The 57,671-nt window shown below is 49.6% G+C and carries 49 protein-coding genes and 1 riboswitch (2 of these 50 only partly in view); of the genes, 22 read left to right on the top strand and 27 right to left on the bottom strand.

Translation table 11 applies throughout. The features are described from left to right. On the top strand, positions 1-298 hold the 3' end of the coding sequence (locus tag N3Z11_RS06570) for a pseudouridine synthase (RefSeq protein ID WP_260656358.1). The gene continues 644 nt to the left of window position 1, outside the view; only the last 298 of its 942 coding nucleotides appear in the window; its start codon lies off the left edge, out of view; it ends in the stop codon at positions 296-298. Positions 299-423: 125 nt separating this feature from the next. Here the strand turns inward: N3Z11_RS06570 and N3Z11_RS06565 are convergent, their stop codons facing one another. After that, positions 424-900 carry an NfeD family protein gene (locus N3Z11_RS06565; protein WP_260656357.1) on the bottom strand — a complete coding sequence of 159 codons (477 nt, stop codon included), beginning with the start codon at positions 898-900 and terminating at the stop codon, positions 424-426. Positions 901-909: 9 nt separating this feature from the next. Further along, positions 910-1,842 carry an SPFH domain-containing protein gene (locus N3Z11_RS06560; protein ID WP_260656356.1) on the bottom strand — a complete coding sequence of 311 codons (933 nt, stop codon included), beginning with the start codon at positions 1,840-1,842 and terminating at the stop codon, positions 910-912. Positions 1,843-2,004: 162 nt separating this feature from the next. Between N3Z11_RS06560 and N3Z11_RS06555 the strand changes: the two genes are divergently transcribed. Next, positions 2,005-2,646, top strand: a complete 642-nt coding sequence (locus N3Z11_RS06555; RefSeq protein WP_260656355.1) for a DUF2238 domain-containing protein — start codon at positions 2,005-2,007, stop codon at positions 2,644-2,646. Further along, entirely contained in the window at positions 2,646-4,709 is a 2,064-nt protein-coding gene (locus N3Z11_RS06550; RefSeq protein ID WP_260656354.1) for an LTA synthase family protein, read from the top strand. The genes N3Z11_RS06555 and N3Z11_RS06550 overlap by 1 nt, the downstream gene beginning before the upstream one ends. A gap of 103 nt (positions 4,710-4,812) precedes the next feature. Here the strand turns inward: N3Z11_RS06550 and N3Z11_RS06545 are convergent, their stop codons facing one another. Beyond that, the gene (locus tag N3Z11_RS06545; protein ID WP_260656353.1) at positions 4,813-5,436 is read right to left on the bottom strand and encodes a DUF2799 domain-containing protein; all 624 of its coding nucleotides are present in this window, start codon (positions 5,434-5,436) and stop codon (positions 4,813-4,815) included. Positions 5,437-5,647: 211 nt separating this feature from the next. On the opposite strand from N3Z11_RS06545, the gene torT reads away from it, so the two are divergent. The 4 genes from torT to N3Z11_RS06525 all read left to right on the top strand — a co-directional run bounded on the left by torT (position 5,648) and on the right by N3Z11_RS06525 (position 9,542). Continuing rightward, complete coding sequence (gene torT, locus N3Z11_RS06540) at positions 5,648-6,751, top strand: TMAO reductase system periplasmic protein TorT (protein WP_260656352.1); 1,104 nt, start codon at positions 5,648-5,650, stop codon at positions 6,749-6,751. A 133-nt stretch (positions 6,752-6,884) separates the two neighbouring features. Next, the gene (locus N3Z11_RS06535; RefSeq protein ID WP_409566854.1) at positions 6,885-7,835 is read left to right on the top strand and encodes a hypothetical protein; all 951 of its coding nucleotides are present in this window, start codon (positions 6,885-6,887) and stop codon (positions 7,833-7,835) included. Between the two features lie 48 nt (positions 7,836-7,883). Then, positions 7,884-9,101, top strand: a complete 1,218-nt coding sequence (locus N3Z11_RS06530; RefSeq protein WP_260656351.1) for a class I SAM-dependent methyltransferase — start codon at positions 7,884-7,886, stop codon at positions 9,099-9,101. 54 nt (positions 9,102-9,155) lie between these two features. After that, complete coding sequence (locus N3Z11_RS06525) at positions 9,156-9,542, top strand: thioesterase family protein (RefSeq protein WP_260656350.1); 387 nt, start codon at positions 9,156-9,158, stop codon at positions 9,540-9,542. 55 nt (positions 9,543-9,597) lie between these two features. On the opposite strand, the gene yjjX is transcribed toward N3Z11_RS06525, so the two are convergent. The 3 genes from yjjX to N3Z11_RS06505 form a co-directional block, all read right to left on the bottom strand. After that, positions 9,598-10,161, bottom strand: a complete 564-nt coding sequence (gene yjjX, locus N3Z11_RS06520) for an inosine/xanthosine triphosphatase (RefSeq protein WP_260656349.1) — start codon at positions 10,159-10,161, stop codon at positions 9,598-9,600. Positions 10,162-10,251: 90 nt separating this feature from the next. After that, the gene (locus N3Z11_RS18035) at positions 10,252-11,556 is read right to left on the bottom strand and encodes a PAS domain-containing methyl-accepting chemotaxis protein (protein ID WP_313771338.1); all 1,305 of its coding nucleotides are present in this window, start codon (positions 11,554-11,556) and stop codon (positions 10,252-10,254) included. Between the two features lie 127 nt (positions 11,557-11,683). Beyond that, positions 11,684-11,769, bottom strand: a riboswitch (cyclic di-GMP riboswitch). A 288-nt stretch (positions 11,770-12,057) separates the two neighbouring features. Next, positions 12,058-12,759 carry a YebC/PmpR family DNA-binding transcriptional regulator gene (locus N3Z11_RS06505; protein ID WP_260656348.1) on the bottom strand — a complete coding sequence of 234 codons (702 nt, stop codon included), beginning with the start codon at positions 12,757-12,759 and terminating at the stop codon, positions 12,058-12,060. A 149-nt stretch (positions 12,760-12,908) separates the two neighbouring features. Here N3Z11_RS06505 and N3Z11_RS06500 point away from each other — a divergent pair, with 149 nt between their 5' ends. After that, entirely contained in the window at positions 12,909-13,379 is a 471-nt protein-coding gene (locus tag N3Z11_RS06500) for a cytochrome b562 (protein WP_260656347.1), read from the top strand. 50 nt (positions 13,380-13,429) lie between these two features. Further along, positions 13,430-13,825 (top strand): excalibur calcium-binding domain-containing protein, encoded by a 396-nt coding sequence (locus tag N3Z11_RS06495; RefSeq protein WP_260656346.1) that lies wholly within the window; start codon positions 13,430-13,432, stop codon positions 13,823-13,825. 143 nt (positions 13,826-13,968) lie between these two features. Here N3Z11_RS06495 and N3Z11_RS06490 read toward each other — a convergent pair whose 3' ends face one another. The 9 genes from N3Z11_RS06490 to imuA all read right to left on the bottom strand — a co-directional run bounded on the left by N3Z11_RS06490 (position 13,969) and on the right by imuA (position 25,901). Continuing rightward, the gene (locus N3Z11_RS06490) at positions 13,969-14,358 is read right to left on the bottom strand and encodes a ribonuclease E inhibitor RraB (RefSeq protein ID WP_260656345.1); all 390 of its coding nucleotides are present in this window, start codon (positions 14,356-14,358) and stop codon (positions 13,969-13,971) included. Between the two features lie 73 nt (positions 14,359-14,431). After that, positions 14,432-15,034: an ACP phosphodiesterase gene (locus N3Z11_RS06485; RefSeq protein ID WP_260656344.1), complete on the bottom strand. Its 603-nt coding sequence runs from the start codon at positions 15,032-15,034 to the stop codon at positions 14,432-14,434. A 42-nt stretch (positions 15,035-15,076) separates the two neighbouring features. Further along, the gene (locus N3Z11_RS06480; RefSeq protein ID WP_260656343.1) at positions 15,077-15,808 is read right to left on the bottom strand and encodes a hypothetical protein; all 732 of its coding nucleotides are present in this window, start codon (positions 15,806-15,808) and stop codon (positions 15,077-15,079) included. Between the two features lie 88 nt (positions 15,809-15,896). Continuing rightward, positions 15,897-16,757, bottom strand: coding sequence for a DMT family transporter (locus N3Z11_RS06475; protein ID WP_260656342.1), 861 nt, complete (start codon positions 16,755-16,757; stop codon positions 15,897-15,899). A 193-nt stretch (positions 16,758-16,950) separates the two neighbouring features. Beyond that, positions 16,951-19,533: a hypothetical protein gene (locus N3Z11_RS06470; RefSeq protein ID WP_260656341.1), complete on the bottom strand. Its 2,583-nt coding sequence runs from the start codon at positions 19,531-19,533 to the stop codon at positions 16,951-16,953. 292 nt (positions 19,534-19,825) lie between these two features. After that, positions 19,826-20,293: a hypothetical protein gene (locus N3Z11_RS06465; RefSeq protein ID WP_260656340.1), complete on the bottom strand. Its 468-nt coding sequence runs from the start codon at positions 20,291-20,293 to the stop codon at positions 19,826-19,828. A 58-nt stretch (positions 20,294-20,351) separates the two neighbouring features. Further along, positions 20,352-23,423 (bottom strand): error-prone DNA polymerase, encoded by a 3,072-nt coding sequence (locus tag N3Z11_RS06460; RefSeq protein WP_260656339.1) that lies wholly within the window; start codon positions 23,421-23,423, stop codon positions 20,352-20,354. Then, positions 23,423-25,180 carry a Y-family DNA polymerase gene (locus tag N3Z11_RS06455; RefSeq protein ID WP_260656338.1) on the bottom strand — a complete coding sequence of 586 codons (1,758 nt, stop codon included), beginning with the start codon at positions 25,178-25,180 and terminating at the stop codon, positions 23,423-23,425. Before N3Z11_RS06455 ends, N3Z11_RS06460 begins: the two co-directional genes overlap by 1 nt. A 10-nt stretch (positions 25,181-25,190) precedes the next feature. Beyond that, complete coding sequence (gene imuA, locus N3Z11_RS06450; protein WP_260656337.1) at positions 25,191-25,901, bottom strand: translesion DNA synthesis-associated protein ImuA; 711 nt, start codon at positions 25,899-25,901, stop codon at positions 25,191-25,193. A gap of 352 nt (positions 25,902-26,253) precedes the next feature. On the opposite strand from imuA, the gene N3Z11_RS06445 reads away from it, so the two are divergent. From N3Z11_RS06445 to N3Z11_RS06430, 4 genes are all read left to right on the top strand, one after another. Further along, on the top strand, positions 26,254-26,637 hold the full coding sequence (locus N3Z11_RS06445) for a DUF3718 domain-containing protein (protein ID WP_260656336.1): 384 nt from the start codon (positions 26,254-26,256) through the stop codon (positions 26,635-26,637). A gap of 556 nt (positions 26,638-27,193) precedes the next feature. Further along, entirely contained in the window at positions 27,194-27,577 is a 384-nt protein-coding gene (locus N3Z11_RS06440; RefSeq protein WP_260656335.1) for a DUF3718 domain-containing protein, read from the top strand. A 212-nt stretch (positions 27,578-27,789) separates the two neighbouring features. Then, positions 27,790-28,425 carry an HAD family hydrolase gene (locus N3Z11_RS06435; RefSeq protein WP_260656334.1) on the top strand — a complete coding sequence of 212 codons (636 nt, stop codon included), beginning with the start codon at positions 27,790-27,792 and terminating at the stop codon, positions 28,423-28,425. Positions 28,426-28,535: 110 nt separating this feature from the next. Then, complete coding sequence (locus N3Z11_RS06430) at positions 28,536-29,795, top strand: HD-GYP domain-containing protein (RefSeq protein WP_260656333.1); 1,260 nt, start codon at positions 28,536-28,538, stop codon at positions 29,793-29,795. A gap of 67 nt (positions 29,796-29,862) precedes the next feature. On the opposite strand, the gene N3Z11_RS06425 is transcribed toward N3Z11_RS06430, so the two are convergent. Beyond that, positions 29,863-30,195 (bottom strand): MGMT family protein, encoded by a 333-nt coding sequence (locus N3Z11_RS06425; protein ID WP_260656332.1) that lies wholly within the window; start codon positions 30,193-30,195, stop codon positions 29,863-29,865. Between the two features lie 56 nt (positions 30,196-30,251). Here N3Z11_RS06425 and N3Z11_RS06420 point away from each other — a divergent pair, with 56 nt between their 5' ends. The 3 genes from N3Z11_RS06420 (at position 30,252) to N3Z11_RS06410 (ending at position 34,822) form a co-directional block, all read left to right on the top strand. Then, positions 30,252-30,479 carry an oxidoreductase-like domain-containing protein gene (locus tag N3Z11_RS06420; protein ID WP_260656331.1) on the top strand — a complete coding sequence of 76 codons (228 nt, stop codon included), beginning with the start codon at positions 30,252-30,254 and terminating at the stop codon, positions 30,477-30,479. A gap of 260 nt (positions 30,480-30,739) precedes the next feature. Further along, positions 30,740-32,395, top strand: coding sequence for a peptide MFS transporter (locus tag N3Z11_RS06415; protein WP_260656330.1), 1,656 nt, complete (start codon positions 30,740-30,742; stop codon positions 32,393-32,395). A 180-nt stretch (positions 32,396-32,575) separates the two neighbouring features. Beyond that, positions 32,576-34,822 (top strand): S46 family peptidase, encoded by a 2,247-nt coding sequence (locus tag N3Z11_RS06410; protein ID WP_260656329.1) that lies wholly within the window; start codon positions 32,576-32,578, stop codon positions 34,820-34,822. Positions 34,823-34,928: 106 nt separating this feature from the next. Here the strand turns inward: N3Z11_RS06410 and N3Z11_RS06405 are convergent, their stop codons facing one another. Further along, positions 34,929-35,774: an HDOD domain-containing protein gene (locus N3Z11_RS06405; protein ID WP_260656328.1), complete on the bottom strand. Its 846-nt coding sequence runs from the start codon at positions 35,772-35,774 to the stop codon at positions 34,929-34,931. A 327-nt stretch (positions 35,775-36,101) separates the two neighbouring features. Here N3Z11_RS06405 and N3Z11_RS06400 point away from each other — a divergent pair, with 327 nt between their 5' ends. The 4 genes from N3Z11_RS06400 (at position 36,102) to N3Z11_RS06385 (ending at position 42,330) form a co-directional block, all read left to right on the top strand. Continuing rightward, positions 36,102-37,874, top strand: coding sequence for a choice-of-anchor I family protein (locus N3Z11_RS06400; protein ID WP_260656327.1), 1,773 nt, complete (start codon positions 36,102-36,104; stop codon positions 37,872-37,874). 382 nt (positions 37,875-38,256) lie between these two features. Further along, positions 38,257-38,730 (top strand): hypothetical protein, encoded by a 474-nt coding sequence (locus tag N3Z11_RS06395; protein WP_260656326.1) that lies wholly within the window; start codon positions 38,257-38,259, stop codon positions 38,728-38,730. Continuing rightward, a complete protein-coding gene (locus N3Z11_RS06390; RefSeq protein ID WP_260656325.1) occupies positions 38,702-39,904 on the top strand; it encodes a hypothetical protein in 1,203 nt (400 codons plus the stop codon). Before N3Z11_RS06395 ends, N3Z11_RS06390 begins: the two co-directional genes overlap by 29 nt. A 2-nt stretch (positions 39,905-39,906) precedes the next feature. Continuing rightward, entirely contained in the window at positions 39,907-42,330 is a 2,424-nt protein-coding gene (locus tag N3Z11_RS06385; RefSeq protein ID WP_260656324.1) for a putative bifunctional diguanylate cyclase/phosphodiesterase, read from the top strand. Between the two features lie 232 nt (positions 42,331-42,562). Here N3Z11_RS06385 and N3Z11_RS06380 read toward each other — a convergent pair whose 3' ends face one another. The 9 genes from N3Z11_RS06380 to N3Z11_RS06340 form a co-directional block, all read right to left on the bottom strand. Next, on the bottom strand, positions 42,563-45,265 hold the full coding sequence (locus tag N3Z11_RS06380) for a CHASE domain-containing protein (protein WP_260656323.1): 2,703 nt from the start codon (positions 45,263-45,265) through the stop codon (positions 42,563-42,565). A gap of 292 nt (positions 45,266-45,557) precedes the next feature. Further along, entirely contained in the window at positions 45,558-46,442 is an 885-nt protein-coding gene (locus N3Z11_RS06375; protein ID WP_260656322.1) for an SAM-dependent methyltransferase, read from the bottom strand. A 27-nt stretch (positions 46,443-46,469) separates the two neighbouring features. Next, on the bottom strand, positions 46,470-47,024 hold the full coding sequence (locus N3Z11_RS06370; RefSeq protein WP_260656321.1) for a GNAT family N-acetyltransferase: 555 nt from the start codon (positions 47,022-47,024) through the stop codon (positions 46,470-46,472). Between the two features lie 90 nt (positions 47,025-47,114). Continuing rightward, the gene (locus tag N3Z11_RS06365; RefSeq protein ID WP_260656320.1) at positions 47,115-48,875 is read right to left on the bottom strand and encodes a GGDEF domain-containing protein; all 1,761 of its coding nucleotides are present in this window, start codon (positions 48,873-48,875) and stop codon (positions 47,115-47,117) included. Then, a complete protein-coding gene (locus N3Z11_RS06360) occupies positions 48,853-49,116 on the bottom strand; it encodes a hypothetical protein (RefSeq protein ID WP_260656319.1) in 264 nt (87 codons plus the stop codon). Before N3Z11_RS06360 ends, N3Z11_RS06365 begins: the two co-directional genes overlap by 23 nt. Before the next feature lie 204 nt (positions 49,117-49,320). Continuing rightward, complete coding sequence (locus N3Z11_RS06355; protein WP_260656318.1) at positions 49,321-52,428, bottom strand: transglycosylase domain-containing protein; 3,108 nt, start codon at positions 52,426-52,428, stop codon at positions 49,321-49,323. 150 nt (positions 52,429-52,578) lie between these two features. Next, the gene (locus N3Z11_RS06350) at positions 52,579-53,061 is read right to left on the bottom strand and encodes a peptidylprolyl isomerase (protein ID WP_260656317.1); all 483 of its coding nucleotides are present in this window, start codon (positions 53,059-53,061) and stop codon (positions 52,579-52,581) included. Between the two features lie 124 nt (positions 53,062-53,185). Beyond that, positions 53,186-53,650: a hypothetical protein gene (locus tag N3Z11_RS06345; RefSeq protein ID WP_260656316.1), complete on the bottom strand. Its 465-nt coding sequence runs from the start codon at positions 53,648-53,650 to the stop codon at positions 53,186-53,188. Between the two features lie 103 nt (positions 53,651-53,753). Continuing rightward, on the bottom strand, positions 53,754-54,575 hold the full coding sequence (locus N3Z11_RS06340) for a zinc-dependent peptidase (RefSeq protein ID WP_260656315.1): 822 nt from the start codon (positions 54,573-54,575) through the stop codon (positions 53,754-53,756). Positions 54,576-54,743: 168 nt separating this feature from the next. Here N3Z11_RS06340 and upp point away from each other — a divergent pair, with 168 nt between their 5' ends. Further along, positions 54,744-55,397 (top strand): uracil phosphoribosyltransferase, encoded by a 654-nt coding sequence (gene upp / locus N3Z11_RS06335; protein WP_260656314.1) that lies wholly within the window; start codon positions 54,744-54,746, stop codon positions 55,395-55,397. Between the two features lie 10 nt (positions 55,398-55,407). Next, positions 55,408-57,525, top strand: a complete 2,118-nt coding sequence (locus N3Z11_RS06330; RefSeq protein ID WP_260656313.1) for a CHASE domain-containing protein — start codon at positions 55,408-55,410, stop codon at positions 57,523-57,525. Positions 57,526-57,533: 8 nt separating this feature from the next. On the opposite strand, the gene N3Z11_RS06325 is transcribed toward N3Z11_RS06330, so the two are convergent. Continuing rightward, positions 57,534-57,671, bottom strand: the final stretch of a protein-coding gene (locus N3Z11_RS06325) for a DUF3422 domain-containing protein (protein WP_260656312.1). 1,200 nt of this gene lie beyond the right edge of the window; only the last 138 of its 1,338 coding nucleotides appear in the window; its start codon lies off the right edge, out of view; it ends in the stop codon at positions 57,534-57,536.

Genomic DNA, 57,671 nt, shown 5'->3' with positions numbered 1-57,671 from the left:
TTCTCAGATCAGGTTATTGGATATGGATCAACAGCTTGGTTTATTTCAGCTAACCCCTTTCACCGGCAAAACCCATCAGCTGCGTGTGCATATGCTGGGCCTTGGTTTGCCGCTGTTATACGACAAATATTATCCGACCTTGTTGCCAAAACAGGCGCTGGATTTTAGTGAGCCGCTACAGCTGTTGGCCAAAAGCTTAAGTTTTACCGACCCCATCAGCGGCAAAATGCTGCAGTTTTGTTCAGAGCGGCAGCTGCAAAGCTGGCAGAAAACACCAGCAGCCGGCTTAAGCGGTTAAAGCTTTGGTGTTGTCTTAAAACCAATAAAAAAACGCTGCAATTGCAGCGTTTTTTAGCTGTAGTACCGAGTTTAGGCTCTGCATGCAAGTGTCGGCTAAAGCACCGCAGTTTGCGTTACCAATGCTTATTGCTGCCGGGGCAAAGTCACCAGCAATAAGCCTACAGTGGCGCTTGTGATCTCAACCTCAGTGCCGGCCGGTAAAGTATCGCTTGGGCAATCCGGGCTTAACTTCAGCTGCCAGCTCAGGCCACTAAATTGCACTGTGCTGCTGTGGCTTTTGCTGGCGTCAGCACTTAGGGTTAAGCGGTTGCCGACAAAATCAGAAATGGCCGGGTTTTCTGTTAGTTTTTCATTGCCTTGCTGCAGTTTCCGAAGCGGTTTCCACAGCAACAACGCCAGCAATAAAGTGCTGATGGCCAGGGCGGTCAACATGGCTGGCCAGGAGTCAGGTAAAATGCCCAGCGACAACAAAGTAGCCGCCAAAAAGCTGGCGATACCCAGTGACAACAACGCCTCTAAAATGCCGGGCACGGCAAAAGGCAAGAGAATCACACATAAAATACCCAGTAAAATCAGCCAGGTTGTAATAGATAACTCCATAGTTATTCCTTAACTGAGGCTGCCGGATTTTTGCATTGCCGCCACTACACTCAGCGCTTCTGCCACAGTATGGCCGGCGGCTGATTTATCGTTATCCATCAGCACCACGGTCGAAGCGCGGGCAATGGCTTTTTTCGCAGCTATGGCTTCAGTGGCTAAATCCAGTTGCACCGCAGCCTGACCTTCAGTGGTTGCTGCCGCTTCACCAATCATCGTCAGCGCCTTGGCACGGGCTGCGGCGACCAGTTCAATCGACAAAGCTTCACCTTCGGCTTTTAGTACCTGCTCGGCTTTGTCGGCTTCAGCTGCCAGTACTGTGGCCTGTTTTTCGCCTTCAGCCAGGTTAATGGCCGCCTGACGTTTACCTTCAGAATCCAGAATAGCAGCGCGTTTTTCCCGCTCGGCGCGCATTTGTTTTTCCATCGCATCCAGCACAGAAGCCGGTGGGCTGATGTCTTTTACTTCATAGCGCATTACCTGCACACCCCAAGCGGCAGAGGCCTGGTTAATGGCTTCAATAATTTTGGCGTTTAAGTTGTCACGCTCTTCAAAAGTTTTATCCAGATCCAGTTTACCCAGTTCAGAACGCATTGAAGTTTGTGCCAGTTGGATCACCGCATATTCATAATTATCAATACCATAAGATGCTTTGTATGGTTCCATCACTTTGATATAAAGCACACCATCTATGGTCAGACTGATGTTGTCTTTGGTAATGGCGGCCTGGCTTGGAATATCAATGGCACTTTCTTTCAGTGATACGCGATAAGCGATGCGGTCAATAAAGGGGATGATAAACTGCATCCCTGCGGTCATGGTGTCATGATATTTGCCTAAACGTTCCACGATAAAAGCCATATTTTGTGGCACAATCAGCACGGCTTTGCTGATCACTATCAACACAGCAATCACGGATAAAACAGGGACAAATAACTCCGGCATACAAACTCCTTTTAATGGGCAAAACTGCATTACAGCAGTCAATGTGCCACCGGGTTGAATATTTGTAAATGAAAAAGGACTGGCAAAGCCTGAGCAAAGGCTTGCAGCCCGGTCGGACAGATTCTGGCCAGGGTTTTGTTTTTACAGAGGTTTAAAGTGCAGATGTCTTCCGTTTTTTCTCCAGGGCTGCTGTTACAGTGGCTCGGCAGTCTGGTGTTAATTTTGTTATTAGTCTGGTCGGGTCTGGCACCCTACGATCGTATCACCTGGCTGATGGAAGTGCTGCCGGTGCTGATAGTGCTGCCGTTATTGTGGTGGAGTAAACACCGCTATCCGCTGACCAGCTTATTGTATTTTTTGATTTTCTGGCACTGTGTCGTGCTGATCGTCGGTGGTGCTTACACTTATGCCCGTGTGCCTTTGGGGTTTATGCTGCAGCAATGGCTGGAACTTGATCGCAACCCTTATGACAAAATTGGCCACTTTTTTCAGGGGCTGGTGCCTGCCATAGCGGCGCGGGAAGTTTTATGGCGGGGCGCTTATGTCCGTTCGGCCAGAATGCTGAATTTTCTGATCCTTTGTGTGGTGCTTGCCATCAGTGCCAGTTATGAGCTGATAGAGTGGGGCGCTGCTTTGGCCCTGGGTCAGGGCGCCGACGAGTTTTTAGGCACGCAGGGTGATATGTGGGATACCCAGTCTGATATGTTTCTGGCGTTGCTCGGCGCCATATCGGCTTTATTGCTGCTTGGCAAATTGCACCAGCGGCAACTCAATGCGCTCAGACCTGGGGCAGCCACAAGTTAATGAAATCATTTATAAAAAGCGGCATAGATTGGTATCGTCGCCATCTTCACATCGATAAAATTTCATTGCTGTTGTTGTGTCTGGTGGCGGCAGTGCTGTGTGCCAGCGAAAGCCTGTTGTTAGTGCGGCAATTTGATTTATTTGCCGCGCCGGGTTTTTTGCGCCCTCTGACTTTTGATGAACCCTTTGAACGTCTGCTGTTTGTGCTGCTCTCTGCTGTGGCCGACATTGCCCTTATTTTATTCGCCTTTAGCCTGTATTTGCTGTTGCTGCGTGGTAAAGCCAGCTTACGCAGCCATCTGATGTTTATGTTATTGCTGCTAACGGCGCTGCTCTGTACCGTGCTGCTGCGCACTGAGCTGGTGGATTATTTTGGCGGCAATATGGATTGGCAGGTGCTGCAGAATCTGGGCGGCGGCAGTGGCTGGCAGGCGATTCGCATGGTAGCGGGCGAGCTTGGCATTCATCTGCTATTGCTGCTGGCGCCGCTGTTATTGTTGGTGCTGTTGTTATGGCTGGTGTACCGCCGGCTCGAGCGCCACCGTCTGACCTTATTACCCCACAGGCGTGGCTGGTGGCTGCTCACATGCTGGTGTTTATTGCTGATGTTGCCGCAATTGCAATGGGTGGGCGCAAGGCAGCAATACCATGATGCACTTGAGAAAAAGGTTTCGCAGCAGCTGTTTGCTGCTGTCGCCACAGCCCTGACCGATGCCGATGGCGACGGTTACGGCTGGTTTTTACCTAAGGTTGATCAACATCCATTTGATGCCAAAAGATTTCCGGGTGCCATGGATATACCGGGCAATGGTATCGATGAAGATGACTTATTTGGTGATTTGCCAGCTTTGCCAAAACCAGAGGACCCACTGCCTGCGCTGGTAAAACAAGCCATCAGCGAGCAGCGCCGGCCACAACATCTGGTGTTGGTGGTGCTGGAAAGTGTCAGGGCGGATCAGCTGTTTGCCACTTTAAACGGCAAAGCCGTGATGCCAGAGTTGTCGGCTATTGCCAGACAAGGCAGTTTTAGTCAGCAGGTTTACAGCCATACCGGTTTTACCACCAGTTCACTCAAAGCTTTGTTTAACCGCAGTTTAAGCAGCAGACCTGTGGAAATGAGCCTGGTGCAGGCGCTTGGCAAACTGGGTTATCAGCAAAACTATATTTCGGGCCAGGCCGAAGATTTTGGTGATGTGGCCGCTACAGTAGGGATGAAACAGCCCGGACATTATTATTTTGACGCCAAAACCGCAATAGAAGACAGGGTGTACCCCTCAACCACCCTGGGGTCGCTGCGTCTCAGTGAAGACAGGGTAGTGCAGCAGGTTGCGCAGAGATTCAGCGAGCTCAACTGGCAACAGCCGCAGTTTGTGTACATTAATCTGCAGGCGGCGCATTACCCTTATGTGCATGGTCAGACAAAAAAGCTGCTCAGTGAGGTGCTGATAAGCCGCAGCCAAATAAATGAGCGCAATAAAAAATTGCTGGAACAAAGTTACGCCAATGCGGTAGCCAATGCCGATCTGGCGCTTGGGCAAATCCGGCAATTATTGGCGAAGCATCAGGTGCTGGATAACAGCTTATTGGTGGTGACGGCCGATCATGGCGAGTCGTTGTTTGATGATGGTTTTTTAGGACATGGCCATCAGCTCAATGACGCCCAGACCCGGATTTTTTATGTCAGCAATCAGCAACAACAATTGCCAGCGGTCTTTGGCCATGTGCAGATGGCTGAGCTGATGTTGCGCCAGGCGTTGTTGTTACCGCCAACAGTGGCAGAGCACGCAGCATATGCGCCTGCTGTGCTTCAGGTGGTGGGGCTTATCCGGGCGCCTTTACAAATTGCTGCAATCAGCAGCGAAAACAACAGACTGGTCTATGATTTTCGCGATAAATATTTTAGTGCTCAAAGTGAGAGTGGCGATAAGCGCCTGATGTTGTACCGCAAACAACAGCCCGAACTTACAGCGCCACAGCTGCAGGCCGCAGAGCAATTATTACAGCACTGGGGCTGGCTCAGGTATCAGCAATCTGATTTATATCACCGGCTCAAACAGGGTTAAACAACAGCAAAGCGCAAGCCTGACCGGTGCTGTAACGCTGCAGTAACGCCACAAACAACAACGGCAGCCTTTGCTGCCGTTTTTGCCGGGCGATAAATGTTAGTTAATAAGATCGGTTTAGTGGTGCAAATGCTTGTTGTGCCTGATAAAACTGTACCTGTAACCGGCCAAGTTCGGTGTGGAAATCTTCCAGTTCATCTCTGAGCCTGTCGGTGCGGTATAACAAAGAAGCCCGACGGTTTGGGTCATTTTCCATCGCAATTTGTTGATTGCTGCGATAAATCTCATCTTTATGCTGTTCTATCCGCATTTGGATGCTGTTAATGGCTGAGCCTAATTCGTCCACCTTCGATTTGGCCTGATACCAGCGCCGGCCTTGCTGATAACCACGGCGAAAATCGGCTTCAAGTTTACCGCTGCAGGCCGTGTTGTATTCAGCGCCACTGCGGCCACGGGCTTCACCGTGCGGGAAATCACAATAAAACACTAAACCCTGGCTATGACCTTGCTGATAGGCTTTAAAGTCGGGCGTGACACCATGTTCAGTACAGTCTTTTTGATAGTCGCGAAACTTACTGGCCAGAGTGCCGGCTTTGCCATCGTTAACGCCCAGGCTGTACCAGTCACCACGCAAACATTCATCTTTACTGATACTGCTGCAAGAGGCTAATAACAGCAGCAGACTAAAACCGGCGGCAAGCCGGCACAAGGTCTGGGTCAGGCTCATCTGATGTTCCATCATTTATCGAAAAGTGCTCTATGCTAATGTTTGCCGCTTTGGCTGCCAAGCAAATTTCCCTGAAAAAACCGCGGCTAAGCAATAAAGGCTCAGTCGATTCAGAATGTGACTGTTGCCTGTGTTGTCGCTGCAAGCTGTGCTGCATGCACCCGGGCCTGAGCCATAAGCCTTGTTGTCATGGATGTCAGGAGTGTTGTTGATGAAACGAATTGTGGCGCTTTTTCTGTCATTGCTTATCTGTCCTGCACTTGCAGCTCACTGGTTTCCGGTACCTGTGATAGCAGATGGTCAAAAACAACAATACAACCCTTTGCCCAAGGCCCAGCGGCAATGGCGCTTATGTGCCTTGTTGCCCCATGGCAAAGATCATTATTGGTGGGGCGTGGCTTGGGGTTTATCGGAAGAAGCGGCCAGACAAGGCGTGATGCTGGGTATTTATGAAGCCGGAGGTTACGAAAATGCCACCAAACAAATTGAACAACTCAGGTTATGCGAACAGAAAAAAGCCGACGCTTATATTATTGCGGCTATCTCTGCCAATGGGCTGGATGCGCAAATCCGGCAGCTCAGCGCCAGGGGAATTCCGGTGATAGACCTGATTAACGGCATCGACAGTGCCGGGGTCAGTAGTCATTCGTCGTTGTCTTTTGCCGGTATGTCGGCCGCCGCCGCCCAATATATTTTAAAGCCGCACGGCAACAAGCCATTAAAACTTGCCTGGTTTCCGGGGCCGGAAGGTGCAGCCTGGGTACGGGATGCTGAAACAGGGTTAACAAATACGCTACGGGGCAGCCAAACTCAGGTGTTGCATGCAGGTTATGGTCCAACAGACGCTTTTAGTCAGGCGGGTCTTGCCCGTAATTTTTTTGCTAAAAATCCTGATGTGGATGTGGTGCTGGCCAATGCAGTTGCCGCTAAAGTGGTGTCGCAGTTATTGCATCAGCAGTTATTGCATAAAGATCAGGCCGGCAAATCGCAGGGCGGTGCCAAACCTTTGCCAAAAATTGTGGCTTATTATGCCAATCCGGCTGTCATTGAGCTGTTACAACAAGGCCTGATAGCCGCAGCTGTCACCGACTCGCCGGTGATCCAGGCGCGGATTGCGGTTGACCTGGCAATAAGGCTGTTACAAAAAGAGCGGGTGCCAGCTTATGTGGCGCCACAAATTGAGGTCCTGCAAGCCGATAATCTGGCCTCTTACCCGATGGACAGGTTGTTACCGCCGGACGAGCAGTGGATCATTCGGCGCGAGCTGCTGGATTTGCCCGATACAAAGCCAGAGCTGCCGGAGAAACCACTTTAGCTGAAATCAGCTGAGTGGAAAAAATGCCGCCAGAGGCTGGTTTTATGCCGGGCTGGGCTGGTAAAGCATAGCTGGCTGTGGCGGGGCAATTCCACTATGCTAAAGCTATCTGTATGAGGTAAAGGTGTTTTTTGTGATGTTCAGCCTACCGCGCCTGCGCATTTCCCTGTTGTTATTGCTATTCTGGTTTGGGCTGGCAAGAGGTGCATCTGCTACAGAAACTGTGATCCGCACCCTGGGGCAGCAGTCGATTCAGGAAGCCAGCCATGCTTATTATCAGGATTTATTGCAGCTGGTGCTTAAACAAACCGAAGCTGAGTTTGGGCCAGCACGGGTGCAGGAGCTGATGCCACCCCGTCATGGCAATATGTTTTACATGCTGCACAAAGGTAATTTTATTGATTTACATCGTTTTGGCACCGATTTGCAGCTGGAAAAAAATTTGTTGCCTATCCGGGTGCCGCTGCTTGGTGGAGGTTTAGGCTGGCGCGGTTTTATGATCCGCAAAACCGATTTGGCCGGTTTTAAGCAGTTGAGCAGTTTTTCAGAGCTACAGCAGCTTACCGCCTGTCAGGGCAGCAACTGGCCGGATTCAACCATTATGGAGCATGCTGGCCTGAAGGTTTTACGGGTCGATGGTTATGATCAGATGTTGTCTTTGCTCAGTAAAAAACGTTGTGATTATTTCCCGCGTAGTGTGTTTGAAGGCCCGTCTGAAGTGGCACATTTTGCCAAAGAGTATCCGGATCTGATGTTCAGCACTGATGTGTTGCTGAAGTATCCCTACGCTATGTATTTTTTTGTCAAACAAAGCAATGAACCTCTGGCCAAACGGCTGCAAAAAGGCTTAACGGCACTGGCGATATCAGGTCAGTTGCAGGCTTTTATGCAACAACATCCGGTGAGCCGGCATGTATTTCCGCTCAGTCAGTACAGTCAGTCGCTGGTGTTTGAGCTGCCAAATCCGGTGTTACCGCCGGCCACACCTACCAGCATCAACGAATTCTGGTTGCAGTTACCAGCTTCCACCCGGGTGGAAAAAATTAAAATAAACGAAGCAATAAAGCCAGCGCAGCAGTTTTAAGCCGGGCTCTGATATAATCCGGCGATATTTTTTTGCATCGGAACCAGCATGACCCCCATTGAGCCTATTGCCGTCCCTACAGATCCAGCACTGAGTGAATTTATCGACCTGTTCCGCCAGGCTTTTACCGCCGGAGTGCTGGTACGGTTGTTATTGTCAAAATATCAGGGGCAGGATGCCGAGTTACAGCGGGTGCAAATCAGGCCGGTGCAGCTGAAAAATGAGTTGTTGTTGTCGTTTTTAGCGGAAAACCGCACCTTTGACACCACCAAAAATTATACCTTGCCTCAGGCTTGTGACCTGCTGACAGAGTGGATTGGCCGCGATTTTTATAATGTGTTGTTGGAAACCCAAAGTCAGGAAGTGCAGCTTGGTATCAGTAAAAAAGGCAAAGTGCTTCTGAATAAACGCAAAATTGCCCTCAGCAAAGCGCCGGCCATTTTGGCCCATAATAAAGAAAAACACCGTTTTGTTGAACAAAGCCGGCCTTATTTACAAGCGCTGGGTATTACCGACGCACAGGGCCAGCTTATTCCGTCCATGTCAAAAAAATGGAAGCAAATTAATAAGTTTATTGAGGTACTTTCCAAAGCCATCAGTCAAACCGGTCTGGCACAGCAGCAGGCTTTGCATGTAGCGGATTTTGGTTCGGGCAAAGCTTATTTAACTTTTGCCGTCTTTGATTATCTGACCAGCACCCTTGGCCTGAAAGCTCAGGTGACAGGGGTGGAGCTACGCCAGCCGTTAGTGGACTTATGCAATAACACAGCACGGGCACTTAAGCTTGATGGGCTGCAGTTTGAGCAGGGAGACGTCAAACATTTTAAAGCCCGTGGTATTAACGTGATGATAGCGCTGCATGCCTGCGATACCGCCACCGATTATGCAATTCATATGGGTATTCGCACCGGCGCAGAAATTATTATGTGTTCGCCTTGTTGTCATAAGGAGCTGCGGCCGCAGCTGTTAAGCCCGCCGGTATTATCTCCTTTGCTGGTGCATGGGATCCATGCCGGCCAGCAGGCGGAAATGCTGACTGATGGCCTGCGCGCTTTATTGCTCGAAGCCCATGGTTACGATACTCAGGTATTTGAATTTATTAGTCTGGAACATACCAGCAAAAATAAAATGATCCTGGCGCAAAAGCGAAAAAAACCAAAGGATAACAAAGCGATACTTGCCCAGATTGCTGAGCTGAAAGCTTTTTATGGCATCAAACAGCATTGCCTGGAAACCTTGCTTGCAAGCGCTGAACCGACCAGCTAAGGCGTTAAAATCAGCGACAATTGGCCTATTTTTCAGTGACTTCAGGAGCTTGATGTGTTTGCGGTAGATTTTAAGGTGCGGGATTACGAATGTGATATGCAAGGTATTGTGAACAATGCCGTGTATTTTAATTATCTGGAACATGCCCGCCATGAGTTTTTATTAAGTAAAGGCATTGATTTTGCGGCTCTTGCGCGCGATGGCATTAACCTGGTGGTGGTGCGCAGTGAAATGGATTACAAAGGCTCATTAACCAGCGGCGATTTATTTGCGGTGACAGTGCAATATCAACCAATTTCTAAAGTACGTTTTGGCTTTCGCCAGCAAGTCGTGCGCAGCCGCGACGGTGCTGTGCTGCTGGATGCGCTGGTGACAGGCACTGCGCTGAATCAACGTGGCCGGCCTTTTGTGCCTGAAGCACTGGCGCTGCTGGCCAACTGATAACTGCAGCCATCAGCTGCGGTTTAGCAGGGACTGCAGCTGCAGGCCTGCTGTTTTACGGAGCCTTTGGGTATAACTCTGGTTGTAAAAACGGGATCAAAGCCAGTATCAGGGCCTGTTGATAAACACTGCTGCGGCTGAGTCTGTGGCCTGTTAGCAGTGCAATAGCACCACCGGCCTGTTTGATATTGTCGGTGCCAAATAACTGGTCCATCACATCCCCAAGCTCCTGCCCCTGATGCAGCATTTGTAAGGCTGAGCGCGGTAACATCAGACTGGCCGAGCGTGCTTTGCCCAAAATGCCCTGATGTTCAATCAGCATCCAGGCAAAAGTAAATTCACCATCCAAACCCGCTTCGATACTGACATAAAAATCGGCCTGCACCTGCTGTTTCAGTGCGCTGATGCGGTTTTGCGCTCCCAATAAAGTTTCTTCGCTGCTCATTGGCTGCGCAGCTACGCCTGAAGGCACGGCAAAACCTTGCACCTCTAAGGTTTTATCCGGAAAAACTTCAGTAAAACATTGTTTTACTGCTTTAATTTTGGCCGGGTTGGCTGAAGCAACGGCAATGTGCCAGCTGATTTGCTGGCATGCTTCGCTGGAATAATTCTGACGCATCATGCTTCCCGCATAAAAAAGCTGTCATCATAGCGCCGAACCAGAGCTGTGCCTATAGCGCGGCGCGGTATCAGACCGCAGCCCGGACTTTCAGGCACAGAACTTCGACAGTTCAGTCACGGCATGCTGCACTTGTTCGTTACTGTTGCGAAAGCCAACAAAAACCTCGGCAGTGTCGTTGATCAGTGCATGGCCGCGGTCTGACTCAGTGCTGGCTTGTTGCATACTCTGCAGTGCTTTTTGGGTTAAGCCCAGATTGGTTTTTACTACAGCTTCAATCTCGACAGTCGACTGACCGGTGCTGGATGCCAGGTGCCGGACTTCATCGGCTACCACGGCAAAACCACGGCCATGTTCGCCAGCCCGCGCTGCTTCGATGGCGGCATTTAATGCCAACAAGTTGGTTTGATCCGCAATATGACGAATAGTGCTGACCATGGCATAAATGGCCTGCGATTGTTCTGCCAGCTGCTGCAGCAAAGTGGCAGCTTTATTTACTTCCAGATTCACCGCTCCGGAATTATCAACACTTTGTTTTAGCAGATGTTCACCCTGAGCAAAAAGCTCGGTGTTGTGTTGCTGGATTTGCTGAACTGTGGCTGTGGCATTCAGCACTGCCTGACGTTGCCGGATCAAGGCGGTGATATCACTGGCAAATTTAATCACTTTGACCACCCGCCGTTCTTCATCAAAGACCGGGTTATAAGTTGCTTCCACCCATATAGCCTCGCCCTGTGCATTTTTGCGCTCAAACTGGCCGGATTTAAACTGGCCCTGCTGCAGTTCCTGCCAGAAATCCGGTTGCTGGCGGTAAAATTCATCAAAACAAAACATCCGGTGATGTTGACCACAGATTTGTTCCAGGCTGTAACCTACAGTGGCGAGGAAATTCTGATTGGCATGCAGAATATGGCCGCATGGGCTGAATTCGATAATCGCCTGTGATTTATGCAGGGCAGCAATAATGGCCTGCTGTTCCATCAGTTGTCTGGTTTTGGCGCTGACGTCGGCAGCAAACTTAACGACTTTCACCACTTTGCCTTGTTCAATCACCGGAAAATAAGTGGCCTCCAGCCAGATTTTCTGACCGTTTTTGCAAAGGCGCATAAAAGTGTCAGCCTGGCTGTGACCCTGTGCCAGCTGTTGCCAGAACTGCTGGTATGTTTTGCTCTGTTGATGTTCCTTGTCACAAAACATACTGTGGTGGCGGCCACAAATTTCATCCCAGCGATAACCTACAGTATCCAGAAAAGCCCTGTTTGCATGCAAAATGGTGCCATCGGGCAAAAATTCAATCACAGCAATATTGCGTTCGATAGAGCTGATGTAATGTTGCACCGACTGCAGATCATGCTGGCTTTGTTGTAACGCAATTTTGAGTTTTTGATTAAACATAGGGTTTTCCTTGCTGCTGAGCTGCCTAATTTAAGTGAGCTGTGTGTTGATGCAAAAACACGGGCAATGAGAGCGGCAGGGAGAGTGTCAACAGGCGGTGAGGGTATGGACTGACCACCTCTGTGTCTGCTGCAACCTGGCAACCTTAGTTTTTCAACCTTAGGCCCATAGCTTTGCGTGTTCAGCTTTTCAACTGACTTGCCGGTTTTGATTTTAACTATCCGCAGCAATTTGAACAGGGCTATCACATCAGCTGTGTTGTATCATTGAGATAACAATTTGATTTGGCTCGATATGTGGAATGTACAAAATTGTGCAGCATGAAAAATTATGGCGCGGACAAAAGCTAAAGCAATATCAGTGAAGTGCTGTGGTTGCAAATATGCTCAGGTTCAAAGGGTGTAGCTGATAGCTGATGGATAGTGCAGAATAAAAACAAAAGGTTATTTAGCACAAAGGAGCTTTACAGCTCCTTTGTCGGATGACACTGGGCGCGGCTCATTATCCGCCTAAACCCACATACACTGTTTGCACATCGTCATCGTTGTCGATGGCTTCGAGGAAAGCTTCTACTTCAGCGCGGGCCGCGTCATCCAGGCTCACCGGGTTCTTTGGTTTGTAAATCAGCTTGGCGGAGCTGACGCTAAAACCAAATTCCGGCAGGGCTTTTTGCACCAGGTCCAGATCAGTAGGTTCAGTGTAAAAAATTACACTGCCGTCTTCGTCCTGCTCAAAATCCTGAGCACCGGCTTCAATAGCGGCAACTTCTACATCAGCGTCTTTGTTGTCGGCTGTTGCTTCAATAGCACCTAAATAATCAAAGTCCCATGACACTGAACCTGAAGTGCCAAGCTGACCTTTACGGAACAGAATACGCATACTTTGCGCTGAACGGTTTTTGTTGTCGGTTAAACATTCAACAATCACCGGCACCTGATGTGGGGCAAAACCTTCGTACACTACGTGCTCGTAGTTCACCGGGCCATCCAGTAAACCCGCGCCTTTTTTAATGGCACGTTCCAGCGTGTCTTTTGGCATTGAAGCCTTGCGGGCGGTTTCAATGGCTAAACGCAGTTTGGCGTTCATTGAAGGATCGGCGCCGTTTTTCGCCGCCATCATAATTTCTTTGGCTAGTTTGGTAAAAATACGGCCTTTCGCCGCTGCAGTATCCTGCTTATGTTTTGCTTTCCATTGTGCGCCCATGGCTACAATCTCGCTCTGTGCTGTGTGATCAAAGAAAATGCAGTAGTCTAGCCAAAGGGCCTGACCGGCGCAACAGCCAGAGTGGGGTACTGCAAGTGGATTTATGTTCTGTGCTAGAATGCCGGCTGTTTTTTTGACAAAGAGATGTTATGAAGCTGCTGTCGTTATCCGGAGTTAAAAAATTCTCCTTATTGTTCTCTGTCCTCAGCCTGTGCTGTCTGAATCAGGCTTTGCATGCGCAGCCGCTCGAAGAGCAGGTAAGTGCAGCCGCCACTGCAACAGTTGAGGCCACTACAGATGTCGAAGCCACGATGAAAGCCATGGCGTTGTATTATAAAAAGGCGCTTGCAGCTGGCGATATTCCTCAAATGCAAAATGAAATCAATGCTTTACAACATGAAGTTGCCAGGGTGCAACAATATCAGTTTCCCGCAGAGAAACAGCCCTTATTCCAGCAAGGGCTCAGTGAAGTGCAGCAACAATTGACGTTGGTGCAACAGATGCTGACGGCGGGCGATCTGCCGGCGGCAAAACAGCAGCTGGCTAAAGTGGATAGCCTGAAAAAGCAATATCATAAAGAGCGCAGCCCAGGTTTCTGGCAATTGTTGTTTGGCGGCTAACATCTGATGAAGTTATAGGTTTTGAATACTAAAAAAGGGAGCAATCTGGAATGAATGGCTATGTGATGGTTGGGCTGGCTGCTTTTGGCATTGGTTTAGTGACCGGCAAATTAATTTACCAGCAACCACCACAACTGGTGGCTGTACCTGCCATTGGTACTGTGCCTGACGAATATCTGGCGCCAGTCAGTACGGGCGCTGCAGGTATTGCCGAGGGCCGGGTCGCCACTGAAAATTACGCTGACGATAGCGACAACAGTCAGAGTCACGACAGTGCTTTCTTCAGTGCCGGGGAAGCAACCACAGGTTTTTCCTGTGATGGCCGTACTATGTGCAGTCAGATGAATTCCAGAGAGGAAGCGGTGTTTTTTATTAAAAATTGCCCCAATACCAAAATGGATAGTGATCTTGACGGTATTCCCTGTGAAAGGGATACACGCTGGTAAAACCGGATTTTTTTCGGATTTTGCTCCGCTGAAGCTGATGTGGCCAAATTTGAAAGAAATGAAACCAGACAGGATTTAATAGTAAAAAGCAGCTGAGTAATCAGCTGCTTTTTTTGAAAAACGACGTTTTAACAGATCAGCTTTTAGTGATGGTGATCACAGTCGTCATCACATTCGTGATCGTCAGCAAAGTCGTCGTCGCCGTCCTGATGTTGCATCACACCCCAGCCGTCGTTGTAACCGCCAAATTTTTTCGCAAATTTGTCCAGTTCCGCTTCTTTGGCCGTGATAGCAGCATGATCCGGCACCATTGTCAGGCTGACAATCAGCTCCCATTGTTCCAAATCGTTAAAGTTCAGTTCAACTTCACCACCTTCATCCAGTGCTGTTAAAGCATTGAGTGCGGTTTCGGCTTTTTGTTTGTCCGGAAATACTAAATAAAAATCCAGCTCCAGGCTTTTGCTCAGATCCACACCGGCGTCAGCCAGTGCCTGTAGCATATCGCCGTTGCCATCATCCGGGAATTGACTCATTGGGCTCTCCGTGAAGCAATAATAAGGAAAAATTCTGCGCGCTAGTTTAGCAAGTTTTTAAAATATCCGGCAGCTAATTTCCTGCGCAAGCAGGCTGCGCTGCCTGGTATTGCCTGACAAATGCCTGCAGCTTTGGGAAAAACTGCAAAAACAACTGCTCAAACTGCGGCTGATAGGCAGTGAAATCGCTGATAACACCGGAAAATTCGTTGGCAAATCGCAAACGGCCGGCGATACGATCCAGCGCCTGGCCAATGCCTTCAAGTGACGCATAACTGCCAAACCAGTCTTGTGGCACCAGATAACTGATGGTGGTTGCCATGCGCTCTGGCATCAAAGCTCTGTCCTGCCACAGTTGCTGATAAAGGCGGCTTTTATACAGTAAAAATGGTTCAGGGTGAAACACCGGCCAGTGTTTGATTAAGTAGTGATCAAACAATACATCCAGCGCTACACCGGCAAAACGGCGGCGTTTGGCGGCAAATAACAATTTAGCCGCATGCACCTCTGGTGCCGCGTCAGTAAAACGGTCGATGGCTCTGTGCTGCATCAGGCCCGCTTTTGTTGCGGGTGAAAGCGCAGTTAAATCAACACCACGGCAAAAATCTCCCAGTAAATTACCAATCCGGGATTCTGTGTTGTTGTCAGCAAAATATAAATGCGCCAGATAGTTCATCTTTGGCCCGCAACAAGACTGATCTTGTTGGCCTTGATGCAGTTATTCCGGCACACAAGCTTTGATGTAACGGCACTGATGTTTTTTTGCATAAGAAACAATTGCTTGTTGCATCCGGCTTTGATGGGGCGAGCGCGCCGACAACACATAAAATGTATCAATGCTACTGAGTGCCTTGCGCTCTAAGTTTTTCAGCAGACTGGCATCTTTGGCTTGTGCATAAGCGCGAAACGGGCCGTCATAGGTTAATAAATGCTGGCTGCGCTGATGTAAAAATAAGTCGCTGGCGCTGGTGCTATCGGGTAAGTCCACAGGGATAAAACCACGTTCAAGCAATTTGGCGCGCTGGCCCTGATAATCAAAACCACGGATCAGCGCCACTGAGTTATCTCTGGGCGCCTGACCACGGTTTTTATGGCTGTACATCACCAGTTGCAGCTCTGAGTAGGGGGGCGCCACAAACAGATGCTGCCCCTGCTGAGGTGCCAATGCTTTAGTGCTTTTAATATTGATGCTTAAATCCAGCTCACCGCTGTCGAGCAGCAGATACATCCGCGCCGGCGTGACGCACACAGCTTCAACTTCAATCTGCTGCATGGCAAAAATACGGCGGCTGAGTTCAAAACCCGGGCCACCACAACTTTGGCCGTCGTTGCTGACAATAAAATCGGGTGGAAAATTATGCAGTCCCATTTTGATGCGCAAAGGTTCTGACGCTGCACAGGGCAGCGCAGCAAAAAGGATGGCCAGTACCAGCGCACAGCGCAATTTCATGAAGATTGCTGATAACGGTGTTCTGGCCTGCATAACATCACCTGATATTTACTTCTGACTTTGAGTATGAAAAGCCTGAGGCTGAGTTTCAAGCCTTTTGTGATGGCCGGGCAAATAAGGTCTGGGCAATACCACAGGCTAAAATCAGTACAACACCACTCATTTGCAGCAGACTGAGGTTTTCCTGAAATAACAGCCAACCAGCCAGGATCACCGCTGCCGGTTCAATATAAGCTAAAGTGCCATAGACCCGGGTTGGCAGGTGCTGCAGTGCGGTCAGCGCCCATAAAATAGCTAAAAACCCCGGGAAAATACCGGCTAATAATATCCAGGGTAGATCAGCGCTTAGAGGTAAGGCGGCGTCTTGCCAGAATGGCAGTACACACAAAGCGCCAATGGCCAGCTGATAAAAGGTGCGTTGGTACAAAGACTGCGCCGGATCGGGTTTTCGGTTTAACAGTAAAAATGCGCTGTAGGCCAATAACGACAACAAACCATAACCAAAACCGGGCAACTGTGCTGGCGTTAGCGCTAAATCCAGCTGAAATTGTTGCAGCATGGCAAAACCCAGCATGGCAAACACGATACATAAACTACTGGCAAAATTGAGTTTTTCATGAAACAGCCAGTGGGCGGCAAGACTGGTCAGCGGCGGCGCCAGGTACACCAGCATAATGGCGTTGGCCAGGCTGATACTCTGGATGGCTTGTAAAAAACACAGCATAAAACTGGCGAGCAGTACACCGTTGAGCAGCACATGCCAATCAGGTTTGTGTTTGAGCACTTTGAGTTGCCCACGCGCCAACAGCAGCAGCGCCAGACAAAAAGCCCCGACAAAAAGCCGGTAGAAGGTGAGTTCTGCAGCGCCAAGGCCGGAATAACGCGCGATAATGCCGCTGCTGGCCATACAAAGGGCAGACAACAGCGCCAGTACTACATAAAAATTCACATCTGATCCTTAGCTGGCAGCCGGTTCACCTATGCTGGGGGCTGCTTTTTTAGTCTGGCCGGCAAAACTGTGGTTTGCGGCAATTGTTTCAACAGATATGGCGGTTGTCTGCTGAGCGCTTAGCCGTTTAGCGTTTAGTCGTTTTGTGTTTAGCGTTTAAGAGGCCTGCTGCAGCTGCAGCAGGCACTTATTGTTATTGCGCTGCACTCCATAACAGGGCTTTGTGGATCACCGCCTGATTCAGTGGCCCGGTCTGACCGCCTTTACCACCGGTATAAAGCGCAAAATGTTGCAGATAACTCATGTTAAAGCCATCCACAATGCTGATTTTGCACTCTGTGCCTGCCTTGGCTTCAAAGCTGGCGACTGTGGACAAGCCGGCTTCGGTGGCTGTTGCCAGATGTGGCATCACCAGTGTGCTCTGCTGCATCGGGAGTTCAGGACATTGCACCTGCAGCTGTTTTACCACAGCGGTAATACCGGTATTAATAGGGCCGTTGTCGATAAAATATTCCAGAGCCAGCCGCTGGGTGCCGCTGTGGCTGATGTTGGCGCTCAGCTGCAGTTTTTGCTCCGGCAGGCCCCAGTTTTTAAATACCGGCAAGCCAAGATAATCGGTTGCAGTTAAATCATCACTTTGCAACCTGTCACCTGCGACAAACTCTTGCTGTTGGCCTGCGGTGCAGACAGTGCGGCTTGGCAGGGAGGTTAACGCAGTATCTGTGTAGCTTTGTACCAGCGCATAACATTGCGAAACGTGACTGCGGTCTTTATCCAGATAATGATCCCGCTGCTTTTTCAGCTGCACTTTGGCGCCATTTTTATACAGGGTGAACCGGGTTTTTGTTTCGCCATTGGCATCAAATTTCAGCAAGGTTTCGCCTTTATCATTGCTGGTCAGGCTTAATAATGGCTGTTTTGGCGCAAACAACGCCCTTTGTTCAGCTTTACTCAGATTATGGTTATCGGCCACTTTTAACATTCTGACCGTGCTTTGTTGCTGGGCCACAGGAGTGAGCACCATCTCAATCTGGTTTTGTTCGGTAGAAAAATCATCCAGTTGCAGCTGCAGCTGATGGGCCGAGGTCAGGGCTTGTGCCACCCCATTGATCCGCACTTCGGACAGCTGATAACTTTGCTGTTTGCCGGCTTTGCCCTGCAGCTCTATGGTGAGCTGCAGTGTTGTATTGCCAAGGCGCAGATTTTCCAGTTTCAGCTCGTTGCCAAGCTGTAAGTCCTGCGCCAGCTGAGCCGGAATATAAGGGTTCAGCTGTAAAGTGCGGCCAGACACCGCCACACCAAACAAGGCGTTGACGACAAAGTCGTGATAAGCGGCTACAGACCACAACTGACGCTCAGAGTTAATGACAGGCCCTGATAATTCGCCGTCATCGACATGGGCTTTTTGGCTTAACCATTCCAGATTTTCCATATTGGATAAGTTAAAAGCCGCGCCCTGAAACAGCGACATGGCAATTTTATGGAAGAGTTCAGCATGCTGGCGCGACTTGGCAGCTCTTAAGGCATAAGCGCTGACAAAAGGCCAGATGGCTCTGTTGTGGTAAATCGGAATTTGTTGTTTGGCTGGAAAAAACACCGGTGGGCCGGCCTGGGTCAGCGGGTAATTTTGTAAGATTTGATCAGCCTGCGCACTTGAAGCCACCTGATGGTTAATGGCCAGCGCTAAACCCAATAAATCATATTGTTGCACCGGCATTGGGTTAAATTCCTCGCCCAGATAACTGGCGTATAAACCTTGCTCCGCCAGCCAGAACGACTGGTTAATAGCGCTTTTCAGCTCATCGGCCCAGCGCGCAAACTGTGCAGCTGCCGCTGGCTCCTGGGTTTTGGCGGCTTCTGCCACCGCCTTGAGCGCGGCGTAGTGCAGCACATTGGTGGACAGGGCATAAGACTGTGCCAGGAAGCGGGTATCTTTGGCGGTCCAGTCCGGATAATTTTGCTCGCGCCAATCTAAAAACGAAGTTTCGCCACGATATAACCCCAGTTTTTCACTAAAGATATATTGCCTGTCCTGCAGCAGGGTATTTTTGGCAATGGGGTACCACTGTGCCTGCCAGGCTTGTTGCGCTTCAGTGCTGCTGCTATCGGCCATGGCGTTCAGGGTCAGGCCGCTGGCGGCTAAAATCCACACCACCCGGTCTGAGCTGACAGGCCAGCTGCCGCCTGAGCCTGTGTCCTGCAATGCCACTTCAATAGGAGAAACCTGGCGGGCTACCAGCTCAGGCCGCACTTTGGAGGTCTTAAATAACAATGAGTTACGGGCGCGTTCAGCGTCAAGATAACCCAGACCTAAATCCAGGCTGTAGGATAAATCGCGGGTCCAGACATAATGCCATTTGGCGCCGGTTTCAAAACAAGGGCAGGGTACCGCCTGCTGGTCGTTAAAACCCCAGTCGGTAATTTCATTAACGCTGTTCTGGTTTTTTTCCAGCTGCGCCAGGCTAAACAGGGCGTCGAATAACACATTCTGGCTACGCACCTGCAAATCGACGGCACTGACGCTCAGGGTTTTTGTTTTGGCGCTCGGTGCTGCAGCTTCGGCGTTGGCGCTGCCATCGGCACTTTTGAGTGGCACGGCATTACTTTGCAGGCTAAATTCGCGCTGACCATCGGCCAGCAATAAAGCTTCTATGTTCACCTTGCCAAACTTATTGGCATATTGCCGCTGCTGCTGGCTGGCCTCGCTGTTAGCCCAGGCACTCTGGCTCAGGCCGACTAAGGTGGAAAAAAGTCCCAAAGCAAAATAAGAGCGCATAAGCATACCTGTCCTTGCCGATAGAATCGGTTTGAGTTTAACAGGCTCTTGGCGCTGAGTGTATGGTGCAGGGTACAAAAAACGCTGTCAGGCAAAGACTTAGCAATAAGTTTACAAGAAGGGAGCCATAAGCCGGTGCTGCTGTGGCTGATGTTATTGCAGCAGCTGCTGATGTCGTAATAGCCTCCGCTGAAGTGACAACATAAATAACAGATGGCGCAAATAAAAAATGGCGCAACAGTGCAGCTGGTGGTTTATCGGGCTGAACTGCAGTGCTGCTTTGCCCCCTGATTTATTCTGCAACCGGGGGCAGACCAGTTAAAATTGCCTGCCGCTCTGCTTCAGTCAGCAGGGCGCAAAGGGCGGTGCGCCGGCGGTATTTGCGGCTTTTAGCATCATCGCCAAGCAGGCTTTGCCGGAATAACTCTGGCTTGTCCAGCTGTATTAAAGCGCTACTCCAGAAAAGATATTCACCGTGGCGCAGCAGTCCTTGCTGATAACGCTCGTCAAGCTGCTGCGCAATACGGGCAGCTTGTTGAGGCTGTGCCAGCAGTTTTTCCACCATGGCCTGATGTAATAACCAAATCTGCATATCAAGCTGACGTTCTTTGGCTGAGCTTGTTGTTTTTTGCCGGCGCTGTTGGCGGCGCGATTTAGGCTGCCAGGCGGGTGTGCTCAGCAGTTGACGCCGCTGTGGCAGGGTGCTCTGTGCTGTAGTTTCGCTCTGTTGTTGCTCTTGTAGTTCTTGTTGCTGATCCATATCGTTGTTTTATCTGTTGTTGTCGTTATTTTTTGCTGTTGCCGCCTGTAGCTTGTCTCTAATGAAAATTGCGTGCTGCAGTGGCAAGTTCAGGCAAACAGTGGTCCAGGCTTTGTAGTTGTCCGGCAATCACATGGATCACTTCACCACTGCGTTGTAACTGTCCGGCCACCTGAAGAATACGGCTGGTTAAAAAAGCGGTTTTATCACGTTGGGCAATAGTGCGCCACACCACCACATTGACCAGCCCGGTTTCATCTTCCAGTGTGATAAAGGTGACACCACCGGCGGTGCCGGGGCTTTGTCGGCAGGTAACCAAACCCGCCACCTGCACCGGCAGTTGGTTGGCAAGCCTGGGTAAATCCACGGCCTTTTGACTTTTTTTCAAAAAGCCGGCCTGGCGTAATAACGCCAGAGGATGTTCAGCCAGACTCAGCCCCAGCTGGCGGTAGTCTTCCAGTACATTGCTGATGGCTTGGGGCGCCGGTAGCGGGCAGGAGGCGGCTTCTTCAGCCACGGCAAACAGCGGTAAAGTGTCCAGCTGGTCTTGTAGCTGCCAGCGGCTGGCATAACGGTGGCCACTGAGCTGTTGTAAAGCACCGGCGCTGGCCAGTTTTTCCAGTTCAGCTTTGCCGGCGCCACATTGTTTCAGTACCGTCAGTGAGGCAAAACCAGTTGCGGGGCGTTTTGTCAGCAGCAATGTTGTGCTGGCCTGAGACAGGCCTTTGACCTGCTGTAAACCAAGCCGTAACGCCCGGCCATCTGCTGTTGTTTCTATCTGATGTTGCCAGGCCGAATGCTGGATACACACAGGTAAAATGGTGACGCCTTGGCGGCGCGCATCCTGTACCAGCTGCGAGGCACTGTAAAAACCCATAGGTAAGCTATTGAGTAAACTCGTAAAAAACTCAAGTGGGTAATAATGCTTTAACCAGGCTGACGCATAAGCCAATAAGGCAAAACTGGCCGAATGCGACTCGGGAAAACCATATTCACCAAAACCACAAATTTGCTGGAAAATCTGTTCGGCATACTGCTGGCTGTAGCCTCTTTCCAGCATGCCGGCAATCAGTTTTGGCCTGAACTGCTCCAGCTCACCGGTTTTTTTCCAGCTGGCCATGGCGCGGCGCAGTTGGTCGGCTTCACCGCCGCTAAAGCCTGCCGCCACCATCGCCAGTTTAATCACCTGCTCCTGAAAAATAGGCACCCCCATGGTACGGCCCAGCACCTGCTCCAGCTCTTTTGACGGATAACTGACCGGCTCCAGGCCTGCACGGCGGCGTAAAAACGGATGTACCATATCGCCCTGAATAGGGCCTGGCCGCACTATGGCAATTTGGATCACCAGATCATAAAAACAAGCCGGTTTGAGTCTGGGTAGCATGCTCATCTGGGCACGGGATTCAATCTGAAAAAGCCCGACTGTATTGGCTTGCTGGATCATCTGATACACCGCCGGATCGTCCCCGCTGTTGCTGATATCGGCCAGCGTCAGCGCTGTGGCGGCGCTGTTATTCACCAGTTGCAGGCATTTTTTCAGTGCGCTCAGCATACCAAGCGCCAGAATATCAACTTTAAGCAAACCCAGTGTTTCCAAATCGTCTTTGTCCCACTGGATCACGGTGCGCTCGCTCATGCTGGCATTTTCCACCGGCACCAGCTCATACAAAGGCCCGGCGGAAATAACAAAACCACCCACATGCTGGGATAAATGCCGTGGAAAACCGCGGATTTGGCTGATCAGGCTGATCAGCTGTTGGTGTTTGGGGGCGGCCGGGTCAAAACCATAGTTGGTCAGTTGTTGCCACCAGCTTTGGCTGGAGTCACGCCTGTTGATCTGCTGCAGCCATTGCTCCAGTTGCAGCGGATGAAAACCCAGCGCTTTGCCAACATCACGCAGGCTGCTGCGAAAACGATAACTGACCACAGTGGCGGCTAAAGCAGCTCTTTGCCGGCCATATTTGCGGTAAATATACTGAATCACTTCTTCGCGCCTTTGATGCTCAAAATCCACATCAATATCAGGCGGTTCGGAGCGCTCTTTTGAAATAAAACGCTCAAACAACACCGATATTTTGCGTGGATCCACAGCTGTGATGCCAAGGCAATAACAGACCACTGAGTTAGCGGCTGAGCCCCGGCCCTGGTACAAAATGTGCTGGCTTTTGGCAAACTGCACCAAATCGGCAATGGTCAGAAAATAATAGGGGTAATTCAGCTCAGCAATCAGCGCCATTTCTTTATCAATAAGCTGCTGAATATCAGCAGGCACACCGCCCGGAAAACGTTCGCAGGCGCCCTGGCTGACCAGCTGCTGCAGATGTTCAGCCGCAGTTTTGCCTTCTGGCACCAGCTCAGCCGGGTATTCGTATTGTAAGCTGCCAAGGTTAAAGTGGCATAAAGCGACAATGTGACAGCTTTGCTCCAGCAAAGCTGCATCAAACAGCCGCTGCAGTTTGGCAATAGGCCTTAAACAACGTTCAGCATTTGGGCTTAAGGCAAAACCGGCTTGTTCAACTGTGGTACCCAGCCGGATGGCAGTCAGTACATGCTGCAGCGGTAGCATGCTGGGTTTGTGCATCAACACTGCGCCTACAGCAGTGCTGCGCAGCCCAAACTCAAGGGCAAGTGCCTGACAATGCTTTTGATATTGGGCATCTGTTGCTGTTAATAACCTTTGCTGAGCCAGATACAAGCGCTGGTTAAAATGCTGCACCAGCCAGCGCGCCCAGCGTCTGTCTTGCGCGCTGCCCTGGGGTAACCAGAGCACCAGGCAATAACGGCAGCTTTTTAAATCCCAGATATTCAGTTGATACTGGCCTTTTTTTGCCCGGCGACGGCTATTGCTGATAATACGGCACAGCTCGGCATAAGCAGCACGGCAAGGGCAGAGTAGCACCAGTTCTAAGTCGGGTGGTAATTTGAATACAGAGCCCACAATCAGCTTTAGTGGCAGTTGTTGCTCCCGAATGCGCCGGTAAGCGCGAACCACACCAGCCACTGAACATTCATCAGTGATGGCAAGTGCCTGATAACCAAGCTGATGGGCGGCATCGACCAGCTGCTCCGGGCTGGAAGCGCCGGTTAAAAAAGAAAAATTGCTCTGGCAAAACAGCTCTGCATAAGTCATCAGGCAAAATACCCCTGCAGATACCAGCCCGTTTTGTCTCTGAACAACCAGCACCACTGGCCTTTGGCATTGCGACCAATCTGATAATCACGTTCTATCGGCTTGCCATCCCACCAGCCGCTGACCAGTCGTTCGATACCGGGTTGTAACTGCATCTGCTCCTGGAGTGGCACAGGCGTTGTCAGTAAAAAAGCAGGCCTGAATAAGTCAAAATTGTGATGGTTCGCCTGTTTCAATTTGGCACCAGGAGCTGTGCCCCTCTGGTTTACTGCAGCGCTTTTTATGCTTGTACCCTCTGTTGTTGTGCTTTGGGTTGTCGCATTGTCTGCTGTTGTTTCTTCTGTTGCCCGGGCACTGGTCAAAGTTGCAGTACAGGTGCTCTGATGCAGCTTTGTGCTGACGGGCCGGTTTTTGATATTCAGTGACGGCACAGTACCGCTGTTGAATGGCAAACACTGGTTGGCTTCGTCTGGTCTGTGTGCTGCCACAGTGTTGAGCTGATACAACAATTCAGGGCCAAATTTAGCCAGCAATAATGATTGCAGCTGTGCTGGTGTCTGAGCCGTAGTGGTGCGGTCAAACAAGGTCAGCGCTTGCTCTGGGCGCAAACACGCCTGCCGGGCACAGAGCTTGAGCTGTACCACTGGTGCTTTGAGTTTCAGCTGTTCCAGCTGCAGCTGGCATAAAGCCAGCCAGCGCTGGTACTGGTATTCCCCCTGGGCAGACTGGATTGACAGCTGCAGAGTTTCCCCCTGTTGCAACTGCAATTGCAGCTCCAGCAGATAACAATGTTGTGCCCGCTGCAGTAAATAAGCCTGGAGTTTTTTTAACAATAACGTCAGCGGGCCTTGCAGCTGTGCAACAAACTCACACTGATACAAAAGTTCCAGTTGCGCCAAAAATTGCTCCGGCGGTTGATAAAAGCTCAGCCTGGAGGGGCGCTCGCCGCTCAGTTCCTGTAAATAAAGGCATAGAGTTTTTGCAAAACGCCGGCTCAGTTCAGCCTGAGGCAATGCCTGTAACTGTGAAAGCCGTACAATCCCCAAAGCACTGAGCTGCTGCAGCACGTCGTCGGGGAGTGGGCTGGCCGCCAGATTGCATTGCGCCGGGCTGGCCTGTTGTAAGTCTGTGGCCAGCTGCTGCAGCTGTATTGGTGGGAGCCTGTTGCCGGCCTTGCTTGCCAAGGCCGCTGTGGTGTTTTTTCGCTCTGTTGTGGCCACATTTGGGTCTGTTACAGCTGCTTCAGATGTAAAAAACGGCAGTGTAAAAGGCTGGTCACAGGCCAGTAAACGGGCCGCAGCTGCTGTGTGACCTGCGCCCAGCAAAATATGCACCCTGGGAAATTGTTGACGCAGCAATAACAACAAAGGCGCAAGCCCGCCATAAAGCTGCAGCATAGGATCAACCCTCAGCCATAAAGCCGCCGGTGCATCCAGCGCTATATCGGCACAATACAGATACAGCTGACTGGCCAGCTGTTGCAGCTGGTTGTGTTCCAGCTCCGGCTGATAAGGGATGAGCTGCACATCAGGCGCCAATGCGCAGGCCATGCTGATGTTATGCCCAAGGCAAATACCATCCTGCTGTGCCGCTTCATTGAGCTGACAGACCTGTAGTTTTTGATTGTCTATCAGGCAAATAGCAGGTTCAGCTCCGGTGCTTGTGGCACTGTCACAGGCGGCTGGAGCCTTGAGTTCCTGATACAACAAATCAAGTTGTAATGAAGGAAAACGCAGATATAACCAAAGTGCATGCATTGCCGCTATCTCAGGCGCTTTGGCTGAAAGCTTGCGCTGTGTTCAGACAGCTTAGTGCAGCCTGAGTTTTGCTGGCAGCTGCTGTAGGTTCAGCCGGCATACACAGCTGCGGATAATGCTGTTGCCAGTCAAGCACAATGCGGCCGCGATGATGGCCTCCTCTGCGTTTTAAAATATCAATAGCAATACCCTGTGGGTGAGGGCTCAGTTGCAGGCTGAGCGCCACCGGTAGCGCTAATTGTGATTGGGGTGGCCTGAGCAACAGATGACAGGATTGGCCTTGTTCAGCACAAAGTTGCAGTCTTTTCAGCTGCGCCACCGAAATGCTGGCCTGCCAATGTAATACGGCGCTGCAACAGCCACTTTTTAAACAAATCTCGGCGGCCCAGAAGGCATCTTTGGCATTGTGTGGCGTTAAAATCAGCAGCTGAGACAACTGCAGACCAGCCTGCTGCAGCATTTGGCCGCAAAGCTTTAGTGGTGGGGCAATAAAAACCAACAGCTTCCCCTGTTGTTGCTGTTGTTGCAGCAGTGGCAGTAACAACCGCAGCTCGCCAATCCCAAGCTGACTTTGAAGATCAACCACAGTATGCAGCGGCCAGCCACCGGCCAGCGCTTGATCTAATTCGTGAAAACCGGTACTGACCACAGCTGTGGTCGCCTGAACTTCACTGAGTCTCCAGACTTTTCCTGTGGCTGTGAGTTTTGACAAAGCAGACATAAAAACACACCAATATACTGTATATAAACACAGTATATCTGGTTTTTTGCTCAGTGCAATTTGCATCTGAAAATGTTGGAATCCTTGCCTTGTAACAAATTGTTGGAACCGTCTTTGGGACTGAGTGTGGAGCGCATTTAAAATCAGCCAGTTAAGTCTGAACCGACCGTTCATCCCGGCTCTGTTGTTACACAGCAGATCGGCAAAATAACAACCTTTGATAGCCGCCCTGCAACTATTAAACAGAGCTCTGGCATGCTTATGCCGGGGAGTTTTGTGCAGTTAAGGCCATCGCCAGGCTCCGGGAGCCGCAGTTATGCGGTAAAAAATGGAATGAAGAAGGAGTATGATGATGAGAACATTCAGTTCGGTTCTGCTTGGGGCTTGTTTGCTGGGGGCCAGTGCTGCACAAGCAGCAATTTATGTGGCTGGTGATAAAAGTCCGGAAACCCGGTTATGCGTTAGTGCGGCGATGGACAATGCCTTTGGTTTTGTGATGAAGATGCGCCAAAGCCATCTGACAACCCGTTATATTGCTCATCGTATTAGCTGTAATGGCAAAAACATTACTGCTTTTGCTTATGACGCCGGTAATATCCAAAACTACCGGAAATTAAGTCGTTACAACCGAAGTTATGTTGAAATCAAAGATCTGGCACAAGTTCCGGCGCTAAAAGCAACCGGGACTGTAGTGGTGATCCAGGGAGGTAGCGAGGCATTATTCATCAGTAACTAAGATATGTGATTATGCAGACGAAAAAGCTCCCCGGCACTGTGCCGGGAAGCTTTTTGCCTGAACCCGCTTTTTCCTGCGTGCCAGCATTTTTGTATTTGCCTGCCGTTTCATCCTGTCTCTTTATGGTGTTTTGCCGCGCAGTGAGCTGAATCAGCCTATTTCATTCAACTGCGGCCGGCCTGTTTTTTTAAAGCCAGTCTGTTTTGTAAAAACCAGGCTGAGTTGGGGGTGTAACTCAGCTCCGATCTGCGAATCTGTCCTGTGTTTTGTAAAGTGCCATCTGCATTTTGCTTTTGTACGGCGGTAGCCTTGTAACAAATTGTTGGGATGCCTTGTGCTATAAGGCTGTAAAGCGCGAGAACAATCAGCAAGTTAGGCATTGGCTTACCGTTCATCCCGGCTCTGTTGTTACACAGCAGATCGGCAAAATAACAACCTTTTCGCCATCTCCTGCAACTATTAAACGGAGTTCTGGTGTGCCGGTACGGCAGTGCATCATCAGTACCCGGGAGCCGCATTCATGCGGTAAAAAATGGAATAAGGCAGGAGTAACATTATGCGAGTTTTCACATCAGTTTTGCTTGGGGTTTGTTTGCTGGGCGCCAGTGCTGCACAGGCAGCAGTTTATGTGGCTGCTGATAAAAGTCCGGCAACCCGTTTATGTGTCAGTGCGGCCATGGACAGTGCTGTTGGCTTTGTGATCAAAATGCGTGAAAGCAATATGACACGTCCATTTATTGCCAATCGTATTACCTGTAATGGCAAAAATATTACCACTTTTGCTTATGAAGCCGGTAACACCAAAAATTATCAGCGATTAAGCCGTTATCACCGTGGTTTTGTTGAGATCAGCGACCTGGCAAAAGTACCTGCGGTGAAAACTACAGATGCTGTTGTCGCTATTCAGGGCGGTAGCACTGTGGTATTTGCCAGTAACTAAAGTTTTTGCTGTAGCGTGATTCTGCACAGCCCCGGTATCATACCGGGGTTCTTTTTTCTGGTTTTTGTGTGTACTTGATCTGTATGCAAAGGCATTGCGTATTGTTTTCTGCAGGGTAGAACGCTGTTTGGTTTCGTTAGCTAACGTTCTGTGAAGATGGTAGTTTTGCACGGAATTTGTTACGTAACTTTTTGCTGCTCATAAATAAGTAATTGGGATATATCATCTTTTTCGAGGTTTTTATCAGTCAGTCCAGCACCCATATAAGGTTAGGCCAGCATCGCGGTATTATTTTTGATTTAGATGGCACTCTGGTTGATTCACAACTGGATTTTTCGTTGTTATGTCAGTTACTGGGCTGGCCGGTGGGTACCGCCATTCTGGAGCATTTAGCCACTTTAGGGCAGGCTGAACAGCAAAAAGCCCGCCACATCATTGAAGATTTTGAGTTGTCAGCCGCAGCTAAGGCCTGCTGGATGCCGGGCGCTGCTGCGCTGCTTCAGCTGCTGAAACAGCGGTCGGTTCCAAGCGCTATCCTCACGCGCAATACCCGCAAGGCTACTTTGCTTTGTGCAGAAAATCTCGGGCTTGAAGTGGATCTGATCCTGACCCGCGATGATTGTCCGGCTAAACCCGATCCTGCCGGTCTACACCAAATTGCCGCACAGTGGCAAATACCCTGTGCTGAATTGCTGTTTGTGGGGGATTATTTGTTTGATCTACAAACAGCAGCCAATGCCGGCATGCCCAGTTGTTTATACCGCAATCAGTACAATGGTCATTTTGCCGCCAGAGCCGACTTTGTCATTGATCATTTTATTGAACTACATCAGTTTTATCACAGATAAAAGCAGCAGCCGGCAGGATCGGCACAGACATTCCTAAATGATATTGCTAAACTACAGGGCAATTCGCTAAGTCAATGCCGCAAGGCACATTTTTGGTCTAAAGGTGCAGGGTGTCAGTCGCAAAAATCAGTCCAGCTCAACTTAAAATTGGCTTTTTTATTCAGCTACCCGTGAACTGGATGAAACATCCTTTTATCACCAATAAATTTAAAATTGAAAATCATCAGCAAATTGCCATTATTCAGGGGCTGGACCTGGAGTTTGTGTATTTTTTTCCCGATAAAAGTAGTGTCGATTTATCTGCCGAGCCCGAGCCTGAAACCACTGAGCTCAGCATGCAGGCTGCCAATCTTAAATCTGAGCTGGAGCGGGAAAAAAATGCCCGGATAGAACAGGCAAAAGAGCAGCGCCGGCAACTGCAAAAAACCGAAAAAGCCTTTGAGCAGTCCATGGTGCAGGTGCGCAATGTGATGGCTAAAATTGGCTCTCGTCCGTTGCAGGCTATTGATGAAGCTTCACAGTTGGTTGGCAATATTGCCGATACCATTATTAACGCCGATGCGCTGGTGTTACACCTGATTTCGCAGGCCGGCAAAGAGCAGGAGAGTGTGTATTATCACGTGCTGAACGTGTCGGTGCTGTCGATGATGCTGGCGAAAAACCTGGGGTTAACCGAAGAAAAAATAAAAATGGTTGGGCTGGGTGCTTTGTTTCACGACATCGGCAAACTGAAAATTCCAAGTCAAATCTTACGTAAAACCGAACCTTTAACCACACCCGAAGCCAATCTGCTTAAACTGCATACCCGTTATGGCGTGGAGCTGTTAAAACTCACCCAGACCTTCCCGGAAGACGCCATGACTATCGTGATGCAACACCATGAGTATCTGGACGGTTCTGGTTATCCTGCTGGCCTTAAAGAGCATGATATTGATTTACTTGCAAAAATTGTTGCTGTTGTCAATGAGTTTGATAATTTGTGCCATCCGGTCGACCCCAGCAAAGCCCGTTCGCCACACCATGCTATGTCTTATTTATTTAAAGCAATGAAAGGCAAGCTGGATACTGCCCAGATGGCCACCATGATTAAAATGATGGGCGTTTATCCGCCTGGTACTGTGGTGCTGCTCAGTGATCAACGTATTGCCATGGTGATGTCGGTCAACAGCGGCAAATTGTTATATCCGAATGTGATGGTGTATGAACCACAAATTCCACGGCTGGAAGCGCCGGTTATTGCGCTGGAAGAAGGCAAACTCAGTATTGAAAAGGTATTAAAACCAACGGCTTTACCACCACAAGTCTATGAATATCTGAATCCAAGGGCTCAGGTCAGTTATTACGTGCAGGGCGAGCAGCATAAAAAATAATGCTGCTGTGCAGATTCTTATTGTTGTGATGTTTTTTGTGTTGGCTTAGCGCCTTGTTGTTGAAACGCTAATACTGCAGGCTAAACAGCAGCTCACTCAGATCCGGTTGCCAGCGGTAGTGGGCACACACCCGTTGACCCTGAAATACCACCCCTTCTTCCAGCAATAAACTGCGTTGTAACAGCGCATCGGCAGTGCCGGGGGCAAAAGCCAGGGTTAAATTGCTGCGCAGTACTCTGTGCCAGGGCAGGGGCTCTGGGCTTAAGCCCAGCGCTTTGCCCACCAGTCGGGCCCGGCCGGGTAAGCCGGCTAAATCGGCAATCTGACCATAACTTGCCACTTTTCCCGGCGGAATTGCCAACACTGTTTGCCATATTTGCCGGTAATAAGCAGACGACATCCATCACCTCTTGTCTTACAATAACGGCCTTTAGCATGCCAGAAGCGGAAATAAAGATGAAGTTGATTGAAAAACCAGAACCGCCGGGAAGTAACGAATGTTGTGGTAGTGGCAGTTGTTGTCCTTGTGTCTGGGACTATTACCGCGAGCAGCTGGCACTGTGGCAACAACAACAAGCCAGTTTGCAAAGTCCAGAGCAGGCGGCAGAAAAAACTGCAGAGCAAGCTGTACCACAAAATGCAGCACAACAAGATATTCAGGCAGCACAAAGCCCGGCAAAATAACAGTCAAAGCCCGTTGCGGTAAAAAATCGGGCCTGTTATTGCCATCAACTGCCTTGAATTGACTGCTTGATGCAATTCTACAGATTCTGTCTCATAGCTGCTATGGCAGGCAAGCCCAGCCAGATGGCGGTTTTCGCCAAGTTTCCATTTGTTGATTCCGTGTTATAGTACGGCGCCTGTGTTACGGCTGAGCCTTGTGCGCGGCTGCCGGACAAATTTTGGCAACCCATAACTAAAAATATCGATACCCCAGGATTTATATGACGACTTCAACTCCAGCACTGGCCAGTCAGCGCCAGTGGTTTGGCCATCCGGTAGGCCTTTATGTGTGTTTTTTTACCGAAATGTGGGAGCGTTTTGCTTTCTACGGTTTAAAAGCCCTGCTGTTTTTATATCTGACCAAACACCACTTATTCTCTGACAGCGACGGTTATTTATTGCTTGGCACCTATGCCGGTTTAGCTTATGCACTGCCGGTGGTCGGCGGTTTACTGGCAGATAAATATCTGGGCATGCGTAAAGCCGTCACTTTTGGTGGTGCTTTGATGGCGGTGGGCATGCTGGGGATGGCTTATCGCGGTCATGCCGCCACAGTGGAAGCAGGGCAAGACGCAGTTGCAGTGCAAATTATGTATTTGTCGCTGGCGCTGGTGGCTGTAGGTGTGGGCTTTTTAAAACCTAATATCTCGACTATTGTCGGCCGTTTATACAGTGACACAGATCCACGCCGTGACTCGGCTTTTACGCTGTTTTATATGGGCATCAATTTAGGTGCTTTTGCCTCCAGTTTATTTGTCGGATGGATAGGTGAAGCCTACGGCTGGGAATATGGTTTTGGCTCTGCCGGCATAGGTTTATTGCTGGGTTTAGTGGTGTTCAGTACTCAGAAAAAACATTTACATGGCCAGGCTGAACCACTGCAACCTGAACTGTTAAACCAGAAAGTCTGGGGCCTGGGGCGGGAAAAACTGATTTATCTGCTGGCTATTGCCGGTGTGTTGGTGGTGCAGCAAATTTTGCAAATCCGTTTTGACTTTGGTGCACTGGCCGCAGTGCTTGGGCTTGCCGAAGGTTCACATATTACTGCCACTGAAGTGGTGGCTATTGCACTGACCATCGCACTTTTAGTCTGGTGGTTTAAGTTTATTTTTGTCGAATGTAGTGCGCTGGAGCGCGCCAACATGATAGTGCTGATGGTGCTGATTGCCATTTCAGCGGTGTTCTGGGGTTTATACGAGCAAACTTATGGCACCTGGCTGGCCTATTCAGACCGGGTGATGAATAGCCACACTTTTAACTTTGGTTTATTTGATTTTACGCCAAACGCAGCTCAGCTGACTTCAGTGGGTGCTTTGTTTATTTTCCTGCTGGCGATTCCATTTGCCTGGCTCTGGCCTGTACTGGATCGTAAAGGCTGGAACCCGTCAGCCCCTGCGAAGTTTGCCTTAGGTTTATTGTTTGCTGGCCTTGCCCATTTTGTCTTGCAGTATGCAGCGCTGAATCCACAGGACAACGGCCTGGCTGGTTTCTGGTGGTTTATTCTGGCGTATCTGGTGCTGGAAATTGGTGAAATGGCACTGTCTCCAATTGGTTTATCGGCGGTCACTGCTTTGTCGGTAGCAAGGGTGGTCAGTCTGATGATGGGCGTCTGGTTCCTGGCTTCAGCTTTTGGTGAAATGATTGCCGGCCGTTTTGGTACCCTGGCTGCAATGCCACAGGGTACTCCGGTGCCGGATGCTCTGGCCATTTATGCCGATGTATTTGCCACTTTAGGCTGGATTGGTGTGGGCTCAGCTGTGCTGATGTTTGCATTAACGCCGCTGCTGAACCGGCAAATCAGCAAAGCAACTGCGCAGCATCAGTTAGAACAGGCAGCAAATAGCTCTGGCTCAGCCGCTTCGGAAAAACTGGCCTGACACCAAGGGGCAAAACCAAGCCGGTGCAGAATGCGCCGGCTTTGTTGTCTCTGCCCTGGAGTTAAATGGTTGTTTAACGGTCGTTTTAAAGCGCAGTTTGACCGCAACTTGCTGCCGGTCGGCACGCAAAATCGTTACTCTGCACCATCACATCATTAGCAAAATAATACGAAGGGACGTATGAAATATTCTCTGTTAGGCAGCGCACTGCTTGTTGCCCTTACCACAACTTCCGCCATCGCCGATGAAGGCCAGTGGCAGGTGCATCAGTTAGCCGATTTACAGCCACAACTCAGTGCCAAAGGGATCCGGTTGCCGGCCAGCCAACTGGCTGATTTGTCACAATATCCGATGAATGCCATTGTCAGCCTGGGCTATTGTTCTGCCTCTTTTGTTTCTGACAAAGGCCTGGTGATCACTAACCATCATTGTGCATATGGTGCTATTCAGCACAACTCCACAGCACAAAACAACCTGATCGCCAATGGTTTCCTTGCCAAAGAGCTTGCATCAGAGTTACCGGCCGGCCCGCAGGAAAGGTTGTATATCACTGAACAGGTGCTGGATGTCACAGCGCAGGTTTCAGGTGGACTTGCCAAAGAGGCTGGTGCGCTGGAACGTTATGAAGCTATTGAAAATAATCGCAAAAAGCTGATTAAAGAATGTGAAAGTGATGCCAACTACCGCTGTAATGTGGTGAGTTTTCACCATGGCATGGAATATTTCCTGATCAAACAGCTGATGTTGCAGGACGTGCGCCTGGTGTATGCACCGCCTGAGTCTGTTGGCAATTTTGGCGGCGATATCGACAACTACGAGTACCCGCGCCATACCGGTGATTTTGCCTTTTTACGCGGTTATGTCGGCAAAGACGGTAAACCAGCACCTTATGCCGTGGATAACGTGCCTTATCAGCCAAAAAGCCATTTAACCATTAATGCCAGCGGCGTGCGCGCCGGTGACGGCATTTTACTGGCCGGTTATCCGGGCCAGACCAGCCGTTACCGTCTGGCTGAAGAAATTGCCTTTGCTGCCAGCTGGCAGTACCCGCAAAGTATCGCCACTTATCAGCAAATGATTGGCACCATTGAAAAAATGGGCGCAGCCAATGCCGATTTCCAGGTGAAATATGCCTCAGTGGTGAAAAGCCATCACAACAGAATGAAAAAACTCAAAGGATTGCTGGATGGTTTTAAAGCCACTGATATTTATGGCATTAAACAGCAGCAACAACAGGCGCTGGCGGCCTGGATTGCTGCGGATGACAGCCGTGCGCCTTATCAGCAAGCCCTGACAGAGCTTGCTGCAGTGGTCAAAGCCGAGCAGGACTTTGTGAAACAAACCTATTATTTTGACAACGCCAAACGCAGTGATTTGTTAAAAGCGGCCAGTGATTTATATCGCCTGTCGGTTGAGCAGCAAAAGCCGGATGCACAGCGTGATATTGGTTATCAGGACCGCGATTTAAAAATGTTTGAAGGCCGGTTAAAACGGCTGGAAAAAAGTTTTGCCAAAGAAGTGGATTTAGCGCTTTGGACAGAGCAATTAGCAGTGTATCTGGCGCAACCTAATGAGCTTCGGGTAGAAGCGCTGGATAAAGCGCTGGGGCTGGACGCTGCGACCGATATGGCAGCTTTAACGGCCAAACTGCAAAGCTGGTATCAGCAAAGCAGCCTGAGCACCAACGAAGGGCGTTTAAGCTGGCTTGGCAAAACGCCGGCAGATTTTGCCGCGAGTGACGACCCTTTTATCAAAGCCGCTGTGGCTTTGTTTGATGTCAGCATGGCCTTTGAAAAACAGCAAAAACAGCTGGCAGGGCAGATGTCTTTAGTGCGTCCGGCTTATATGCAGGCCATTATTGCCTATAACAAAGCGCAGGGACGGCCGGTGTATCCGGATGCCAACAGCACACTGCGGGTGACTTATGGCACTGTTGACGGTTATCCGGCGGCAGATGGTGTATACAAAACACCATTTACCACTGTGGCCGGTATGCTGGCCAAACAAAAATCAGAAGCACCATTTTTAGTGCCACAAAAGCTGGTCGATGCTTATAAAGCGGAAGCATATCAGGGTTATTATTATGCTGACCTCGCGGCACAGCCTGCCAAACACTGGTGGTGTGCCATGGTCACTTGTGAGGCACCGCCGGCATTGCCAATTAATTCAGTGCCGCTGAATTTCCTGTCAAGCGCCGATACCACAGGTGGTAACTCAGGCTCAGCCGTGATGAACGCCGATGGGGAACTGGTGGGGCTTAATTTTGACTCTACTTACGAGTCTATCAGCAAAGACTGGTATTTTAATCCGGCCATTACCCGCGCTATCCATGTGGATATCCGTTATGTGTTGTGGCTGATGCAATATGTAGATAAAGCCGATAATTTATTAGCTGAAATGGATATTAAAACCACCAAGCCTGAATAAAGCCTTCAGCATGCTCTGAAACTTTACAGACCACAAAGCCCGGTTTTGCCGGGCTTTGTTTTTTTAGACTGTAGCTTCAGAAGCTGTCGTTTTATAACTTTGCCAGTTACAAAATCATCGAGGCTTTGGGATTTAATAAAGATAAAATCGACAGCCCTTCCAAACTGGCAAAAGCACGGGCTTCATCCAAATCTTTGCGGCTTAAGCCCAGGCTCTGGGCCAAAGGTAAATCAACTAAATCGGCAAATTCGAACTGACCGGCGGCGGCATTTAATAAGGCTAGTCTGGACGCCAGATGTAAAATTTGCACCGGCAGATTGCCGGTTTTCAGTTGCGGAGTATTCAGATAATTGAGCGGTTCAATCAGGTTTTCCGGCAGTTGCCACAGTTTGAGCAAGGCCACACTGCAGTCACTGTAACTAAAACCCAACAGTTCCTGCTGCCTGATCCAGGGCAGAGTGCCACGCTGATAATGGGCACAAATCCGGGCCACTTCAGGTTTCACCGCCACCACCACAAGCTCGCCGATATTATGCAGTAAACCCGACAAATACAGCGGTTCACTTTGCCGCACATTCAGCCTGAGCCCCAGTTGTTTGGCAATCAGCGCACAGTGAATGCTCATTTCCCAGAACCGTTCTAAATCAATCACCTGAGTGGGGGTTTTGCTAAAAGCTTCAGTGGCGCCATAAGCGACCACCAGGTTGTAGACCTGGGTATCACCCAGCAATAACAGCGCTTTGTTCAGCGAGTCCACCTGATTGGGAAAGTTATATAAAGCACTGTTGGCAAGCTTCAGAATACGGGAGGCCAGCGCGGGATCAAGGGCGATCAGTTCAGCAATTTCATCCAGACTACTGACATTGCTATCGATTAAGTCTTTGATTTTAAGGCAGGTTTCCGGTAGTGCAAATACATCACCGACCTGGCGGGCATAGTCAAATGCGCTCACGCTGTCCTCTCCTTTGGGTTTTGATTTTCTATAGTGTCGCTTTAAACCACACTTTTACAAGGCAGACCCGGCTTTTTTTTGCCCGGCTTTGCAGATATTGGGCGTGATGTTAAACCCTTGTAAATTAATCCTTTATCAGCGGCTTGATAGGTTGCTGAGCCAGCTTTTTAGTCTGTGTTCAACAGCACTGAACCCAATATCCGGCTGTTGTGGCCTGGTGTTCCGGCTGTGCGGACGACATAAAAATGACATGGGTATGTCATGTGGCTGTCATCGCAGGCTTTTATGGTAACTGCCTTATTTTTATCAAGTTACTGAGGTATTGTGATGAAACATAACGGAAAAATACGTGGTGCTGTGCTGGCTGTTTTGCTTGGCAGCCTGATGTCGGGTTGTAGTCTGGACGGCAAAGATGGCGACACCGGGCCAGCAGGCGCCACAGGGCCGGCTGGCGCGACCGGACCTGCCGGCAATGCCGGCCAAAATGCACAAAATGGTATTGCGCTCAGTGCCATTGCCCGTTTTAGTACCGGCACTTATGGCGCCGGCGCCGCAGAAATAGTGCAGTTTCATCATGCATCTTCCCGCATTTTTGTGGTGAACGGCGCAGCCAATAAAGTTGAAGTGCTGGATGGCAGCGGCTTAAAAACAGCAGCGCTGAGTGACCCACTGACCGCCAATAACCTCAGCAGTACACCACTTTTGATGCCGGCCACAGTGACAGTACGCAATAGTTTGGATCAGGATGAAACCCTTGCCCTGGGTTTTGCCAACTCTATTGCCATTTGGGGCAACTGGCTGGCCGTTGCAGTGGAGAATAAAATCAAAACTGCGCCAGGCGCTGTGCTGTTTTTTGATATCAGCGCCGCACCTGTATTGCGCCATGCCGTCAAAGTAGGTGCTTTGCCCGATATGCTGACTTTTACCAAAGACGGCAACAAAGTGCTGGTGGCCAATGAAGGTGAACCTGCCGCTGATTATTTGACTGATCCGGAAGGTTCAGTGTCGGTGATTCCTATGTCACAACAGCAACCGGCCTTACAGGCACAACATATTCTGTTTACCGGACTGAACAACCAAAAGGCCCAGCTATCTGCCAAAGGGGTGAAGTTTGCAAGCCCGGCAGCAACCACAGTGGCGCAGGATCTGGAGCCTGAATACATTACTCTCAGTGCCGACGACAAAAAAGCTTATGTGGCATTGCAGGAAAATAACGCGTTGGCCGTGCTGAATTTAACCAATAACACAGTGGAAAAACTGCTGCCGCTTGGCTTTAAAGATCACAGCCAAAACAGAAACACCTTAGATGTCAGTAACAGAGATGGGGTGAATCTGGTCACAGTGCCAAAACTTTATGGCATGTATCAGCCTGATACGCTGGCCAGCTACAGCTGGAATGGCGCCACTTTTATTGTCAGCGCCAACGAAGGGGATGCACGCGATTACCCTGGTTATTCCGAGCAGGCAAGGGTGGCCTCGTTAACCCGCTCGGACAGCCTGCAGCAAAGCCAGGCTGCAATCTATAGCGCAACAGGTTTGGGCCGGCTGAATGTCAGTACAGCCTTTGGCAAAAATGAAGAGGGCAAGTTTGACGCTTTGTACGCTTATGGCGCCCGCTCTTTTAGTATCTGGGATCAAAACGGTATGCAGGTGTTTGACAGTGGCAACGATTTTGAACGGATAACTGCGGCGTTACATGCAGATAAATTTAACTCCAACCATCTGACGGTGGAAGGGGATAACCGCTCTGACGATAAAGGCCCGGAACCGGAAGCTTTGGCCATAGGTCGGGTGGGGGATAGAACCTATGCTTTTATCGGCACTGAGCGTATGAGCAGTGTGTTTATTTACGACATCACGAACCCCTATCAGCCGGTGTTTATCGACTATCTGCTGAACCGGGATTTAAACGCACAATACAGTATTAATGATGATGTACAGCCAGCAGTAGTCAGTGGCAATGTGCAGCAGGCCGGTGACTTAGGTCCTGAATCTATTGTGTTTGTTGAAGCTCAGCACAGCCCGACCAAACAGCCGCTGTTATTGATTGCCAACGAAGTCAGTGGTTCTGTCACAGTGTTTCATATTCAGGTTAAATAAGCCGCCGGTCAGATAATCCACAGTGATAAATAAAGGCCGGTCTAACCGACCGGCCAGTTAAACGCTGCAGCAATCTGCTAGCTGTATTCAGCTTTTGGGCTGTTTTTACTCCTTCAGGACTTTATCGTCGTTTTTTTGTCCTACTCCCGGAAACAGGCCGCAGCTTTGGCTTGAAAAATTTCATCACAACTTGCTAACATAATCTAAATGGCTGCTTTTTATGACATTATTGGCCTTTTTTATGTGCTTGATTGATGGGCTTCATCTATACTCTGCCAATTCCCAGACCAACCTTTACCGGATTTGTTGTTGAACGCGACAGCAGACTGCACTGCTGCGAATTCTTATCAGGGTAAAATTGCCAATTCTTCAGAAGGATACTGTGATTAAGTCTGCATTTGGCTTTTTATTGTTGATATTCAGTACGCTGCTGTGGGCGGACAGCCCGGCGGTGGCTTTGGCCGACAATCCGGCTCAGGCTGACAGCACAGCAACACAACCGCTGGTGGTCGTCCATACTGCAGTTGCTGTACAGAGCCTGACTGCGGCGCAGCTTCGCAGTATTTATTTAAAACGTCAGGTGATTTGGCCTGATGGCTTGCCGGTTCAGGTGTTTGTGTTGCCGCTGCAGTCGGCGGTGCACAAAGAGTTCAGTCAAACCCGATTAAAATTGTTTCCTTATCAGCTGGAGAGGAACTGGCAAAAGCTCACCTTTTCCGGCATTGGTACCCCGCCCACCGAAGTAAGTTCAGCCACGGACATGTTGCGCCTTATTCAGACGACACCAGGCGCTATAGGCTATTTGCCGTTTGATCATGAGACTACAGATGCAAAAGTTATTCAAATCAAGCCATAACGCAGCAGGAGCGCTGCTTGTTGCCCTCGGCCTTTGTCAGGCAACTCCGGTTATTGCCAGTGAAACCTGGCACTGGCATGGTTTTGTTGCCCAAGGCCTGATGCGCTCGGCCGACAGCAATTTTGTCAATAACGACGGTGCTATCAGTGCTGAGCTGACCGAATTTGGTCTTAATTCCACCTGGAAACTCAGTAATACTGTGCGCCTTGCCGGTCAGCTGATGTATCTGGACGGCGGCAACAGATTTCAGCAGGGCGGGCGTATTGATTATCTGTTTTTAAACTGGACCGCAATTAATGACATGGACTGGCAACTGGATTTATACGCCGGCCGTTATAAAAACAATCACTGGTTATATTCCGCCACCCGCGACGTGGCTATTACCAGGCCGCTGATTGTGCTGCCCCAGTCGGTGTATTTTGATGCCTTTCGCGATATTGCCGTAGGTTCAGACGGCCTTGCTGTAACCTCTACCCATAACCTGAATTTTGGCGAGCTGGAGCTGAACTGGAGCCTGGGGGCAACCCCTATTCCTAAAGAGCAAAGCCAGCGGGTGATTAGCACCTTTATTAACGGCAAAACAGAACAGGACTTTGTGCATCAGTTCAGTGTGTTCTTGCGGCCGGCGCAAAGTAAAAGTCAGTGGGGCATCAGTTTACTGGACTCAGATTTTAACTACAGAAGGGTTGCCAACGACATTTTTGCCGACGGCGATTTTACCGTGCAGCGGGTGATGGCCAACTGGCGTTACAGCGAACAGGATTGGGAGCTGTCGAGCGAGGTCTTTCAGGAGCGGGTGTCGGTGTATGGTTTTTACGCACCGGGCACAGAACGCACTCAGTTTGGCTGGGGCGCTTATTTACTTGGCAGTTATAACCTGTCGGCCCAAAGCACTTTGTATCTGAGCCATGACCACTTTTTTGCCAATAAAGACGACAAAAGGGGCTATTTATTGCCACAACAAAGTGGCGGTTTGATCCCGGCTTATTTTGGCTATCAGCGTGATACCGCCCTTGGTTTGAGTCATAACATCCAGCCCAATTTAAGGCTGAAAATGGAGTACCACTGGAATACCGGTACGGGCCGCCTTGGGCCCAATGTGGTGCCTGACACAGTGGTGAATCGCTCGCGGCATCACGAGCTTTGGGCCGTGCAGCTGATGTATTGGTTCTGAGTATGCGGCCATTTTTAAGTCTGCCGTGGAAAATTTTAACCCTGACGCTTGGCGCTTTGTTATTGATGACAGTGGTGCTGACCAGTTTTAGTCTGGTGAAAATGGAGCAGGATTTTCACCTGCAACAGAACAAACAGCTGGAACTGCGACAACAACAATTTAACCATCTGAATTTATTATTAGAAAACCAACTACGCAGCTGGATAGAGTCCTTTACCGATATGGTACAGCTGCGCGCGCAAAACGACTTTTCTACTTTTGCCACTGAGTTGGCCGAACATTATGACGCCATTTCTTTGCATCTGAATGTGGAGAGCATGTGGCTGCTGGATGCCAAACTGCAGCCTTTGTACGCTTCTGTGGCGGAAATTCCTAAACCTGTGCTGACAGTGGCCCGTCAGGTGCTGGCGCTGCAACAACCGCAGTCGGCCACCTTTTGTCGTTTACAGTGCACCAAGCTGGTGATGGTGCCGGTGCAAAATGCCAGTGGTGAGCTGGCGGTGGTGGCTATTTCCACCACTTTGCTCGATGTGCTGGCGTCACTGAAACAAGGGGTTGGTTCTGAAGTGGCGATAGTGCGGATAGAAAGTGCCGAACAAAGCCCGCTGTTTAACTTTAAATTGTTGTCTTTATCTAATCCCGAGCTGATGCGGCCGGTGTTTGCCCAGTTGTCTGAAGCTTTGAGTTTGCAACAGGCGATTAAACGTGGCATTGATGTTGAGCTCAACCAGCAGCAGTACCTGATCAGCCTGTTGCCGCTGCTGACCCAGGATGAAGGTTTTTATCTGGCGATGGTGGACGATATCAGCAAGTTTGCCAAAGCCAAACAGCAGTACCAGCAACAGATCATCTGGTTTGCCTGCTTTAGCTTTTTTTTGCTGGCTATTGTTATTTATATCAGTACCTTAAGATTAAGTCGCCGGTTGTTAAACCTGGCCGCTCAGTTGCCTTTACTGGCGCAGCGTCAGTTCCGCCAGTTCCGCCAGCAAAGCAGCCATGCCCCGCTGATTTTTCAGGACGAAGTGGACGTATTAACCCAGTCGGCGCACCAGCTCAGTGTGGAGCTGGAGCATTTGCATCAGCAAATAGAGCTTAATACCCAGGAGCTGGAAAACATTGCGATGTTTGATTTGCTGACCGGCTTACCCAACCGCAATATGCTGCAGTTTCAGCTGAAAAAAAGTCTGGCAGCGCTGGAGCGGCAGCAAGGTGCTTTGTCGGTGTTGTTTCTGGATTTGGACGATTTTAAAAAAATTAACGACAGCAAAGGCCACGCCGCCGGTGACCAGCTGCTGGTTGAAGCAGCCAGCCGGTTACGGAGCTGTATCCGCAGTGCCGACATTGCCTGTCGTTTTGGCGGCGACGAGTTTGTGCTGGTGTTAACCCAGTCCAATGAGCTCAATTACCCTTATCAGGTGGCTGACCGTATTTTTGAAGCTTTTAAACAACCCATCAGCCTGGGCAATCAGCTGTTTTATATTTCCACCAGTATTGGCATCAGCATGACGGAAGACCCAGACGCTGTACCGGATGAGCTTATTCGCCAGGCCGATATGGCGATGTATGAAGCCAAAGAGCGGGGCGGTAATAATGCGCTGTTGTACGACCAGCAAATGTATCAGCGCCTGGCGCAGCGCCTGGTGCTGGAGCGGGAAATTAAAGATGCCATCAGCCTGCAGCAATTTAGCTTAAGCCTGCAGCCCCAAATTGAGCTGGCAACAGGCCGGCTGGCTGGTTTTGAAGCCCTGCTGCGCTGGCAACATCCAGAGCGTGGCATAGTGACACCTGATGAATTTATCGGCATTTTAGAAAACTCACCACAAATGATTGAGCTGGGTTACTGGGTATTTAAACGCAGTTTTTTCCTGGCCAAAGAGCTGATTAATAAAGGTTATCCGGATATTCGTATTGCCATTAATTTGTCGGCTGAGCAGTTTTTAGACCCACAACTGCCGGAGCTTTTGGCACTGTGGCTGGAAGATTTAAATTTATCGGCCGCCCATTTTGAGCTGGAGCTGACCGAGCGCACCCTGGTAAAAAATATCGAAGCCACCTTAAATGCCATGCGCGCGCTGAAGGCTCAGGGTTTTTATTTTGCCATTGACGATTTTGGTACCGGTTATTCGTCGTTAAGTTACTTAAAACAAATGCCGGTCGACATTATTAAAATTGATAAAAGTTTTGTGTTTGGCATGCTGGAAAACGACGCGGATTATCAAATCATTGTGTCGACCATCGCCATGGTGCAAAAGCTGGAACTGAAAGTAGTGGCCGAAGGGGTAGAAAACCGCGCCCAGCTGCAGCTGCTGCGCCAGCACAGATGCGACTACGCCCAGGGTTATTATTTCGCAAGGCCACTCAATGATGTGCAGCTGCAGGAGTTTTTAACTGATAAAGTGCCGAATGGGTATTTGATGCTGGGGTAGGGGTGGCATATTTGGGCATTATGCTTTTGCCTTTATCTCGTTTTGACCTCTGCAAGTTTCCTGTGATTTCTTTTGTCGACCCGCCATCAATTCACTTTCAGCCCGCTAGTGGCAAAACCCGACTTTTACAGCACCCTTAGCTGCAAGCTGAAAAAAAACATTCAGCCAAATGCTGGCGAAACCAAACTTCCACAGCGCCATCAGCGGCAGGCGCAATGGATGTTATCGCCACCTAACCTGCAACCCTTGGTGCAGCAGGCTCCTCATCCATCAATGGCAATGTAATAAAAAACGTGCTGCCTTTGCCTTCGGTGCTGTCAAAGCCAATGCTGCCGTGCATTTTTTCCATCAGCGCTTTGCAAATACTGAGGCCAAGGCCGGTGCCGCCGCGTTGGCGGGTGTCTGAGCCGTCGGCCTGGGCGAATTTCTGGAAAATGCGGCTACGAAATTCTTCGGCAATACCAGGGCCCTGATCGCTGAAGCTCACTATCGCCTGATGGCCTTGTTGTATTGCTTTGATCTGTACCTGGCTTTGCGCTGGCGAGAATTTTACCGCGTTGCTAATCAGGTTACTGAATACCTGTTGCAGGCGCTGGTTATGGGCCAGCACTTTGGTTGTGGCTGGCAGCTGCTCCAGATCCAGGCTGAGTGTCACGCCATAGCTGGTGGCGTAACTCTGGTTTTGTTGCAGCGCCAGCTGCAGCTGTTCGGCAAGGTTTAGCGGGCTCAGCACCAGGCTGGCTTCGGCCAGCTCCAGTTTTTCGATGTCCAGAATATCGTTGACCAAAAGCTCCAGCCGCTCGGTGTTTTTGCCGGCTAAGCGCAGCATATTGCCGGCCGCTTCAGGTAAGGTGCCTAACACGCCGGCGTTCACCAGCTCCAGCGCACCTTTAATAGAGGTCAGCGGTGTGCGCAGTTCATGGCTGACTGTTGCTACAAATTCGCTCTTTAGCCGGGCTATTTTTTTGCGCTCGCTGATATCGTGCAATAAACAAATAAACCAGGTGTGGCCTGGCAGGCTGTAGCTGCTCAGGCTAATTTCCAGCTGCAGTTTGACACCGGCGGCGCTGTTGCCCACAGCTTCAATGGCGCGGCCCTGAGCTTTGGTTAAATCCGCTTCGTTGTTGAGCTGCAGCTGTGGCAATAAAGCGGCAATTTGTAACTTTAATAACTGGCTGTTGTTGTAACCAAACAGCTGCTGGGCGGCAATATTGGCGCGCTCTATAGTGCCGTCTGAGTTAAAAATTAAAATAGCTTCAGCGGCGTTGTTAAAAATGCCGGTAAGCTCCAGCGTGCGCAGTTTGACCTGACGGCGCACCTGCTCGGCGCGGCCTGTTACCGACAATAAAAAACCACCCAGCAGGCCACATAACAATAAACCACCGGTCAGAATGGCCCAGGGTTGTAAACTGCTTTGTGATTTTAAAAATTGGTCACTGGGCGCTATCTGCAGGCTAAAACGCCGGCCGGCCAGGTCGAACTCTTGTTGCCAGATAAGCGACCTGGCATAAGCCGGTGTGGCGGATTGTTGTTTGTGGTACAGCGGTTGTGCTGTGCCGTCACTGATATCATTGACCACCAGCTGAAAACTCTGCGCCGGATAAGCGGCAAGCGCAGATTGGATCACGGCTGTCATATGCAGCACGGCCACCACATATCCCCGCAATAATTGCTGGCGCTCCATCGCTGTGGCCGGCCATAGTGCCGTTTGAAATACCGGGTAAAACAGCAACATGCCAATGTGCTGCTCATTGTCCTGCACCAGCTGCAGTGGGGCGGTCAGGGTGGCGTGGCCGCTATCGCGGGCGCTTTGCATGGCTTTTTGCCGCACCGGCTCAGAGGCCACGTCATAACCAATGGCGGTCAGGTTATCTGCTTTGGGTTCAATAAAGTAGATGGGAAAATAAGTGGGCCTGGGTGCTGCTGTAAGCAGCTGGTTATTGCTGCCGCGCTCGGTAATTTGCTGCTGGCCCGGCGCTTCGGCCTGCAGCCTGGCTTCAAACCAGGAGCGCTCGGCCAAAGTTATTTTGGGGTTCCAGCTCAGCGCGCGGATGCCGGGGTGATTGCGGGCGGTGGCGCTGACAAAAATAGCAAAGTCTGTTGCTGTTACTTCACCAGAGGCGGCAAAAAAACGCTCAATCGGCATTACTGAACTGGTGTAGAGCACCAGACGCGATTGAATACTTTGCGCCATTAATTTGGCCTGTTCATGAAACCTTTGTTGCAGTTGGTCTTGTTCATCTTCAATAGTGCGGAAAAACAGCACTACCATCAGGGCGCAGCTGATCAATAACGGCAAACCAACACTACTGACGCGGCTGCGCCAGATGTCACGTGGTTTGGCAAAAACAATAAACATTAAAGGTGTAGCAATTAATACACCTATGCTGTCGCCCACCCACCAACTCCACCAGCTAAACAGCAGCTGCGAAGCGCTGATAATTTGATGCTGATACAACACCGCAATACCGGCGCTGGCACTGAGCAGGCAGGACAGTGGTCCGCCTATCACTAACAACCAGAAAATTTGTTTATCGTCGGTCAGTGGGTTAGGGAAACCTATCCAGCGTTTAATCACCCAGCTGGCGCAACAACACTGCAATGTGGTGCCCAGGGCAATACTGCAGGGCACCAGCAGCTGTAAAGCGCTCAGTGGTGTTGTGGCAAGGGCTGAAAGACTGCCCAGGCTGATGCTGAGGTTCAGTAAAGTGGAGCCGAAAAAGACCCCAAACAACATGGGATAACCCCAGATAAGCACTGCTGCCAGTGAAATACCAACAGGCGGGAAAATAGCACTGACATAACCAGGTGGCGCAGCCAGCAGCATGGCCAACTGGCCGCTGATGACATAAGAAAGCGCCAGCAACAGTATTTTCAATAAGGTGGCAGCAACTGAGTCCGCAGCTTCAGGCGCTAAGGCTGGTGTTGTTGGCATTCTTTAGCGCCCGTAGCTCAAGCTTGCAGGCACAGTGCTGCAGAGGTTAAAGCACAAAGTGGTTACGGATCTCTGGTTTAAACCCATGGTGATGTCCTGATTGATAAAGCCGGCAGTCAGGCAGTAGCTGCAGCAGGTGAAGACTGATTAAGTATTAGATTTCAAATTGATAGCTAACAAACTTAAGATAGCGCAGCAGCTACCGGCGCGCTACAGGATCTATTGCCAGGCCTGCAAATGACGACTGCGACGCTGCTGCTCCAAAGTAGTGCGGTGGAAGCTGTAGCTTGGCTTAAAGCTCATGCTGCTGATATTCGCTCTCCGGCAGTTCTGCTGTTGCCGCTTCGCCAAACTCTGCCGCCGCGTTGCCAAGAGCCGCTTGTTGCTCAGCTGCGCGGATCGCGGTGAGTTTATCCAGCACCGCCTGGTTTTTAATAAGAGCCGCAGCAGGCGGCACCACCAGTGTGGTTTTTAAGTTCATTGCTGCCTGTGGCAGCGCTGCTAATGGCAGTTTGTCGATACGGGCTTGCTGAAAGGGCAGGCTGGGCGCTTCATATAACATCACTTGGTGATTGAGCGGGTAATGCGCTGCCAATAACTCCACCAGTACTTCCCGATAAGCGGCGCCTGTGGCAAAACGCGCCATGCTTTTATCACCGGCAATACCCACCTGCCACAACACTAAATAGGCCGTTGGGTCTATAGAACGCTTGTAAAACATATACTGGCTGGTTTCAAAATACTGGCAGCCCACTTTGCCAGGGTCTATACCAAGTTCAGCATGTAAACAGTCGGCCGCGCTGATACCAGGCTCCATATGGGCGGCATAACCTTCAGCCCGGGCCAGCTCTATCACTTTATGCGGTGCATAAGCAAACACACCAGGGTGGCCATAAAAAGCACCCACCACTTTTTTACCCAGCCGCACTTCGGTAAGCATTAAATCAATCATCTGCTGATAGGTTTGATGGCGCGATTTACCTTCTGCATAGAGCGGCGCAAAACTGCGCACATCCTGATGCATTTCTTTAAGCCAAAGCTCGGTAATACCATCGGCCACCCCGGCAAATACCACATCGGCATTTTCAATATAACTGCGCGATAAAGGGCTGATATGGGAGCCTAAGGTAATACCGGTGCCGACTATAACGATGCTGCCTGGTTGTATACACGACATAAACTTATCCCTTAAAACAGTAATTACTTAAGAAAACAATCTGCTGCTGAAAGCTGTCTTGTTGGATATCGTGTTCTGTAGCCACAAAGTCTCTAGTTCAGGTTGCTGATATATCCGAGGTGCATGCTGATAACCTAACCTAAAACAAATAGCACGCGCACTTTTATTCTCGGGATGAAATCTGGCTAAAACTGCTGGTGCATTTAAAACCTTGAAACAATACAGGCAAAGGCTGATCAATGCCTCATCTGCAATACCTTTTCCCCAAGCTTTAGTTGTAAGCATCATGCCTAACTCAATTGGCGCATCAGGTATATGGGTCGGTTGTATGGAGAGCAGTCCCACAGCGATATTTCTTGTGTTGCATTCAATCACCAGAAAACGCTTTAACGGAATTGCTTTAAGTTCAGCGTTAATACATGACCTGAGCAGCGAATTTATTTTTTCTTCGCTATAAGTTTCTGCAATGTTCCGCATTATACGTTGGTTGCCGTAAAGCTCGTGGAATAATGGCTGATGTGCCTGACTGACACTAACAATGGTTGTTTTTTGGGTCTTTTGCGGGAGGTTAGTTGATATCACTGTTTTAAAAGCCTGGTGTTCTGCCGATGATATGCACCGGACTAACTTGCAAAAAAAGATGGTTGCTGCACTACAGGAACATGCCTTCAGTCATATTTCCGATTCAGCTGAATTAAATACTGTAACTCGGTTTCTTCCTGAGTCTTTTGATTTGTATAAAGCGAGATCGGCGTCACGGAACAATTGCCTTAATTCATAACCGGAACGATCCGTGCTGGTTACGCCAAAACTTGCCGTTATGCTGATAGGATGTCCACTACCACTACAATCAATAATGGAAATTGCGTCTCTTAATATCTCAGCAAACAGAGCCGCTTTTTCTGCAGTACAAGCTGGCATATAAACAGCGAATTCCTCACCACCGATACGACCAAAAATATCAACATTACGTACGAACTGTTTACAGTGATGAACAACGGCTTCAAGAACCCAATCTCCGGTTAAATGGCCATATGTATCATTAATTTGTTTGAATAAATCTAAATCGAAAATAATAAATGAGTCTACTTGATTTGACTTTGAGCTTTGTTCAATGCACAGCTTCATCTTCTGCGTAAAATGATAGCGATTGCTGATTCCGGTCAGGTTGTCATTCTCTGCCAGAGTGCGGTACATTTTTCTGCTTCTCAATGTTTTTATTGTGAAATAGCTAATTGAAAATAGACAAATTACAAGCAAAATGATGAATAATCTGTTTTTTGCCGCTTCCGTTGCGGTGAGCTCACCTTCGAGTTTTAGCAAGGAGTTATTTTTTTCAAGTAGTTCAATTTGCTGGTTTTTATTAAATAGCTGCAACTTTGCCAGCTGAAATGAAATTTTTTGTGATGATAAATCTTCGTTGTAATATTTTTCAGCTTCCGAATAACGCTTGTAATAATGAAGTGCTTCACTAAATTGTTTTTGTTTTTCTTTTATATTTGAAAGTAATAATAGAGAATCTATAACAGGACGGGTTTTACCAGCCCTGCTGTTCATTTCAATTGATTTTTTCAGTTGTGTTTCTGCAGAAGCATAATCATCTAACCCATATTGGGCTGCACCAAGCAGATAAGTGTATTCGGATATATATATTTTGTAATTTGTCTTTTCTACATCAGGCATTAAATTTGTTATTTTTTCTTTTGCCTTTTGGAATTCTTTGTTTTTTAGGTTTTTATAAATAACATAGCTACTGATAGCCACTGAAGGAAGTAATTGACCTGCATCTCTACAGCGTAATGCGTCACTGTTAATTGTCTGCTCGTCAGCAGATGTATTCTGGTAATGTTCAGATTCGTGTTTTACCGCCAACGCATAACAGAGTACCCGATTTGCCGGTTCGTCCTTTAATAGTGCACTGGTTACTTCTAATGCTTGCTGATGCAATCCAAATTGTGAATAAACGATAGCTGCAACAAGCAATCCATTATGCTTATGTTCCTTATCTTTGACTCGCTCGCTTTCCTCTAGGGCAGGGATTAAATATTCCATAGTTAATCCGGCATTACGCTTGACACCATAGATATTTGCCAGAGATATTCTCGCGCGATAATTTAATAAAGAATCATCAGAGGCAGCTATTGATTTTTTATAGTTGATAATACCGTTGTCATAATCACCTGAATAAGCTGCATGATAAGCTTTTAGGTAATAATAATAAGATAACATCGCCGGTGGGAGTTTCTCCGGGGACTTTATTAAATTAACTAAATGAACACTTTTGGTGTGGTCCGTTGTTTTTATTTCGTCGGCTTGAATAAGAATTTTGTTGTAGTCACTTTCTGCAGCGACTAAATTAGAAAAACAAAAAAAGACGGCGCACAGCACCGTCTTTAATAAATGGAACTGCTTATTGGAAAGAAACTTTATCATCTTTCTGTTCAGGTGCATCTTCGGCTTCTTTTTCGTCTTCAGCAGGAACAAGTAAATAACAACCCTTTTTACCGGCATAAATAAGATTGCTGAGAAGAACGACGTCAGAATCGATAATAGCTTGTGCAACAAGTGGGTCTTCTGAGTTGTTCCGGATAAAACTTACTTTTTCATCTTGTGTCATCTTTTCAAATGAGGCATCTCGACCCAAGCGGTCTAACAGTTGTACTGTCGTGAGCATTAGTGTTTCCTTCACATCAATAAATGGTTGAACAAGCAGGATAATTGTTGACGAAACCTTAGCCTAACCGATAGAGCTGATTTTGAAAAGTAAAATCAAAGGGGTCAGAAATACATGAAGGAATGTAAAGGTAATAGCAGAATGCAGCCAAGTTCAGCTGTTCAATTTAGACAGGCTGGTGGTCAATAACCACCAGCCGGAATATTATCGGGAAGCTCCCACAGCACACATCGACTCATCCTTCACCACATAAGGCTGCAGCAGAGGTGCCATGCCTTTAAGTACCTGCAGCGGCAGCGCAGAGGTAAAGCTGAAATTGTCGGCGCCTTTGCCCGGCACAAAAGCGGTGAGGGTGCCAAAGTAGTTGTCGCCTAAATAAAACACAAAGGTGGCGGTTCTGTTATTCACCGTCGACGCCATCACTTTGCCACGCACCACCTGAGTGGCAATACGGTTATCACCGGTACCTGTTTTGCCGCCAATTTTAAGCGGGGAGCCATCGGTTTTGGTAAAGCTGCCATTTAAACGCCGTGCCGTACCCAGTTCAGCCACCTGGCCTAAAGTCTTTTTCAGCGCCCGTGCGACTTCAGGGCGCATCACTCTTTCACCTGCACTGGCGTTGTATTGCAGCATAGTTTCATAAGGCGTTTTGGCGGCAAAATGCAGGCTGTCAATACGGATGGTCGGCAAGCGGATACCGTCGTTCTGAATAATACCCATCAGTTCAGCCAGCGCAGCAGGGCGATCGCCCGAGCTGCCAAGTGCTGTGCCTAAAGACGGCACCAGGTGGTCAAAAGCGTAACCCAGTTTGGCCCAGCGCTGGTGAATATCCAGGAATGCTTCTACCTCCAGCATAATGCGGATGCGGTTGTCGCGCGCACTGCGGTTACTGGTTTTAAACAACCAGCGATACACTTGCTGGCGCTGTTCACTGCTTTGCGCCACGGCATCGCTGAATTTTGCGTCCGGGTTTTTATTGATAAAACTTAATAACCACAGTTCCAGCGGGTGCACCTTGGCGATATAACCCTGATCCGGCAAGCTAAATTTGCCCGGACCATATTTGTTATACAGCTCATCCAGTTTTTTCGGGCTGAGTTGTTCATCCGGCAGTTTGTCCAGTAAAAAACGGCTGAACTGGCTAAAGTCAGATTCCGGCAATAAATAACGGTGTACCGCAGCTAAACGGTCCGGCGTTTGTTTTAAGCCGTCAAAAAATACTTCGAGGCGTTCATCGGCCGGTTTTTGCTGATATTTTTTCCAGAATTTACGTAAAAATTCAGTGCCTTCTTTATCAACAAAACGGCGCAGGTATTCTTCCCGTTTTGGATCTTTGTCACTTCGCAGCAATAACGAGCTGCTGCCCAAAGTCTGATAACTGCTGGCATAAGCCACGATGTCACGCATTAAACGGACAAAAGGCAGGTTGTGTGACTGCTGCAAACTTTCGGCAACTGTAGGCACCTTGCTGTCTTCTTTTTTGTCGAAGTTATTAAAGACCTGCAAACCACCGCCGGTGAAAAAACGCTCGTGCGGCGAGGCCGAATAAGTGCGGTTAAGCGCTGCGTCCAGCATAGCGGTTAAACTTCGGTCTGACGTTTGCGCCATATAGTTGGCGGCCCAGCGGGTAATGTGGTCGGCCGGGGCAATATCGAGGTTTAATAAATTCACCGGCAGCTCGTCGGCAAAATTCTGATGCAGCTCAGCAACTATTTCTAAATAAGTGGCCAGCACCCGCAATTTGGCGGTAGAGCCAAGCTCCAGTTTACTGTGCTCGTTTAAGTCAAAGGGCTGGTCGGTACTGTCGGTTTGTACCCGCACCCTGTTGCCATCCGGTGTTTTTTCAAACAGGGTAAAGCTGTATAACACATCATCTGTGCCACTGGCGCTTAATAGCCTGTCACCAATCAGGCCGTATTTGGCGGCGGTGTCCGGGTTTGCCAGGCTACGCAAATAAGCACTGACTTTTTGTTGCACGTCGCCATGCAAGGTGCTGTGGGCGTTTAAGTCCAGCCGGTCTAAGTCGTATATCGGCTGGTTCAGTAAATTGCCAAGGCGCAGGCGGGCGGCATTAATGCCTTTTTTGGCGTCCTGCTCGGCTTTGGTTTTATTCACTTTAGCAACGCGAAAGGTCAGCTTTTGCGACAGTGCTTCGTCACGCAAGGCTTTGTCTATCACACCGGCACCTGCTAATAACCGCAGATGGCTGTCGGTGAGCTGTTCTAAATCGTCATGGCCTTGCAGCAAATAATAAGAAGGACGGCGCTGCGCTATCATCAGTGCCACAATTTGGCGGAAATATTGCGCCCGCTCAGCGGCGTTTTCAGCCGTTGCAGGCGCGCTTAACAGGCTGTTGGCTTTGTCAAAATCACTGCCAAACCAGGCATAGAGTGCATCACCAACACCATGTACTTCACCATGACCCGGTGCAGAGGACAAAGGCACTGTATTTAAATAGTCCTGAACTATACGGGTACGCATGCCCATGGTATTCACACCATGCTGATACACCCTGATGGTTCCTGAGATGATTTGAACGGCTTTGTCTTTAAAACCGCGGGTTAACCCCATAGGCGAGTGGCGGAATTTTTCAATCTGGGTGGCAAGGGTACTGCCGCCCGCTGACTGACCGCCCACCGACAACACTTTTCCTACCTGGCTTGCCGCCGCCATGATAAAACGCGGCCAGTCCATCACCGGGTTGGCGGTTGGGGGGATTTTTAATAAGTTTCTGTTTTCAATAAATAATAAACTTTGCGCCACTACCACAGGAATGTCTCTTGGGTCGCGGTACACCCGTTGCGGGTAGTTAAAATCAAATAAGGTCTGGTTACGGCAATCCGCTAAAAACAAACCGGATTGCACTTTTTCGCGATAAGGCGGAAATAGTCCCTGTGAAGCGTAATGATTCAGCGCCGGCGAAAACTCAGCCTGCGCGGTGATACGGAAATTACGCTCCAGTAAACGGGGTAATAATTCGGGGAGCTTGGTGTAACCATGGCGCTCGTCAAAAGGGCCACCTTGCGGATACACCACTTGTTTGGCCGGACCTTGCTGCAGCTGATAAGTCAGGGTTTTGGCGTATTCAGCAATTTTTGGCGCGCTGTAGTGCGCAGTATGTAATTCATAAGCCACCAGTACGCCGGCAGATGCCATTAAAAGCAACAATAACACCGGGATCAGACTGCGGCGTTTGTAACGTACCTCCACCTGCTGCGAGGTTAAACCAGTGCGCTGCTGCGCCTGGCCTGCAGGTTCGCGGTAGTTATCAAACTGCATTTTTTCAACCGGTGGTGGGGTAGAGGTAGGCAACTTTAAATCCATTTTGCACGGCAAAGAACAAGGCCGCTGATTTTATCTGGTTCCGCTGTGCTTTGCAGCTGAATTTTAAGCGGCAACAGCGCTACAAACAGGTTGTGCACCAGGGCGCACAACCTGTACTGGCTACGGCTAGAGCTTTGCTTAGTGGTGATGGTGTCCACCCACGCCATGGGCGTGACCATGGGCAATTTCCTCTTCAGAGGCAGCGCGCACATCCAGAATTTCAAAATTAAACTTCAGTGTTTTGCCTGCCAGCGGGTGGTTGGTGTCCACGTCGGCTTTAAACATGCCAACTTTAACAATTTTAACCTGACGTGGGCCATGTTCGGTTTGCACCACGGCCATCATGCCTGGTTGCCATTTTTTGGCGCCCTGCAGATGTTTCACCTGCACACTTTGAATGGCGTCTTCACGGCGTTCACCATAAGCGTCTTTTGGCGCTAATGTCAGCTCCAGGGTGTCACCTTTGCCTTTACCTTCCAGCGCCTGTTCAATGGCCGGTAACATATTCTGATGACCGTGCAGATATAACAGCGGGTCGCTGCCTTGTGAGCTCTCCAGAAGGCCGCTGTCATCTGATAACTGATAGTGCAGTTGTACCACTGTGTCTTTGCTGATTAACATTTGCTGCTAAGTTCCTGTGCAATAAAAAAGGTCGTTATTATCCTGACTTCATCGCCAAAGCGCGACCTTTTTTCTGCACGCGCCATGTTCTGCCAGCTGAAATGTCCGATCTGAACCGCTTCCGTTAGTCATAACGGTGATAATGGCGGCGCTCTTCATGGCCTTCAGTGCGGCGGGTGTCATAACCGTAACTTTCTCTGCTGTAATAACGCGGTTGGTCGTACACCTCCACAAAACGTACTTCACGGCCACAGGCATTGTATCTGTGACAATGTTTTTTCCAGTGTTTACGGTGTTTTTTTTGTGCCTGAATAATAATGGGTTGCACCACCACAGGGGCGTAATGCCGCTCTACATAAACTGGTTCGTGATACACCCGCACCGGTTCGTGGTAAATCACAGTGGGGCTGCGATCGCCAATATGCACTGAACCATAAACACCGGGTTGCACCTGACCATGCAGGCTGACGCTGACATCTGCGGCCAGTGCGCTGCTGCTAATCAGTGCCAGCACACCCAGATATAACCAGCGGGCATGCCGGCTTAATGGGGCTGATGTGTTGCTGTGATTGTTGTTAGTGCTTGTCATTGGATTACCCTCCGCCCTGGTTGGGCTTATTGATAATCACACTATGGCAAGCGACATCTGAATTTTGGCTGAACTGACACAAGGTTGTTTGTTGAGTACTGTGTTAGTGCCAAAGCGCCGGATCCAGCCGGTAAAACTGGCGCAGTTGCTGATACAAAGCCGGATGTTGCTGTTGCATGGCCTGGGGCTGTTCAAAAAATACTTCGGTGGTGACGGCAAAAAACTCGGCCGGATTGGTGGCGGCATAAGGGTTAAATAGGGTCGGCACACCAAGTGCCAGCTGTTGTTGCAGTTTCTCAAACTCCGCGCTTAACACCTGACTCCAGACCCGGTAGGCCTCGCTGCTGGCCAAAAAGGGCGCGCCGTTGGCAAGGCCGTTTTCCTGATCCAGCTGATGGGCAAATTCATGTAACACCACATTATGGCCGTCTCTGGGATCGGCAGCGCCCTGCAGACTATCGGGCCAGGACAACACCACTTTGCCCTGTTGCCAGGATTCGCCTAAGCGCATTTCGGTGTTGTTGCTGACCACTCCCGCCGCGTCGGTTTGTTGCCCCGGCACCAGATAAGCCGCCGGATAGACCAGAATACTGCGCAGGTTTGGGTATAAAGCTGTGGGGCGGTTGAGCATCAGCAAACAGGCCTGAGCGGCAATATTGAGTTTGATTTCGTCATTTATCTGCAAACCTTCACAGCCAATAAACTGTTTTTCAGCAATAAAAAGCTGGATCAGTTTTTTCAATTTGAGCTGTAAATCCGCCGGCAAGCTGTTATAGAGCGGCAATTGTCGTTTTAATATTTTGCGCCAGGCTGTTGGAAAGGCGGTGCCGGCAATTTGTTGCTTGAGCCTGCGCTGGCGCCACACCGGCCAGAGAATAGCGGCAATCACCAGCAACATCAGGAAAACGATCAGACTGTTTTGCATAATACCCACACATTTTACTCCCGCGGGCGCTGAATTGGCCGCTCTGGTCTTTGAAATGGGTCAGCTGCTTTGATTTTTCAAGCAAAACCCTGGCAATTCAGTTGGCGGAAGGCGCAAAAAATGTCATCTTTGTATACACTCTACGCATCCTTGTCAGCGGAAAGACGCATGAACATTTTTCAATTACAACAACAACTTTCCATCGCTCAAAGCATTCTTGCCCAGCTTCGGGAACCACAAATTCAGCAAGACAGAATGCGTTTTCGGCTGAACCTGCAGCGCCTTGGCAGTCTGCTGGCCTATGAAGTGTCGAAGGTGTTGCCTTACCAGCAATTTGACATTCAAACTGCACTTGGCTCGGCCAAAGTGGCAGATCTGGAGCAGCAGCCGGTGCTGATTTGTGTGATGCGGGCGGGTTTGCCGTTTTATCAGGGATTTCTCGATATGTTTGACCAGGCCGACAGTGGTTTTGTCGGGGCTTATCGTGAGGAAGGGGCAGATGCCAGCGAACTGGATATTTTTTTAGGCTACAGTGCCACCCCTGATATTGCCGGGCGTGACCTGATTTTAATAGACCCTATGCTGGCAACCGGCTCGTCGTTATTCAAAGTGTGGCAATTGCTGCGTAAAAAAGGTGAACCCCGTAGCCTGCATATCGCCGCTGCTATTGCGGCGCCTGAGGGCATGGCGATGTTACAGCAACAGATTGATTTCCCTGCATTTTTCTGGCTCGGCGCTTTGGATGACAATCTCAATGCCCAGGCTTATATAGTGCCCGGGCTCGGTGATGCCGGCGATTTATGTTTTGGCAGCAAGAACTGACGGGCCCGTTATGATCAAGCGCGCACAACAGCCACAGTTACTCACTCCGGAACTCAAAGGCTGGAGCCTGTGGCTGAGCCGGCACAATGCATCCAGCTGGTTGGTGATGGCGCTGATGTTACCTTTGTTGCTGTATTACTGGTTCAGTTACAGCCAGCAAATTGCCCGCGAGCAGCAAGAAATTTTTCAGCAACATGCCGACGATCTGGAGCTGAATCTAAAGCAGCGGCTGCAACATTTTGAGTTTTTGCTGGGCTCAGGTATGGCTTTTGTCAGCTCTTCTGAACAGGTGACTCAGGCCGAATGGCAGCGTTTTGTCACTGGCCTTGATTTAGACAAACATTACAGCGGTATTCAGGCTTTTGGTTTGGTGAACTATCGTTCTGCCAACGAGATTGCGGCGCTGGAACAACAAATTCGTGCCGATGGTGTGACAGATTTCACCGTGCATCCTGCAGGTGAACGGCCGTTTTATGCTGTGGTCACCCATATTCAGCCGCAAAATGCCAAAAACAGCGCTGTGCTTGGCTATGACATGCTGACCAATCCACTGCGGCAAAGAACCGCAATGCGGGCAGCCAGCCTTGGCAACATCGCTGTGACCCCCCGGATTTTGCTGGCACAGGATGGCAGCAATGCGGTTGAACCCGGTTTAGTGCTGGTGCAGCCTGTGTATAAAGCCGGCGCCCTGTTACAAAGTGCCGAGCAGAAAATGAAGGCGCTGCAGGGCTTTGTTTATGCCGCTTTTCGTGTGAACGATATGATGACGCGGCTTTGGCATAATGCTCATACCGAGCTTGATTTCAGCTGGTATTCGTCGGCACAACAGGCACCTTCGGATCTGCTATATCAGCGCCGGGACGGCCAGCAACAGGGCCAGGTTTTTGTCATGCACAAAGAGCTGGAGTGGTATGGTCAGCCATTCTGGTTGCAGATCCGCAGCAACGACCGGTTTGTGAAAAATTACCTGCCGGTGGCCAATTATTGGTTGTTGTTTTTTCTGTTGTTGATGATGTTGTTGCTGTTTGCTGTGCTAAGCAGGGTGAATTTACGCCGTTATCATGCCGAACTGTTGCAACAGGAGTTACAACAGCAGCTGCATGCCCAGTATCAGCAGCTGATTGCGAACGAACAGCGCCAGGCGCTGGCGCTGAAAGCCAGTCAGCTGGCCTGGTTTGAATTTGACTTATCTACCGGCGATGCCTTTTATTCTGACAATTGGTGGAAGCTGTTTGGCTTTACCGCAGCGCAGCAACATCCAACTGAACAGACCATGCTGGATTTATTGTTGCCATCCGAACGGGATATTTTCCGTCATGATGTGCAGCGTATTCTGGCGTCAGGGCCTGAACAGTTCAGTCAGCGTTATCAGTTTATGCACCGTCAGGGGCAAATTTTGTCGGTGTTGATGCAGTGCCAATTATTGCGGGACGCCGATGGCTCGGCCTTAAGGCTATCCGGCGCTTTACTCGATCAGACTCAACAGGTCAGCCAAAGTGAACAGCTGCAGCAACTGATGCGGTTATGTCAATTTGAAATCGCCAGCACAGTTGCCGGTTGTCAGCTGTTAGTGCAACAGGATCCTGTTGTGGCCAGCTATCAGTTGGCACATTTGCATTGGTTAAGTCAGCAGTTTTGTCAGATGGTTTCAGGTGCTGAACCTTTGCCGGCCTTGCCGGTGCGTCTTGATTTTACCGCTTTGATGCCGAAGTTATTAAAGGCACTAAGCCCGGTGGCAGCCGGTAATCAACAGCGTCTGGAATGGCGTCAGAGTCAGAGTCCTTATGGTCTGACCGGCTATGAAGGAGTCTGGTGGCAGCTATGTAGTGATTTATTGTTGTTAGCCATGTCGCTGGCTGAGCGCAACAGCAGCATTATGGTTGGCATGGACTTTTACCCCGGCATTATCAGCTGGCAGGCGGAGCTTGACGTCGATGCCGAACAAACCGCAAATTTCCTGGCGACGCAAACCAATATCGCTATGTTAGATGGCCCTTCCGCAGAAAGTAATGACAGATATTGTGCTTTACTGGCGGCCAAACACTGGGCTGCGGTGCTCGGCGCTGAGCTCAATATCAAACATGAACAGCAAAAGTTGTGGTTTTATCTGACAGTCCGCCAGCAATAAGATTTGTGTCAGTTTTGCTGGTCGCGCCCTGGTTTTCTCAGCTGATACCACAACAGGCTAACCAGCAGCACCACCAGTGGCAAGCTCAGTGCCTGCATCAACTGCAGCGGCAGGGCAGGCCACAGCAGGCTTAACGAACTTAAACC

This window comes from Rheinheimera sp. 4Y26 (assembly GCF_025245835.1).
GTDB lineage: Bacteria > Pseudomonadota > Gammaproteobacteria > Enterobacterales > Alteromonadaceae > Pararheinheimera.
The sequence above is the reverse complement of the archived record's forward strand: the minus strand, read 5'-3'. Positions and strand labels throughout refer to the sequence as shown.

Excerpts from the sequence above, each read along its gene's own strand:
- N3Z11_RS06565 (WP_260656357.1), bottom strand. The coding sequence starts at position 900 with ATGGAGTTATCTATTACAACCTGGCTGATTTTACTGGGTATTTTATGT.
- N3Z11_RS06560 (WP_260656356.1), bottom strand. The coding sequence starts at position 1,842 with ATGCCGGAGTTATTTGTCCCTGTTTTATCCGTGATTGCTGTGTTGATA.
- N3Z11_RS06555 (WP_260656355.1), top strand. The coding sequence starts at position 2,005 with ATGTCTTCCGTTTTTTCTCCAGGGCTGCTGTTACAGTGGCTCGGCAGT.
- N3Z11_RS06550 (WP_260656354.1), top strand. The coding sequence starts at position 2,646 with ATGAAATCATTTATAAAAAGCGGCATAGATTGGTATCGTCGCCATCTT.
- N3Z11_RS06545 (WP_260656353.1), bottom strand. The coding sequence starts at position 5,436 with ATGAGCCTGACCCAGACCTTGTGCCGGCTTGCCGCCGGTTTTAGTCTG.
- torT (WP_260656352.1), top strand. The coding sequence starts at position 5,648 with ATGAAACGAATTGTGGCGCTTTTTCTGTCATTGCTTATCTGTCCTGCA.
- N3Z11_RS06530 (WP_260656351.1), top strand. The coding sequence starts at position 7,884 with ATGACCCCCATTGAGCCTATTGCCGTCCCTACAGATCCAGCACTGAGT.
- yjjX (WP_260656349.1), bottom strand. The coding sequence starts at position 10,161 with ATGCGTCAGAATTATTCCAGCGAAGCATGCCAGCAAATCAGCTGGCAC.
- N3Z11_RS18035 (WP_313771338.1), bottom strand. The coding sequence starts at position 11,556 with ATGTTTAATCAAAAACTCAAAATTGCGTTACAACAAAGCCAGCATGAT.
- N3Z11_RS06505 (WP_260656348.1), bottom strand. The coding sequence starts at position 12,759 with ATGGGCGCACAATGGAAAGCAAAACATAAGCAGGATACTGCAGCGGCG.
- N3Z11_RS06500 (WP_260656347.1), top strand. The coding sequence starts at position 12,909 with ATGAAGCTGCTGTCGTTATCCGGAGTTAAAAAATTCTCCTTATTGTTC.
- N3Z11_RS06495 (WP_260656346.1), top strand. The coding sequence starts at position 13,430 with ATGAATGGCTATGTGATGGTTGGGCTGGCTGCTTTTGGCATTGGTTTA.
- N3Z11_RS06490 (WP_260656345.1), bottom strand. The coding sequence starts at position 14,358 with ATGAGTCAATTCCCGGATGATGGCAACGGCGATATGCTACAGGCACTG.
- N3Z11_RS06485 (WP_260656344.1), bottom strand. The coding sequence starts at position 15,034 with ATGAACTATCTGGCGCATTTATATTTTGCTGACAACAACACAGAATCC.
- N3Z11_RS06480 (WP_260656343.1), bottom strand. The coding sequence starts at position 15,808 with ATGAAATTGCGCTGTGCGCTGGTACTGGCCATCCTTTTTGCTGCGCTG.
- N3Z11_RS06470 (WP_260656341.1), bottom strand. The coding sequence starts at position 19,533 with ATGCGCTCTTATTTTGCTTTGGGACTTTTTTCCACCTTAGTCGGCCTG.
- N3Z11_RS06465 (WP_260656340.1), bottom strand. The coding sequence starts at position 20,293 with ATGGATCAGCAACAAGAACTACAAGAGCAACAACAGAGCGAAACTACA.
- N3Z11_RS06460 (WP_260656339.1), bottom strand. The coding sequence starts at position 23,423 with ATGACTTATGCAGAGCTGTTTTGCCAGAGCAATTTTTCTTTTTTAACC.
- N3Z11_RS06455 (WP_260656338.1), bottom strand. The coding sequence starts at position 25,180 with ATGCATGCACTTTGGTTATATCTGCGTTTTCCTTCATTACAACTTGAT.
- imuA (WP_260656337.1), bottom strand. The coding sequence starts at position 25,901 with ATGTCTGCTTTGTCAAAACTCACAGCCACAGGAAAAGTCTGGAGACTC.
- N3Z11_RS06445 (WP_260656336.1), top strand. The coding sequence starts at position 26,254 with ATGAGAACATTCAGTTCGGTTCTGCTTGGGGCTTGTTTGCTGGGGGCC.
- N3Z11_RS06440 (WP_260656335.1), top strand. The coding sequence starts at position 27,194 with ATGCGAGTTTTCACATCAGTTTTGCTTGGGGTTTGTTTGCTGGGCGCC.
- N3Z11_RS06425 (WP_260656332.1), bottom strand. The coding sequence starts at position 30,195 with ATGTCGTCTGCTTATTACCGGCAAATATGGCAAACAGTGTTGGCAATT.
- N3Z11_RS06420 (WP_260656331.1), top strand. The coding sequence starts at position 30,252 with ATGAAGTTGATTGAAAAACCAGAACCGCCGGGAAGTAACGAATGTTGT.
- N3Z11_RS06415 (WP_260656330.1), top strand. The coding sequence starts at position 30,740 with ATGACGACTTCAACTCCAGCACTGGCCAGTCAGCGCCAGTGGTTTGGC.
- N3Z11_RS06410 (WP_260656329.1), top strand. The coding sequence starts at position 32,576 with ATGAAATATTCTCTGTTAGGCAGCGCACTGCTTGTTGCCCTTACCACA.
- N3Z11_RS06400 (WP_260656327.1), top strand. The coding sequence starts at position 36,102 with ATGAAACATAACGGAAAAATACGTGGTGCTGTGCTGGCTGTTTTGCTT.
- N3Z11_RS06390 (WP_260656325.1), top strand. The coding sequence starts at position 38,702 with ATGCAAAAGTTATTCAAATCAAGCCATAACGCAGCAGGAGCGCTGCTT.
- N3Z11_RS06385 (WP_260656324.1), top strand. The coding sequence starts at position 39,907 with ATGCGGCCATTTTTAAGTCTGCCGTGGAAAATTTTAACCCTGACGCTT.
- N3Z11_RS06380 (WP_260656323.1), bottom strand. The coding sequence starts at position 45,265 with ATGCCAACAACACCAGCCTTAGCGCCTGAAGCTGCGGACTCAGTTGCT.
- N3Z11_RS06375 (WP_260656322.1), bottom strand. The coding sequence starts at position 46,442 with ATGTCGTGTATACAACCAGGCAGCATCGTTATAGTCGGCACCGGTATT.
- N3Z11_RS06365 (WP_260656320.1), bottom strand. The coding sequence starts at position 48,875 with ATGATAAAGTTTCTTTCCAATAAGCAGTTCCATTTATTAAAGACGGTG.
- N3Z11_RS06360 (WP_260656319.1), bottom strand. The coding sequence starts at position 49,116 with ATGCTCACGACAGTACAACTGTTAGACCGCTTGGGTCGAGATGCCTCA.
- N3Z11_RS06350 (WP_260656317.1), bottom strand. The coding sequence starts at position 53,061 with ATGTTAATCAGCAAAGACACAGTGGTACAACTGCACTATCAGTTATCA.
- N3Z11_RS06345 (WP_260656316.1), bottom strand. The coding sequence starts at position 53,650 with ATGACAAGCACTAACAACAATCACAGCAACACATCAGCCCCATTAAGC.
- N3Z11_RS06340 (WP_260656315.1), bottom strand. The coding sequence starts at position 54,575 with ATGCAAAACAGTCTGATCGTTTTCCTGATGTTGCTGGTGATTGCCGCT.
- upp (WP_260656314.1), top strand. The coding sequence starts at position 54,744 with ATGAACATTTTTCAATTACAACAACAACTTTCCATCGCTCAAAGCATT.
- N3Z11_RS06330 (WP_260656313.1), top strand. The coding sequence starts at position 55,408 with ATGATCAAGCGCGCACAACAGCCACAGTTACTCACTCCGGAACTCAAA.